Annotated in this window: 73 protein-coding genes, 1 pseudogene and 1 other annotated feature (1 of these 75 cut by a window edge); of the genes and pseudogenes, 71 read left to right on the top strand and 3 right to left on the bottom strand. The window is 44.3% G+C overall.

Translation table 11 applies throughout. The annotated features are described in order from the left end of the window. The 5 genes from clpC to pssA form a co-directional block, all read left to right on the top strand. On the top strand, window positions 1-470 hold the final stretch of the coding sequence (clpC, locus tag BC351_RS30270; RefSeq protein ID WP_079418075.1) for an ATP-dependent protease ATP-binding subunit ClpC. The gene continues 1972 nt to the left of window position 1, outside the view; 470 of the gene's 2442 nt are visible here — the last part of the coding sequence; its start codon lies off the left edge, out of view; its stop codon occupies window positions 468-470. Between the two features lie 155 nt (window positions 471-625). Then, window positions 626-2053 carry a DNA repair protein RadA gene (gene radA / locus BC351_RS30265; protein ID WP_079418073.1) on the top strand — a complete coding sequence of 476 codons (1428 nt, stop codon included), beginning with the start codon at window positions 626-628 and terminating at the stop codon, window positions 2051-2053. A gap of 308 nt (window positions 2054-2361) precedes the next feature. Next, complete coding sequence (locus BC351_RS42485; RefSeq protein WP_158082276.1) at window positions 2362-2508, top strand: hypothetical protein; 147 nt, start codon at window positions 2362-2364, stop codon at window positions 2506-2508. Next, window positions 2501-3580 (top strand): DNA integrity scanning diadenylate cyclase DisA, encoded by a 1080-nt coding sequence (gene disA, locus BC351_RS30260; protein WP_079418071.1) that lies wholly within the window; start codon window positions 2501-2503, stop codon window positions 3578-3580. The genes BC351_RS42485 and disA overlap by 8 nt, the downstream gene beginning before the upstream one ends. A 104-nt stretch (window positions 3581-3684) precedes the next feature. Further along, window positions 3685-4434 (top strand): CDP-diacylglycerol--serine O-phosphatidyltransferase, encoded by a 750-nt coding sequence (pssA, locus tag BC351_RS30255; protein WP_079418069.1) that lies wholly within the window; start codon window positions 3685-3687, stop codon window positions 4432-4434. A 76-nt stretch (window positions 4435-4510) separates the two neighbouring features. On the opposite strand, the gene BC351_RS30250 is transcribed toward pssA, so the two are convergent. Beyond that, a complete protein-coding gene (locus BC351_RS30250; protein WP_079418106.1) occupies window positions 4511-4906 on the bottom strand; it encodes a nucleoside triphosphate pyrophosphohydrolase family protein in 396 nt (131 codons plus the stop codon). Window positions 4907-5062: 156 nt separating this feature from the next. Here BC351_RS30250 and BC351_RS30245 point away from each other — a divergent pair, with 156 nt between their 5' ends. The 63 genes and pseudogenes from BC351_RS30245 (at window position 5063) to BC351_RS29935 (ending at window position 51189) form a co-directional block, all read left to right on the top strand. Continuing rightward, window positions 5063-6130, top strand: a complete 1068-nt coding sequence (locus BC351_RS30245; RefSeq protein ID WP_079418061.1) for a PIN/TRAM domain-containing protein — start codon at window positions 5063-5065, stop codon at window positions 6128-6130. A gap of 114 nt (window positions 6131-6244) precedes the next feature. Continuing rightward, window positions 6245-6949 (top strand): 2-C-methyl-D-erythritol 4-phosphate cytidylyltransferase, encoded by a 705-nt coding sequence (gene ispD / locus BC351_RS30240; RefSeq protein ID WP_079418059.1) that lies wholly within the window; start codon window positions 6245-6247, stop codon window positions 6947-6949. After that, complete coding sequence (gene ispF / locus BC351_RS30235) at window positions 6946-7431, top strand: 2-C-methyl-D-erythritol 2,4-cyclodiphosphate synthase (RefSeq protein ID WP_079418057.1); 486 nt, start codon at window positions 6946-6948, stop codon at window positions 7429-7431. The genes ispD and ispF overlap by 4 nt, the downstream gene beginning before the upstream one ends. A 35-nt stretch (window positions 7432-7466) precedes the next feature. Then, window positions 7467-8921, top strand: coding sequence for a glutamate--tRNA ligase (gene gltX / locus BC351_RS30230; protein ID WP_079418055.1), 1455 nt, complete (start codon window positions 7467-7469; stop codon window positions 8919-8921). Window positions 8922-9257: 336 nt separating this feature from the next. Then, complete coding sequence (gene cysE / locus BC351_RS30225) at window positions 9258-9929, top strand: serine O-acetyltransferase (RefSeq protein WP_079418053.1); 672 nt, start codon at window positions 9258-9260, stop codon at window positions 9927-9929. Continuing rightward, a complete protein-coding gene (gene cysS / locus BC351_RS30220) occupies window positions 9910-11310 on the top strand; it encodes a cysteine--tRNA ligase (protein WP_079418051.1) in 1401 nt (466 codons plus the stop codon). Before cysE ends, cysS begins: the two co-directional genes overlap by 20 nt. Beyond that, complete coding sequence (locus BC351_RS30215) at window positions 11307-11738, top strand: Mini-ribonuclease 3 (RefSeq protein WP_079418049.1); 432 nt, start codon at window positions 11307-11309, stop codon at window positions 11736-11738. The genes cysS and BC351_RS30215 overlap by 4 nt, the downstream gene beginning before the upstream one ends. Window positions 11739-11765: 27 nt before the next feature. Next, the gene (gene rlmB / locus BC351_RS30210) at window positions 11766-12512 is read left to right on the top strand and encodes a 23S rRNA (guanosine(2251)-2'-O)-methyltransferase RlmB (protein ID WP_079418047.1); all 747 of its coding nucleotides are present in this window, start codon (window positions 11766-11768) and stop codon (window positions 12510-12512) included. Between the two features lie 5 nt (window positions 12513-12517). Next, complete coding sequence (locus tag BC351_RS30205) at window positions 12518-13030, top strand: NYN domain-containing protein (protein WP_079418045.1); 513 nt, start codon at window positions 12518-12520, stop codon at window positions 13028-13030. Between the two features lie 120 nt (window positions 13031-13150). Continuing rightward, window positions 13151-13795: an RNA polymerase sporulation sigma factor SigH gene (sigH, locus tag BC351_RS30200; protein WP_079418043.1), complete on the top strand. Its 645-nt coding sequence runs from the start codon at window positions 13151-13153 to the stop codon at window positions 13793-13795. A gap of 224 nt (window positions 13796-14019) precedes the next feature. Beyond that, entirely contained in the window at window positions 14020-14169 is a 150-nt protein-coding gene (rpmG, locus tag BC351_RS30195) for a 50S ribosomal protein L33 (protein WP_079418041.1), read from the top strand. A 19-nt stretch (window positions 14170-14188) separates the two neighbouring features. Further along, window positions 14189-14401 carry a preprotein translocase subunit SecE gene (gene secE / locus BC351_RS30190; RefSeq protein WP_028557510.1) on the top strand — a complete coding sequence of 71 codons (213 nt, stop codon included), beginning with the start codon at window positions 14189-14191 and terminating at the stop codon, window positions 14399-14401. A 24-nt stretch (window positions 14402-14425) separates the two neighbouring features. Beyond that, a complete protein-coding gene (gene nusG / locus BC351_RS30185) occupies window positions 14426-14959 on the top strand; it encodes a transcription termination/antitermination protein NusG (protein WP_079418039.1) in 534 nt (177 codons plus the stop codon). 101 nt (window positions 14960-15060) lie between these two features. After that, window positions 15061-15486 carry a 50S ribosomal protein L11 gene (gene rplK, locus BC351_RS30180; protein WP_029196472.1) on the top strand — a complete coding sequence of 142 codons (426 nt, stop codon included), beginning with the start codon at window positions 15061-15063 and terminating at the stop codon, window positions 15484-15486. 121 nt (window positions 15487-15607) lie between these two features. Beyond that, entirely contained in the window at window positions 15608-16300 is a 693-nt protein-coding gene (gene rplA, locus BC351_RS30175; RefSeq protein ID WP_079418037.1) for a 50S ribosomal protein L1, read from the top strand. A 54-nt stretch (window positions 16301-16354) separates the two neighbouring features. Then, window positions 16355-16509, top strand: a sequence feature (ribosomal protein L10 leader region). Between the two features lie 64 nt (window positions 16510-16573). Beyond that, window positions 16574-17083, top strand: coding sequence for a 50S ribosomal protein L10 (rplJ, locus tag BC351_RS30170; RefSeq protein ID WP_047683208.1), 510 nt, complete (start codon window positions 16574-16576; stop codon window positions 17081-17083). A gap of 55 nt (window positions 17084-17138) precedes the next feature. Further along, window positions 17139-17504 carry a 50S ribosomal protein L7/L12 gene (rplL, locus tag BC351_RS30165; protein ID WP_079418035.1) on the top strand — a complete coding sequence of 122 codons (366 nt, stop codon included), beginning with the start codon at window positions 17139-17141 and terminating at the stop codon, window positions 17502-17504. 139 nt (window positions 17505-17643) lie between these two features. After that, window positions 17644-18240 carry a class I SAM-dependent methyltransferase gene (locus BC351_RS30160; protein WP_079418033.1) on the top strand — a complete coding sequence of 199 codons (597 nt, stop codon included), beginning with the start codon at window positions 17644-17646 and terminating at the stop codon, window positions 18238-18240. A gap of 379 nt (window positions 18241-18619) precedes the next feature. After that, window positions 18620-22159: a DNA-directed RNA polymerase subunit beta gene (rpoB, locus tag BC351_RS30155; protein WP_079418031.1), complete on the top strand. Its 3540-nt coding sequence runs from the start codon at window positions 18620-18622 to the stop codon at window positions 22157-22159. Between the two features lie 69 nt (window positions 22160-22228). After that, window positions 22229-25849 (top strand): DNA-directed RNA polymerase subunit beta', encoded by a 3621-nt coding sequence (rpoC, locus tag BC351_RS30150; protein ID WP_079418029.1) that lies wholly within the window; start codon window positions 22229-22231, stop codon window positions 25847-25849. 187 nt (window positions 25850-26036) lie between these two features. Then, window positions 26037-26288, top strand: a complete 252-nt coding sequence (locus tag BC351_RS30145; protein ID WP_079418027.1) for a ribosomal L7Ae/L30e/S12e/Gadd45 family protein — start codon at window positions 26037-26039, stop codon at window positions 26286-26288. A gap of 161 nt (window positions 26289-26449) precedes the next feature. Then, complete coding sequence (gene rpsL / locus BC351_RS30140; protein WP_028557500.1) at window positions 26450-26869, top strand: 30S ribosomal protein S12; 420 nt, start codon at window positions 26450-26452, stop codon at window positions 26867-26869. 44 nt (window positions 26870-26913) lie between these two features. Further along, window positions 26914-27384 (top strand): 30S ribosomal protein S7, encoded by a 471-nt coding sequence (rpsG, locus tag BC351_RS30135; protein WP_047683198.1) that lies wholly within the window; start codon window positions 26914-26916, stop codon window positions 27382-27384. Between the two features lie 39 nt (window positions 27385-27423). After that, complete coding sequence (fusA, locus tag BC351_RS30130) at window positions 27424-29499, top strand: elongation factor G (RefSeq protein ID WP_079418025.1); 2076 nt, start codon at window positions 27424-27426, stop codon at window positions 29497-29499. A 39-nt stretch (window positions 29500-29538) separates the two neighbouring features. Then, window positions 29539-30729 carry an elongation factor Tu gene (gene tuf / locus BC351_RS30125; RefSeq protein ID WP_079418023.1) on the top strand — a complete coding sequence of 397 codons (1191 nt, stop codon included), beginning with the start codon at window positions 29539-29541 and terminating at the stop codon, window positions 30727-30729. Window positions 30730-30968: 239 nt separating this feature from the next. Continuing rightward, on the top strand, window positions 30969-31277 hold the full coding sequence (gene rpsJ / locus BC351_RS30120) for a 30S ribosomal protein S10 (protein ID WP_028557496.1): 309 nt from the start codon (window positions 30969-30971) through the stop codon (window positions 31275-31277). A 46-nt stretch (window positions 31278-31323) separates the two neighbouring features. Further along, window positions 31324-31947: a 50S ribosomal protein L3 gene (rplC, locus tag BC351_RS30115; protein ID WP_029196463.1), complete on the top strand. Its 624-nt coding sequence runs from the start codon at window positions 31324-31326 to the stop codon at window positions 31945-31947. Window positions 31948-31963: 16 nt separating this feature from the next. Beyond that, window positions 31964-32590, top strand: coding sequence for a 50S ribosomal protein L4 (gene rplD, locus BC351_RS30110; RefSeq protein WP_079418020.1), 627 nt, complete (start codon window positions 31964-31966; stop codon window positions 32588-32590). Beyond that, window positions 32587-32877: a 50S ribosomal protein L23 gene (gene rplW, locus BC351_RS30105; protein WP_028557493.1), complete on the top strand. Its 291-nt coding sequence runs from the start codon at window positions 32587-32589 to the stop codon at window positions 32875-32877. Before rplD ends, rplW begins: the two co-directional genes overlap by 4 nt. Window positions 32878-32909: 32 nt before the next feature. Beyond that, window positions 32910-33740, top strand: a complete 831-nt coding sequence (gene rplB / locus BC351_RS30100) for a 50S ribosomal protein L2 (protein WP_079418016.1) — start codon at window positions 32910-32912, stop codon at window positions 33738-33740. 39 nt (window positions 33741-33779) lie between these two features. Further along, window positions 33780-34058, top strand: coding sequence for a 30S ribosomal protein S19 (gene rpsS / locus BC351_RS30095; RefSeq protein ID WP_029196461.1), 279 nt, complete (start codon window positions 33780-33782; stop codon window positions 34056-34058). Between the two features lie 30 nt (window positions 34059-34088). Continuing rightward, window positions 34089-34421 (top strand): 50S ribosomal protein L22, encoded by a 333-nt coding sequence (rplV, locus tag BC351_RS30090; RefSeq protein ID WP_028557490.1) that lies wholly within the window; start codon window positions 34089-34091, stop codon window positions 34419-34421. A 13-nt stretch (window positions 34422-34434) separates the two neighbouring features. Then, window positions 34435-35097 carry a 30S ribosomal protein S3 gene (gene rpsC / locus BC351_RS30085; protein ID WP_079418013.1) on the top strand — a complete coding sequence of 221 codons (663 nt, stop codon included), beginning with the start codon at window positions 34435-34437 and terminating at the stop codon, window positions 35095-35097. A 3-nt stretch (window positions 35098-35100) separates the two neighbouring features. Beyond that, on the top strand, window positions 35101-35535 hold the full coding sequence (gene rplP, locus BC351_RS30080; protein ID WP_029196459.1) for a 50S ribosomal protein L16: 435 nt from the start codon (window positions 35101-35103) through the stop codon (window positions 35533-35535). Next, on the top strand, window positions 35525-35722 hold the full coding sequence (gene rpmC / locus BC351_RS30075; protein ID WP_028557487.1) for a 50S ribosomal protein L29: 198 nt from the start codon (window positions 35525-35527) through the stop codon (window positions 35720-35722). The genes rplP and rpmC overlap by 11 nt, the downstream gene beginning before the upstream one ends. A gap of 27 nt (window positions 35723-35749) precedes the next feature. Then, a complete protein-coding gene (gene rpsQ, locus BC351_RS30070; RefSeq protein WP_079418009.1) occupies window positions 35750-36013 on the top strand; it encodes a 30S ribosomal protein S17 in 264 nt (87 codons plus the stop codon). A gap of 35 nt (window positions 36014-36048) precedes the next feature. Beyond that, entirely contained in the window at window positions 36049-36417 is a 369-nt protein-coding gene (gene rplN / locus BC351_RS30065; RefSeq protein ID WP_028557485.1) for a 50S ribosomal protein L14, read from the top strand. Window positions 36418-36472: 55 nt separating this feature from the next. Beyond that, window positions 36473-36826: a 50S ribosomal protein L24 gene (gene rplX / locus BC351_RS30060; protein ID WP_079418006.1), complete on the top strand. Its 354-nt coding sequence runs from the start codon at window positions 36473-36475 to the stop codon at window positions 36824-36826. 33 nt (window positions 36827-36859) lie between these two features. Then, window positions 36860-37402 (top strand): 50S ribosomal protein L5, encoded by a 543-nt coding sequence (gene rplE, locus BC351_RS30055; RefSeq protein WP_079418003.1) that lies wholly within the window; start codon window positions 36860-36862, stop codon window positions 37400-37402. Window positions 37403-37438: 36 nt separating this feature from the next. Continuing rightward, window positions 37439-37624 (top strand): type Z 30S ribosomal protein S14, encoded by a 186-nt coding sequence (locus BC351_RS30050; RefSeq protein WP_029196455.1) that lies wholly within the window; start codon window positions 37439-37441, stop codon window positions 37622-37624. 33 nt (window positions 37625-37657) lie between these two features. Beyond that, complete coding sequence (rpsH, locus tag BC351_RS30045; protein WP_056834171.1) at window positions 37658-38056, top strand: 30S ribosomal protein S8; 399 nt, start codon at window positions 37658-37660, stop codon at window positions 38054-38056. A 29-nt stretch (window positions 38057-38085) separates the two neighbouring features. Continuing rightward, window positions 38086-38628, top strand: coding sequence for a 50S ribosomal protein L6 (gene rplF / locus BC351_RS30040; RefSeq protein WP_079418000.1), 543 nt, complete (start codon window positions 38086-38088; stop codon window positions 38626-38628). A gap of 101 nt (window positions 38629-38729) precedes the next feature. Further along, window positions 38730-39098, top strand: coding sequence for a 50S ribosomal protein L18 (rplR, locus tag BC351_RS30035; protein ID WP_079417997.1), 369 nt, complete (start codon window positions 38730-38732; stop codon window positions 39096-39098). Between the two features lie 28 nt (window positions 39099-39126). Further along, window positions 39127-39624, top strand: a complete 498-nt coding sequence (gene rpsE / locus BC351_RS30030; RefSeq protein WP_029196451.1) for a 30S ribosomal protein S5 — start codon at window positions 39127-39129, stop codon at window positions 39622-39624. Between the two features lie 11 nt (window positions 39625-39635). Further along, window positions 39636-39824 (top strand): 50S ribosomal protein L30, encoded by a 189-nt coding sequence (gene rpmD, locus BC351_RS30025; protein ID WP_079417994.1) that lies wholly within the window; start codon window positions 39636-39638, stop codon window positions 39822-39824. A gap of 35 nt (window positions 39825-39859) precedes the next feature. Then, the gene (gene rplO / locus BC351_RS30020) at window positions 39860-40300 is read left to right on the top strand and encodes a 50S ribosomal protein L15 (RefSeq protein WP_079417990.1); all 441 of its coding nucleotides are present in this window, start codon (window positions 39860-39862) and stop codon (window positions 40298-40300) included. Then, the gene (gene secY / locus BC351_RS30015; RefSeq protein WP_079417987.1) at window positions 40300-41604 is read left to right on the top strand and encodes a preprotein translocase subunit SecY; all 1305 of its coding nucleotides are present in this window, start codon (window positions 40300-40302) and stop codon (window positions 41602-41604) included. Before rplO ends, secY begins: the two co-directional genes overlap by 1 nt. An 85-nt stretch (window positions 41605-41689) precedes the next feature. Then, complete coding sequence (locus BC351_RS30010) at window positions 41690-42340, top strand: adenylate kinase (protein ID WP_079417983.1); 651 nt, start codon at window positions 41690-41692, stop codon at window positions 42338-42340. After that, entirely contained in the window at window positions 42340-43092 is a 753-nt protein-coding gene (map, locus tag BC351_RS30005) for a type I methionyl aminopeptidase (protein WP_079417978.1), read from the top strand. Before BC351_RS30010 ends, map begins: the two co-directional genes overlap by 1 nt. A gap of 10 nt (window positions 43093-43102) precedes the next feature. Further along, complete coding sequence (locus BC351_RS30000) at window positions 43103-43408, top strand: KOW domain-containing RNA-binding protein (protein WP_079417973.1); 306 nt, start codon at window positions 43103-43105, stop codon at window positions 43406-43408. 2 nt (window positions 43409-43410) lie between these two features. After that, window positions 43411-43629: a translation initiation factor IF-1 gene (gene infA / locus BC351_RS29995; RefSeq protein WP_009676800.1), complete on the top strand. Its 219-nt coding sequence runs from the start codon at window positions 43411-43413 to the stop codon at window positions 43627-43629. Between the two features lie 109 nt (window positions 43630-43738). Next, complete coding sequence (gene rpmJ / locus BC351_RS29990) at window positions 43739-43852, top strand: 50S ribosomal protein L36 (RefSeq protein WP_029196444.1); 114 nt, start codon at window positions 43739-43741, stop codon at window positions 43850-43852. A 19-nt stretch (window positions 43853-43871) separates the two neighbouring features. Next, complete coding sequence (gene rpsM / locus BC351_RS29985) at window positions 43872-44240, top strand: 30S ribosomal protein S13 (protein WP_028557471.1); 369 nt, start codon at window positions 43872-43874, stop codon at window positions 44238-44240. An 18-nt stretch (window positions 44241-44258) separates the two neighbouring features. Beyond that, window positions 44259-44654 carry a 30S ribosomal protein S11 gene (gene rpsK / locus BC351_RS29980; RefSeq protein WP_079417968.1) on the top strand — a complete coding sequence of 132 codons (396 nt, stop codon included), beginning with the start codon at window positions 44259-44261 and terminating at the stop codon, window positions 44652-44654. A 126-nt stretch (window positions 44655-44780) separates the two neighbouring features. Then, on the top strand, window positions 44781-45725 hold the full coding sequence (locus tag BC351_RS29975) for a DNA-directed RNA polymerase subunit alpha (RefSeq protein WP_029196443.1): 945 nt from the start codon (window positions 44781-44783) through the stop codon (window positions 45723-45725). A 24-nt stretch (window positions 45726-45749) separates the two neighbouring features. After that, window positions 45750-46115, top strand: a complete 366-nt coding sequence (gene rplQ, locus BC351_RS29970) for a 50S ribosomal protein L17 (protein ID WP_079417964.1) — start codon at window positions 45750-45752, stop codon at window positions 46113-46115. Between the two features lie 140 nt (window positions 46116-46255). Then, the gene (truA, locus tag BC351_RS29965; RefSeq protein ID WP_079418104.1) at window positions 46256-47017 is read left to right on the top strand and encodes a tRNA pseudouridine(38-40) synthase TruA; all 762 of its coding nucleotides are present in this window, start codon (window positions 46256-46258) and stop codon (window positions 47015-47017) included. Between the two features lie 175 nt (window positions 47018-47192). Further along, on the top strand, window positions 47193-47630 hold the full coding sequence (rplM, locus tag BC351_RS29960) for a 50S ribosomal protein L13 (protein WP_079417962.1): 438 nt from the start codon (window positions 47193-47195) through the stop codon (window positions 47628-47630). Window positions 47631-47648: 18 nt separating this feature from the next. After that, window positions 47649-48041 (top strand): 30S ribosomal protein S9, encoded by a 393-nt coding sequence (gene rpsI, locus BC351_RS29955; protein ID WP_079417958.1) that lies wholly within the window; start codon window positions 47649-47651, stop codon window positions 48039-48041. Window positions 48042-48269: 228 nt separating this feature from the next. Further along, the gene (locus tag BC351_RS29950) at window positions 48270-48962 is read left to right on the top strand and encodes a phosphoadenylyl-sulfate reductase (RefSeq protein WP_079417955.1); all 693 of its coding nucleotides are present in this window, start codon (window positions 48270-48272) and stop codon (window positions 48960-48962) included. A 26-nt stretch (window positions 48963-48988) separates the two neighbouring features. Continuing rightward, window positions 48989-49166: pseudogene (gene sat / locus BC351_RS29945) on the top strand (sulfate adenylyltransferase); the annotation flags it as partial. A gap of 112 nt (window positions 49167-49278) precedes the next feature. Then, a complete protein-coding gene (gene cwlD / locus BC351_RS29940) occupies window positions 49279-50034 on the top strand; it encodes an N-acetylmuramoyl-L-alanine amidase CwlD (RefSeq protein ID WP_079417951.1) in 756 nt (251 codons plus the stop codon). Between the two features lie 60 nt (window positions 50035-50094). Further along, the gene (locus BC351_RS29935; RefSeq protein ID WP_079417947.1) at window positions 50095-51189 is read left to right on the top strand and encodes an Mrp/NBP35 family ATP-binding protein; all 1095 of its coding nucleotides are present in this window, start codon (window positions 50095-50097) and stop codon (window positions 51187-51189) included. Window positions 51190-51237: 48 nt separating this feature from the next. On the opposite strand, the gene gerD is transcribed toward BC351_RS29935, so the two are convergent. After that, the gene (gene gerD, locus BC351_RS29930; RefSeq protein WP_144028572.1) at window positions 51238-52032 is read right to left on the bottom strand and encodes a spore germination lipoprotein GerD; all 795 of its coding nucleotides are present in this window, start codon (window positions 52030-52032) and stop codon (window positions 51238-51240) included. A 136-nt stretch (window positions 52033-52168) separates the two neighbouring features. Between gerD and BC351_RS29925 the strand changes: the two genes are divergently transcribed. Next, window positions 52169-52765, top strand: a complete 597-nt coding sequence (locus BC351_RS29925) for a KinB-signaling pathway activation protein (protein WP_079417943.1) — start codon at window positions 52169-52171, stop codon at window positions 52763-52765. A gap of 29 nt (window positions 52766-52794) precedes the next feature. On the opposite strand, the gene pdaB is transcribed toward BC351_RS29925, so the two are convergent. Next, the gene (gene pdaB, locus BC351_RS29920) at window positions 52795-53577 is read right to left on the bottom strand and encodes a polysaccharide deacetylase family sporulation protein PdaB (RefSeq protein ID WP_079417939.1); all 783 of its coding nucleotides are present in this window, start codon (window positions 53575-53577) and stop codon (window positions 52795-52797) included. 117 nt (window positions 53578-53694) lie between these two features. Between pdaB and BC351_RS29915 the strand changes: the two genes are divergently transcribed. Together BC351_RS29915 and BC351_RS29910 are read left to right on the top strand one after the other, a co-directional pair. Beyond that, entirely contained in the window at window positions 53695-54306 is a 612-nt protein-coding gene (locus BC351_RS29915) for a stage II sporulation protein M (protein WP_079417937.1), read from the top strand. Between the two features lie 151 nt (window positions 54307-54457). After that, entirely contained in the window at window positions 54458-54688 is a 231-nt protein-coding gene (locus BC351_RS29910; RefSeq protein WP_079417935.1) for a hypothetical protein, read from the top strand. The last annotated feature ends 246 nt before the right edge of the window (window positions 54689-54934 follow it).

Genomic DNA, 54934 nt, shown 5'->3' with positions numbered 1-54934 from the left:
CCAATGTGGGTGCCGATGTGATCAAGAAGAATTCGTCCCTGGGCTTTACCGCCGCGGTAGATGCAGGCAGAGACTATACGAATATGAAAGACAAAGTGATGGGTGAGCTGAAGAAAAGCTTCCGTCCTGAGTTCCTTAACCGGATTGATGAAACCATCGTGTTCCATTCCTTGGATGAAACGCATATTGCCCAAATCGTCAGCTTGATGGCGGATGATCTTCGCAAACGTCTCAAAGAGCAAGAGGTTGATTTCTTGCTGACAGACAAAGCGAAGTTGTTCCTAGCCAAAGAAGGATTTGATCCGACGTATGGAGCAAGACCGCTGCGCAGAGCGATTCAGAAGCATATTGAAGATCGCTTGTCTGAGGAACTGCTCAGAGGCAATATCGCCAAGGGTGATTCCTTGACAATTGATGAGAATGAAGGCGAGCTTGTTGTCCTGAAGGGCGAAGGCGTAGCTGCTAAATAATAAAAGCAAAAAAGCATTTTGCTCCATCCAGCTTGGATGGGCAAAATGCTTTTTTATTTGCAGCCCTTTCATGGGGCTCACAAAAATAGTAAACTTTACTTGGTAGGATCGTTTTAGGAGAAATATTTGATGAATGTAGGGAAGTGAATCTGACTATGAAAAAGAAAAGCATATATAAGTGTACCAGTTGTGGTCAAGAGCATCCCAAATGGCAAGGTTCGTGCAATAGTTGCCGAGAGTGGAACACCCTTGAAGAAGAAGATGTTGTCAACGCTCCTAGTGGCGGTCAAAAGGGCATAACGAAAAAGAAGAATGTTGTCATAAACCGTCTTACAGATACCGTATCCCAGAACAGTGATAGGATTGTTACCAAGTACAATGAATTCAATCGTGTAATGGGTGGAGGAATCGTGAAAGATTCTGTTACGATTATTACGGCTGTTCCAGGTGCGGGCAAATCCACACTCTTACTGCAAATATCGGATGATGTGGCCAAGCAAGGATTGAAAGTGCTGTATGCTTCAGGGGAAGAAAGCGACAGTCAGATCAAGAGAAGAGCAGAACGAGTTCTGCAAAATATCCATCAAAACGTATGGGTGTATTCGGACAACAGCTTGAATAATGTCTTAGGTTGTATTGATCAAGTAGACCCAGACCTTATTATTATAGATAGTATTCAAACTTTTGTTTTGGAAGAATATCCACAAAGACCGGGCTCTCCCACGCAAACGATGGAATGTGCAAATGCTCTTCTGAAAGTTGCCAAAGATGCGCAAAGACCAAGAGCCATTATTATGGTGGGACAGATGACAAAAGATAACGAATTAGCTGGTTTAAGAGCATTAGAACATTTGGTAGATGCCGTTCTTGTTCTTGAGGGTGAAGAGGGAGAGGAGCTAAAACAGCTGTTTTCCACGAAAAACCGTTATGCCAGCACAGGGGAGCTTGGATTTTTTACAATGGGTGAGCAAGGATTGACACCGATTGATAACCCCTCTGAATTCTTTATGACTCAACGAGACGAGAATGATGTGGTTAGCGGAAGTGCATTAACCGTTGTTAAAGAAGGCACTAGACCTATTATTCTGGAAATAGAAAGCTTGGTTTCCACTACGTTCATGCCATACCCAAGCCGTATTGCCGAGTGTTTAAAAAAAGACCATGTTAATACACTTATCAGTATCATGGAACAAAGGGCTAATATGCCACTTCATGATAAGAACGTAGTAGTGAAAACAACTGGCGGTATGAGGCTAAAAGAACAATCATCCAATTTAGCGGCGATCATGAGTATTGTATCTTCCTGTAAGAATCAAGGTATCCCTAATGATACTGTATTTATCGCAGATATTGGTTTAACAGGTGAATTGAAGAAAGTTCCTACGTTAGAAGTAAGAGTTAGAGAACTTGAAAGAATGGGTTTCAAACGTGTCTACGTTGCGCTCAATGGCTTGAAAAGCACAACTACGTTTTCTACAATAAAGGTAATTCCTTGTAAGACCTTGAGCCAAGTCATTCATTCGGTTTTTGGCGCTTCTCCCAAAGGCAAAGAGCAGAAAGCCCCTTGGGACGAGGAAGAATAAGTTATATAAACACAAAAGTAACCATCTCACAAGCAAAAGAGAGTGGTTGCTTTTTTGTTTTGAATTTTCAAGAAAAACAGATCTGTTCTTTCATTGTATACAAATTCTTTTAAAGGAAAGCATTTTCCGTTATACTTAGTTGTAAGGATTTAGCAACTGGACTTTATCAAAGCAGCATGAATTGCGAATGTGAAATGTATGATATATATAGGGATTGTTTAATCGTCAATTATCCTGGACTCGTATTGCCTCCAGTTTATGGATCAAGCCATACAACCCTATGATGTGGTGTTCGGTGAAATCGTATTATGCCAGAGAAAAGTTTGAAGGGGTGGACGCATCCGCCCGGTATGGAGATTATCGGAGTGAACACAGTGGCAGAAGCATTGCGAGCAGCACTGGGTTCATTCGTGGTCATTCAACCTGCAAGCCTTCAGGAGGAAAAAGATGAGTAAAGAAGAGATAAAGCGAGACGTCATGAGCCAGCTGCTGCAAATGGTAGCACCCGGTACACCGTTCCGCGATGGTTTGGAGAATGTCCTACGCGCCAAAACGGGTGGACTTCTTGTTGTTGGCTATAGTGCGGAGGTCAGAGAAATCGTAGATGGCGGTTTCTCCATCGATTGCGACTTCTCCCCCAATTATTTATATGAGCTTGCCAAGATGGATGGCGCGATTATATTAAGTGAAGACATCAAACGAATTCTCTATGCGAACACACAATTAATTCCTGATTCCTCCATCTCTTCATCGGAGACAGGAATTAGACACCGGACAGCTGAACGTGTTGCGAAACAAACGAACAAATTAGTCGTCTCCATTTCGCAGCGGAGGAATGTCATTACCCTATACCAAGGCAATTTGCGCTATGCGTTGAAGGATATTGGTGTCATTCTAACGAAGGCGAATCAAGCGATTCAAACGTTGGAACGCTACAAGGTTGTACTCGATCAGTCGTTGACCAATCTTAGCGCATCAGAGTTTGAGGAGCTTGTAACTCTTCATGATGTGACGAATGTTATTGCTCGGTTCGAGATGGTTTTACGCATTAAAGCGGAGATCAATCGATATATTAATGAATTGGGGAATGAAGGACGCCTCATCAGCATGCAATTGGAAGAACTTGTGGGCAACGCGGAACTTGAAGCGCGTTTGCTCGTAAAAGATTATGTAAGAGAATTATCAGAAGATCGCGTCAAAGATATGCAAGCCGGATTAAAGCGGTTATCTTCGGATGAGCTGCTGGAGCCGCACCAGATTATCCGGTTACTCGGTTATCCGCATACGAATTCCATTGTCGAAGAACCCGTATCGCCTCGCGGCTTCCGGATTCTTGGGAAAATACCGCGGCTGCCCTCGATTATTATTGCTAACTTGGTCGAGAAGTTCGGTTACCTGCCACACATGATGATGGCGACAATTGAAGAATTGGATGAAGTTGACGGAATCGGAGAAGTGAGAGCCCGCGCCATTAAGGAAGGTCTCAAGAGGATTCAGGAACAAGTCTTCATTGACAGACATATTTAAACTGGATACAATCATAAAGTATCAATGTTGAGGTTTTGTGAAGTCAATCAGGTTTTATTAAGTCTAGATTAGGGTATAGTAAATTCAGAGGTGGACAAAAACATATGTTAACGAAATCGATTCCCAGTCTTTTTACAGTAGGGAACTTATTCCTAGGCGTTCTGTCAATTATTCTTGCTTTTAGCGGTGAACATGGTGTTGCAGCAGTGCTCGTCATTGTCGCTATGCTGCTGGATGGTCTGGATGGACGGGTAGCTAGAGCGTTAAACGCCCAGAGTGAGTTTGGTAAAGAATTAGATTCGCTGTCTGACGTGATTTCCTTCGGTGTAGCACCTGCATTTATCATGTATGTTGTTGCATTCAATGATCCGAGCGTTATCAGCCCGGCGTTTGCATGGATTGTTACCGCGATCTTCCCGATTTGTGGAGCACTCCGTTTGGCTCGCTTTAATGTTGTTGCCGGCACACCTGGCTATTTCATCGGTCTTCCGATTCCAGCTGCAGGGGGCGTGCTCTGTACACTGGCTTTGTTCGTGAACGAAATTAACGTGTATGTGCTTCTAGCCAGTACGATTATGTTATCCTACTTGATGGTAAGTACTGTGAAATACCCGAACTTCAAGAAAGCGGGCATTCCCAAAGCAGCCATTTGGATTACACCTATTATCGTTGCTATAGCCATTCTTATTGCAATCAAATGGCCAGAATCCATTTCCAAAATGATTTTCGTACCTTTGTTAGGGTACGCGCTATACGGCTTAAAAAAAAACGTTGATGGATTCTTCATCCGTCTGCGCAGAAAGAACAAAAGACGCGGAATGGACGATTCCAAGTCCGTTAAATCCGATCTCTAGATCTTAATACGAAAATAAAAAGCATTTATTTTCTTCTGATAACTCAGAAAGGAAATAAATGCTTTTTTTACGTTGTTCATGACATGTTAAAAAGTCCTAAGGTTGTGCATTTCTTAGATTCGTTCTCAACGACTTGTTCCAAATTGATGTCAAGAATGTTGCTTAGTGCGGACATATAGAACAAGTTCCTGCCCAGCTCATTACTCACAACTTCGATGCATTGTTCACATAAGTGTCCTGTTACATGAGTGCCGAGCACATCCTTGGCTTCGTTTAAAGTCATCTCAGGATGATACTCTTGCTTGGCCGCATGAACCTGAATACATCCACATTCGGTAATGGATTTCACCACGGAACGATTAGCAGCTGCGCCTGACTGTTGAAATTTGGATAGAACGTCAAGCAGACTTCGGTGACGGAGTAACAATTCGGATACTTGATCTTGAAACTGCTTTAAAGTCAAGGAGCTCATTCCATCCACCTCGGGTGTGTTGGTAACTTCCAATTTCATTATAAAGGAAGCCCTCTAATTTTTCAATTTTCCATATGAAGAAGTGATTAACGTTGGAGAAATTGGAACATAATTGTAATAAAGCATTTATCAACAAGTTGATTAGGGGGTGAATCTATGATGAGGAAATGGGTACAATTCATTTTGGCAATCATGGGTGGCAGTTTAGGTTATGGATGGAGCGATACGATCTTTCGAACGACAGGATTCATAAGTGAAGCGGGTAAAGGAATTTGGATTAATAGTTTGTGTGCGGTTGTGATGTTCTTTTTTTCAGCATGGGTGGCCAGTCAAGGCATGAAGCTCTTGATGAAGGGAGAGAAGAACGTTGCGGATATCCCCGTCTCAGATTTGCTCTCAGGGACCCTTGGATTGGTCATTGGATTGCTTATATCGGTAATGGTGTTCCCTGTGCTTGAGCAGGTGAAGGGGGCAGGTCCGTTTGTACCGTTTATCGTTTCGGCGGTATTGGCTGTGATGGGTTTCCGTATTGGGTACAACAAACGGGAAGAATTGGTGCAAATAATCGTGAAAAGTCGGTCAACTGGACCGGAGAAGCAGACGCATCGTCCGTATGAGGAACACAAGATTTTGGATACAAGTGTCATTATTGACGGAAGAATCGCAGATATTTGCAAAACAGGCTTTATCGAAGGGACGCTGGTCATTCCGGAGTTTGTTCTCGAAGAATTGCAGCATATTGCGGATTCATCGGATCTACTCAAGCGGAATCGCGGCCGCCGCGGCTTGGACATTTTAAACAAAATTCAAAAAGAACTTGAAGTGAAGGTCCTTATTTATGAAGGAGATTTCGAAGAAATATCGGAGGTAGACAGCAAGCTGGTCCGTCTAGCCAAGGTATTGCAAGGCAAAGTAATTACGAACGATTTTAATTTGAATAAAGTGTGTGAATTGCAAGGCGTATCGGTTCTCAACATTAATGATCTGGCTAATGCTGTGAAGCCTGTTGTTCTTCCTGGGGAAGAAATTATCGTTCAAGTCATTAAAGACGGCAAGGAGCATGGACAAGGTGTCGCTTATCTGGATGATGGTACGATGATCGTAGTCGAAGGCGGGCGCGAATTCATTGGCATGACGCTTGAGGTGATGGTCACAAGTGTGCTGCAGACGTCGGCGGGCCGAATGATCTTCGCGAAACCAAAACTATTGGAAAAAGCGCAGTAAAACCAGTATGATAAGGAGATGTAACATAGCTAGAAGGACGACGGAGGTCGTTTAACCTTGGGCATATGCTTACGAAAGAAAGCTTTCGGATGAGAGCGTGTAGTTGGAGGACTTATGGGGAAGCTAGGGGTTATCATCGTGGCGGCGGGCAAGGGCTCGCGCATGGGAACGGCTGAAAGTAAGCAATACTTACAACTGGGTCAGAAGCCAATTCTGGTACATACCTTGCAATTATTTCAAAACATACAGGAAGTGCATGAAATCATTCTGGTGGTCGGGGAACACGACCTAGATCGCTGTAGAGGCTATGTACAGGACTATGGGCTGTCTAAGACCACTCATGTGCTAGCAGGCGGCGCTGAGCGTCAAGATTCCGTTAGGCGGGGGCTGGACTCCTTACAACAGGGGACCGATTGGGTGCTCGTTCATGATGGTGTTCGGCCATTCGTCAAAAAAGAACATGTGTTCGATTGCTTGGAAAAGGCGAAGGAACAAGATGCAGCCGTGCTGGCCGTACCTGTAAAAGATACAATTAAAGTCGTAGATTCCGCAAAACGAATTCAATCTACACCAGATAGACGAAGCTTGTGGGCGATCCAAACGCCGCAAGCTTTTCGGCTTTCCCTCCTGCAGGAGGCGCATGAGCGCGCATCCCAAGAGAGCTTTATAGGGACAGATGATGCTATGCTGGTAGAACGGCTCGGTACAACGGTACATGTAGTTGAAGGGGATTACTACAATATCAAGATTACGACACCGGAAGATCTGCCTTGGGCGGAGTGGATTTTAAATCATGTTAGGGGAGAGGGACAGCTATGATTCGCGTAGGACAAGGATTTGATGTTCATCAATTGGTTGAAGGCCGCAAGTGTATTATTGGAGGCGTGACGATTCCTTATGACAAAGGATTGCTGGGGCATTCGGATGCGGATGTTCTGCTTCATGCGATCAGCGATGCGGTTCTGGGCGCGCTGGGCTTAGGCGATATCGGGAAGCATTTCCCAGATACGGCTGCAGAGTTCAAAGATGCGGACAGCTTAGTTCTGCTGAAACAGGTTTGGCAGCTGGCTAGAGACAAAGGTTATCATTTGGGGAATATCGACTCCACGATTATTGCCCAGAAGCCAAAGATGGCGCCTTATATTCCGCAAATGGTTGAAATTATCGCCGAGGCGCTTGAAGCTAAGCCGGAGCAAGTCAATGTGAAGGCAACGACGACGGAGCAGCTTGGTTTCGCAGGGCGTGGAGAAGGCATTGCTGCGCAATCGGTTGTTTGTTTAATTCGAGATGTGCTAGAATAGCAGGTATTAATTGGGGATAAGAGGAGATAACAGTCATGAATCAACCTTTACGTGTGCGTTATGCACCTAGTCCGACCGGGCATTTACATATTGGCGGTGCCCGTACGGCATTGTTCGATTATTTGCTGGCGCGCCGCCATGGCGGTGCTTTTGTAGTGCGCTTCGAAGACACGGATCAAACCCGTCATAAGGAGTCTGGGATCGAGGATCAACTGAATGGTCTGAGATGGCTGGGTTTGGAATGGGATGAGAGCGTAGATATTGGAGGTCCCTACGGTCCTTATCGTCAAATGGAGCGTTTGGACATTTACCAAACTTATCTAGATCAATTGCTGCAGAGCGGGCATGCGTACCCTTGCTATTGTTCAGAAGCCGATTTGGAGCAGGAGCGGGCTGAGCAAGAAGCGAGCGGTGAGATGGGCGGCTACTCCGGAAAGTGCCGTCATTTAACGCCAGAGCAGATCGCTGCGCACCAAGCAGAAGGACGCAAGCCATCTACCCGTTTCCGTGTGCCGGCAGACCGTATAATTGAAATCGAGGACAAAGTGCGGGAGCATGTTGAATTTGAATCCAATGGCATCGGCGATTTCATTATTGCGCGTCCAGACGGGATTCCTACGTATAATTTTGCTGTCATTGTGGATGACCACTTGATGAAAATCAATCTCGTTATTCGCGGCGAAGAGCATCTGTCCAATACACCAAGGCAAATTCTGATGTATGAAGCGCTCGGGCTTCCTGTTCCTGACTTTGCACATCTGGCGTTGATCTTGAATCCAGACCGCAAGAAAATGAGCAAGCGGGATGAGTCCATCATCCAGTTCATTGAGCAGTATAGAGAGCTTGGCTACCTGCCGGAAGCGGTTGTTAACTTCATTGCTCTGCTGGGCTGGTCTCCGGGCGGCGAAGAAGAGATCTTCACCAAAGAAGAATTGATTGCCCAGTTCGACTTGGATCGCGTATCCAAAAGTCCGGCTGTGTTTGATATGGATAAATTGAATTGGATGAACAATGCGTATTTGAAGAAAACGCCACTCGCGCGCGTAGTGGAATTATGCAAGCCGCATCTGCATAAAGCTGGTTATATTCAATCGGAGTTGGATGAAGCGAAGGAAGCTTGGGTTACGGCGCTCGTAGGCCTTAATCAAGACAGAATGCGCTACGCGGCTGAGATTGTTGAACTCTCGAGCATCTTCTTCAAAGATGAGCTTGTCATTGATGAGGAAGCGGCGGCTGTGCTCAAAGAAGAGCACGTCCCTGTGGTATTGGCGAGTTTCCTGACCCAAGTGGAGCAGGCGGAAGCCTTCACGGTAGAAGCTATTCCCGCTTTGTTGAAACAAGTGCAGAAAGATACAGGATTTAAAGGGAAGCAGCTCTTCATGTCCATCCGTTCCGCACTGACAGGACAAGTGCATGGGCCCGATCTGAATGTGTCTCTTTACCTGCTGGGCAAAGAAAAAGTCGCTTCACGTCTAAGGAACTTATTGTAAAGCAAGTTTCTTTTCGCTATACTGAATCTAATACGCAATGCGATGATCAGGAGAGTACGTTTAATTTGGGATTTATCAGAGAGGATAATCGAGGCCTAGCGGCTTCGGCTGTGAGTTATCCAATCCCGCTAACCGGAAATGCACCTGGGAGCTGCCGCGCCGAATCCTCGCAAGAGTAGGGTAGGCGCAGCCGGAGTACCCACGTTACGGGAACCTAAGTTGGGAGACTTCCGAGTCACCAAGCAGAGTGGAACCGCGATAACTACGCCTCTGCAGCCATATGGCTGCGGGGGCTTTTTTGCATGATTTTCTATTGAGAAGCGAGAAGGTGAGAGCATGTGGACATCCATCAAATCTGATATTTCCGCTGTATTCGATAACGATCCTGCTGCGCGCAGCTGGTTTGAAGTTGTGTTTACGTATTCCGGGCTTCATGCGATTTGGGCGCATCGGGTAGGTCACTGGTTCTACAAACGAGGGCTGTATACGATTGCTCGTGTGATTTCACAATGGAGCCGGTTCATGACAGGAATTGAAATTCATCCAGGCGCGACGATTGGCCGAAGACTGTTTATTGATCATGGCATGGGGGTCGTGATTGGGGAAACTTGCGAAATCGGAGACGATGTTATTCTTTACCAAGGGGTTACCTTGGGAGGAACGGGGAAAGAGAAGGGGAAGAGACACCCGACGATTGGCAACAATGTTGTTGTTGGCTCAGGCGCCAAAATTCTGGGATCATTTCTGGTGGGCGAGAATTCGCGCATTGGGTCTAATGCGGTCGTTATTCAGGAGGTTCCCTCTAACAGTACTGTCGTCACAATGCCGGCTAAGCTGGTGAAGCGGGATGGCGTTCGCGTGAATCGTTTGGACCACGGCAATCTGCCGGATCCGATTATTGATATATTTCAGGAATTGCAGCAGCAAATCAATGAACTCAAAGAGCAGCTTGAACTAGAACGTTCAAAGAATGGAGAAGCGAGAGAACATGACGCTCAAAGTGTATAACACCTTAACACGTAAGAAAGAAGAATTCATCCCTCTAGAGCCAGGCAAAGTGAAGATGTATGTATGTGGCCCTACCGTCTATAACTACATTCATATTGGGAATGGCCGTCCGGTTATCTTTTTTGATGTTGTACGCCGCTATCTAGAGTCTCAGCAGTATGAAGTCAATTACATTACGAACTTTACCGACGTGGATGATAAAATGATTCGCAAAGCCGAGGAGTTGGCGGTTTCGGTTCCTGAGCTGGCAGAGACGTTCATCCAAGCCTTCTTAGAAGATATCTCTAAGCTCGGCGTTCACGATGCCAGCATGAATCCGCGCGTAACGGAGAACATCCAGGAAATCATTGATTTCATTGCTGCTCTTGTGGAGAAAGACTTCGCTTATGAAGCTCGCGGCGACGTTTACTACCGTACGAACAAATTTGCCGACTATGGCAAACTGTCGAATCAGAATCTGGAAGAGCTCCAATACGGCATCCGTATTGAAGTGGACGATCGCAAAGAGAATCCGCAGGATTTCGTTCTCTGGAAAGCGGCGAAGCCAGGAGAGATTTCTTGGGATAGCCCTTGGGGGCATGGTCGCCCAGGCTGGCATATTGAATGCTCGGCCATGGTTCGCAAATATTTGGGTGAAACGATTGATATTCACGGCGGCGGGTTCGATCTGACATTCCCGCATCATGAGTGTGAAATTGCTCAGACTGAAGCCGTGACGGGTAAGCCCATGGCTAACTATTGGATGCATAATGCTTTCCTGAATATCGATAACGAAAAAATGTCCAAATCGCTGGGCAACGGTATTCTGATTCGCGATTTAGTGCAGCAAATTAAGCCGGAAGTGTTCCGCTTCTTTATGTTATCCGCGCATTACCGCAATCCGCTGAACTTCAGTGATGAAAGCCTGAAGCAAGCTTCAAATGCTTTGGAGCGGATTCAGAATGCCTACGATAATTTGAAATATCGTCTAGCTACCGCGTCCGATTCCAGTGAAGTGGATCCGGCGATAACGGATCGTCTAGCTGCGATTGCCAAGCAATTTACGGATAAAATGAATGATGATTTCAACACGCCGGATGCCATTACCGCTGTTTTCGATCTGGTTGCCGAAGCGAATCTCTATCTGCAGCAGGAGCGGGTGCATGCAGGCGTACTGCAACTTTTCATCGATCAATTGCAAGCTTTTGATCAAACACTGGGCATTCTCTCGCAGCAAGCCGACGAGCTGTTGGATGAAGAAATCGAACAATTGATTGTTGATCGAACAGAAGCACGCAAGTCCAAGAACTGGGCGCGTGCCGATGAAATCCGCGATCTGCTCACGGAGAAAGGGATATTCCTAGAGGATACACCACAAGGAATACGCTGGCGCCGCAAATGAGCGAAATCTCTACTGAAAATGCCAACCTGTTTGTTTTCCCGCCTTCGAAGAGCCCGCATTTGCTGAACCCTTTAGTTTTGGCCTATATTGGGGATGCTGTGTATGAGGTTTATATCAGGCAATATGTCATCTCTGGAGCCAATCATCGGCCGAACCATTTGCATAAAGCCTCGACAGGCTATGTCTCGGCGAAAGCTCAGTCTAAGATACTTGAGGCTTTGATGCCGATGCTGACGGAAGAGGAAGTTGACATGGTGAAGCGGGGACGCAATGCCAAATCAGGAACAACAGCCAAAAACGCGGAGGTGCTGGAATACCGGCACAGTACCGCGTTTGAGTGCTTGATCGGATATTTGTACTATAAGCAATCCTTTGATAGATTGAAGGAAATATTGGACTTTGCTCTTGCCTACAAGCGGCAATCTTAAGCGAAACGTCTAGGAGGAAGAAAGAGAATGGAAGAAGATCAGGAGTATATTGGCGGCAAGCACTCCGTGTTAGAAGCGATTCGTGCAGGCCGGACAATTAATAAAATATGGATAGCGGAGAATGCGCAGAAGCAGTTCGCAGGCCCGATTGTGGCAGAAGCCAAAAATTTGGGGATTCTAGTGCAATTCACAGACAAACGGAAGCTTGACCAAATGGCGGAAGGGTTGCAGCACCAAGGTGTTGTAGCGCAAGTAGCGGCCTATGCTTATGTGGAGGTTGAAGACATTCTGGCGAAAGCCAAGGAATTGGGGCAAGAGCCGTTTATTTTGATTTTGGATGAGATTGAGGATCCGCATAATCTGGGTTCTATTTTGCGGACGGCTGACTGTACAGGGGTTCATGGCGTTATTATTCCCAAACGCCGTTCGGTTGGGCTCACGGCCACCGTTTCCAAAACTTCCGCGGGGGCTGTTGAATACGTACCGGTTGCACGCGTAACGAATATCGCACAAACGATTGAGAAATTGAAAGAACAAGGTGTTTGGGTGGCAGGAACGGACGTATCTGCTGCACAGGATGTCTATCGAGCTAATTTCAACATGCCTATTGCGCTCGTTATTGGGAATGAAGGCAAAGGCGTTGGCCGATTAATTAAGGAAAAGTGTGACTTCTTGGTGAAGCTGCCGATGGCGGGACATGTGAATTCTTTGAATGCATCCGTTGCTGCGGGCGTGTTGATGTACGAAGTGGTACGACAGCGTAAACAGAGTTAAATGGGATGGAAGAGTTTCTGATTGTAGATGGCTACAATATCATTGGAGCTTGGCCGGAACTCAGTAAACTGAAGGATACGGATCTGGAAGGCGCGCGGGACAAATTGATCCATATGCTGGCGGAATATCAATCCTACTCTGGGATGAAGGTCTATCTTGTTTTTGATGCTTATATGGTGCCGGGGTTAGGGAAGAAGTATGTGCAAAGCAAATTGAATGTCCTCTACACCAAAGAGAAGGAAACGGCAGATGAACGAATCGAGCGTTTGGTCACGAATTTGATGGGCCGCCGCAAGCAAATCTATGTCGCAACTTCGGATATGATTGAGCAGCATGTGATTTTCGGCAAAGGCGCTCTTCGTTTGCCTGCCGGTGAATTGCTGGTCAAAATCAAGCAGAATCGCAAAGAAGTGCGAGAACGCATTCATCCAGAAACATCAACGAAACGCAATCCGTTCGAAGGAAAGCTGAGCAATGAGCTTAAAGCACAGTTCGAACGCTGGCGAAGAGGCGAGTGAAATCCTCCAAATGCTAGAAATGGGGCGGTTCCCCGTTGACGGTGTGAGATTTCATCATGTATACTTAACCTAAACTTTTATAGAGAATCTGGGTAGTCCTGCAGGCCGGAGGGATTGTTGGTGAGTGTCGACCTCAAAGAACTGAGAATGTATGATTATGACCTCAAGCCAGATGAAGACATCGTCGAAGCAGTCCGTGAAGGCAATAGCGAAGCGTTGGAATACCTTATCAATAAATATAAGAATTTCGTACGTGCCAAAGCACGTTCTTATTTTTTGATAGGTGCAGACCGAGAAGACATTGTGCAGGAAGGCATGATAGGTTTATACAAATCTATTCGCGACTTCCGAGGAGACAAGCTTGCTTCATTCAAAGCCTTTGCTGAACTGTGCATCACGAGACAGATCATCACGGCCATCAAGACAGCAACGCGTCAGAAGCACATTCCTCTTAATTCCTATGTTTCACTGGACAAACCTATCTATGATGAAGATTCTGATCGTACCTTGCTTGACGTTATTAGTGGTTCCCGGGTGACTGATCCTGAGGAGCTCGTGATTAATCAAGAGGAGTTTACGGGCCTTGAAGATAAAATGGGAGAGATATTAAGCGACTTAGAGCGCAGAGTACTGATGCTTTATCTTGACGGTAGATCCTACCAAGAGATTGCTGTTGATCTCGATCGACATGTGAAGTCTATTGATAATGCTCTTCAACGCGTCAAACGCAAGTTGGAAAGATATCTGGAAGTTAGAGATTTATAAATGGTACCCGTGCTGCTACAACTGCGCGGGTATTTTTCTTTGTACGGATGTTTAACAATTCGCTGGAGAGTCTATACTGTTGATACTCTCGCTTTTGTGAGACTTGAGCCTTGACACTCTATCACGGATTGTGATAAAGTATTTCAGGTAGCCCTAAAAGTCGCTTTCTTTTTGACGCGCTTCGAAGGGCTTTAATTAGAACGTGTCTGTAGGAGGTGTACATCATGCGGGTCATCATCACATTAGCGTGCACAAATTGCAAACAAAGAAACTATGCATCCACTAAAAATAAGCGCAACAATCCCGACCGTATTGAGTTGAAGAAATATTGCAAATTTTGCAATGAACATACTGCTCATCGCGAGACTAGGTAGTTCTTTGGAGGTGTAGTTTGTGGCGTTCTTGGCTAGAATGAGACAAAGCTTCGGATCCACTTTTTCCTTCTTCACCGACAGTTGGACAGAACTCAAAAAGGTCAAGTGGCCAAGTCGCAAAGAGATGACTACCTATACGCTTGTCGTTATTGGTACCGTAGCTTTTGTTGCTATTTATTTTTTTGTGCTTGATCTAGGAATTTCTGAGTTGCTGCGCCTTGTTTTTAAATAAACAGGACTATAGGTGAATTTATTCATGGAAAAAAGATGGTACGTCGTACATACCTATTCAGGGTATGAGAACAAAGTGAAAGCCAACCTAGAGAAACGTGTAGAATCTATGGAAATGACGGACAAGATCTTCCGTGTGCTTGTGCCCATGGAAGAAGAATTGGTAAACAAAGACGGCAAGAAAAAAGTCGTCATGCGCAAAGTTTACCCAGGATATGTCCTCGTCGAAATGATTCAAACGGACGACTCTTGGTACGTAGTGCGTAATACGCCAGGAGTGACTGGATTCGTAGGTTCTACAGGATCCGGCTCTAAACCGACTGCATTATTACCTGAGGAAGTTGAATCTATTTTGAAGCATATGGGGATGGAAGAGCCGAAGGAGATTATCGACTTCGAACTCAAAGAAACCGTACGCGTCAAGGTGGGACCTTTCGCAAACTTTGTTGGATCTGTTGAGGAAATTGTGGCTGACAAGGGTAAACTTAAGGTGCATGTCAACATGTTTGGTAGAGAAACCCCGCTTGAGCTCGATTTCGACCAAGTGGAAAAGCTATAAAACAAGACAACCAAGGGTTTCTGCCAGGTCTATTCCTCGGGATAGACCTTCGTTAGTGGGATCGCATCAGATTCCATATTAAATGCAAGGAGGTGTCTATCATGGCAAAAAAGGTTATCAAAATCGTGAAGCTTCAAGTTCAAGCTGCGAAAGCAAATCCAGCACCACCGATCGGTCCAGCATTGGGTCAAGCAGGTGTGAACATTATGGCTTTCTGTAAAGAGTTTAACGCGCGTACTGCTGATCAAGTTGGTCTTATCATTCCGGTTGAAATCACAGTATTCGAGGATCGCTCCTTTACATTCATCACTAAAACGCCTCCGGCTGCAGTTCTTCTTCGCGTCGTTGCTGGTATCGAAAAAGGATCCGGTGAACCAAACAAAAAGAAAGTTGCAACTGTGAAACGTGCAAAAGTTCGCGAAATCGCTGAACAAAAAATGCCTGACTTGAATGCTGCATCCGTTGAGGCTGCAATGCGTATGGTCGAAGGTACTGCTCGCAGCATGGGAATCACTATCGAAGATTAATTCCGCAAGGAATGCGGTTAACCGTTAAGCAATCGCTTGCGAAGTGAGTTTTCTTTGAGGGAACTCTTCAGCCGCTCGGTGGGAGGATTATCCGCTAATACCACTAAGGAGGAATATCATTATGCCTAAACACGGTAAAAAATACCGCGAGGTATCTCAGCTTGTAAATGCTGAAACCTTGTATGATCCATCAGAAGCAATCGAGCTTGTTAAGAAAACAGCTCCTGCTAAATTCGATGAAACTGTAGATGTTGCAGTTCGTCTGGGTGTTGACCCAAGAAAACAAGATCAGGCTGTTCGTGGTGTCGTTGTACTTCCACACGGTACTGGTAAAACAAAACGTGTACTCGTATTTGCCAAAGGCGAGAAAGCGAAAGAAGCTGAAGCAGCTGGTGCAGATTTTGTTGGTGATGCTGACATGATCAACAAAATTCAACAAGGTTGGTTCGAATTTGACGTTTGCGTAGCTACTCCAGACATGATGAGCGAAGTGGGTAAACTGGGTCGTATCCTCGGGGGTAAAGGTTTAATGCCAAACCCTAAAGCAGGAACAGTTACTTTCGACGTTACCAAAGCTGTTCAGGAGATCAAAGCTGGTAAAATCGAATACCGTCTTGATAAAGCAGGACAAATTCATGCTCCACTTGGTAAAGTATCTTTCGATGCAGACAAGTTGAATGAAAATTTCAAAGCATTGGTTGATGCGCTTGTTAGAGCGAAACCAGCAGCGGCTAAAGGTGTTTACCTGAAGAACATTGCTGTATCTTCGACTATGGGCCCTAGTGTTCGTGTGAACCTGTCATCCTTCAGATAAGTAGAAGCTTCCAGTTGACTTCGGTTGCTGGGCATGATACTCTATCAAAGGTCCTAAAAATGAATATGCAAACCGTAGACAGTAGGTGCCACCGGGCTTAATTTCCTACCGAGGTGTTATGATATATATAGCGATTTCTTTGTACATCAGGGAAAAAGTGAACACATCATGCCTTCGTAGCGTCTACGAAGGCATTTCTTATTTTATAAGGAATGCTGATGCTCCTACTGTTTGCGAACTTGAATGATAAATGCATAAGAAGTGAGGTGTACTATGGCAAACGCGAAAATTCTTGCAGAGAAAGAGCAAGCAGTAGCTGAAGTAACTGAGAAGTTTAAAGCTAGTGCTTCTACAATTATCGCAGACTACCGCGGTTTAAACGTAGCTCAAGTAACACAGCTGCGTAAAACCTTGCGCGAAGCTGGTATTGAATTCGTAGTTCTCAAGAACTCGTTGGCTAGACGCGCATCGGCAAATGCTGAGCTAAGCGCATTGGATGAGTACCTTACAGGTCCAACTGCTATTGCTTTCAGCAAAGACGATCTAGTTGCTCCAGCGAAAATCTTGACTGAATTTGCGAAAAAGAATGATCAATTGAGCGTAAAAGGTGGCGTGGTCGAAGGCCGCGTAGTTGGATACGATCAAATCAAAGCACTTGCTGAACTTCCATCCAGAGATGGTCTTCTCTCCATGTTGCTTAGCGTTCTTCAAGCTCCAGTTCGTAACTTTGCACTTGCTGTTAAAGCAGTTGCTGAGAAAAAAGAAGCTGAAGGTCAAGCTTAATTTTGTTTTACAACAACAACCACAAAATATATGAAATGATAATGGAGGTTTAACCATGAGCACAAATGCAACGATCCTAGAAGCAATCAAAGGCATGACAATCTTGGAATTGAACGACCTGGTTAAAGCAATCGAAGAAGAGTTTGGCGTAACAGCAGCAGCTCCAGTAGCAGCTGGCGGTGGCGCAGCAGTAGCAGTTGAAGAAGCTCAAACTGAGTTTGACGTTATCTTGACAAGCGCTGGCGCATCCAAAATCAACGTAATCAAAGTAGTTCGCGAAATCACAGGTCTTGGCCTGAAAGAAGCGAAAGACCTTGTTGACGGAGCTCCAAAAGCAGTTAAAGAAAAAGTTAGCCAAGAAGAAGCAGAAGCTGTTAAAGCTAAGCTTACTGAAGCTGGCGCTTCCGTAGAAGTGAAATAATTTCTTTACCTTAGGAAACCTCTTGAAGCTTGCCTTCAAGGGGTTTTTTTAAACCTAAGTTTTTACCCTTAGGAAAGCCTTAGGAACGCGCTCTGTTATTAGATTTTCCTATAGGTAAAAAGAAGGAGGGAAGCTTAACGTGTCAGAGCACTATTATACGCAGCGGCCTACGGCTAAACGGGATGTTCACACTATGCAAGAAGTGCTGCGCGGCAAGACGTACACATTCTTGACGGATGCGGGCGTCTTTTCGAAAAAAGGTGTCGATTATGGAAGTAAGCATTTGATTGAAACGATGCAGTTGAATGAAGATGCCAAAGTTTTGGATGTTGGGTGCGGCTATGGACCCATTGGGCTTAGTGCTGCTGCGATGTGTCCGAAGGGGCATGTGACAATGGTCGACATCAATGAAAGAGCGATTGAGCTTTCATTAGATAACGCCAAGCGCAACGGCATCGCTAACGTAAGCATTATCCAAAGCGATCTGCTGGAGCAAGTGAAAGATCAGCGTTATGATGCTGTGCTGACGAATCCTCCGATTCGCGCCGGCAAAGAAGTGGTCCATCGCATTTTCACAGATGCTTATGATTGCTTAGTGGAAGGTGGAGCCATCTGGGTTGTGATTCAAAAGAAACAAGGCGCTCCTTCGGCGATGAAGAAGCTGGAGTCACTCTATCGTGACGTTGTTGAAGTCTCCAAGGATAAAGGCTATAAGATTCTCAAGGCAACGAAATAAGCTTCCTAAGCGACAGGCTGAAAGTCTTATCTCATAATCGCGGGAATTTGTTTGACTTGACATTTTAGATGTGGTATTATTAAAAAATGTCAGTATTAAGATGGGACACATGTCTTTAGTTAACAAAAATGTCAAGTCTTTTTTTCGTCCGAGATGAATAAAATTTGAACGTATAACGTATAATGTTTGAATTTTGGGAAACTCTAACAGGATGAGAAGAAATATTTGGAAAAGTTTTAGTGATGACAGAGAAAAACCTTCATCCATACAGTCGCTTATTCGGACGGGCTCCACTAACGGAGGCGTCCTGAGTGTACGTCGGTCGAAGTTTTTCTTCTTTCTTTTTATTTATTGAGTAGAGTTGAGGGGTGAATGAAAGTTGGCGGGACATCTTGTTCAATTTGGACGACGTAAACGCAGGACTTATGCACGAATTAATGAGGTGCTGGGCATTCCAAACCTGATTGAAATCCAGCAAAAATCGTATGAGTGGTTTTTGGAAGAGGGACTTCGTGAGATGTTTCAGGATATCTCTCCGATTCAGGATTTTACAGGGAACCTGGTACTGGAGTTTATTGACTATAGCTTAGGCGATCCTAAGTATTCAGTTGATGAATCCAAAGAACGCGACGTAACCTATGCGGCGCCGTTAAGAGTCAAAGTCCGTTTGATTAATAAGGAAACCGGCGAGGTCAAAGAACAAGAAGTGTTCATGGGGGATTTCCCTATCATGACTGACACGGGAACGTTCATTATTAACGGTGCGGAGCGTGTAATCGTCTCCCAGCTCGTTCGTTCACCCAGTGTTTATTATAGCACGAAAGTGGATAAAAACGGCAAAAAAACTTACACCGCAACCGTTATTCCGAACCGTGGAGCTTGGCTCGAACTTGAGACTGATGCGAAAGATATCATCTATGTTCGTATTGACCGCACGCGTAAAATTCCAGTAACTGTTTTGCTTCGTTCCTTAGGTTTCGGCACAGATGCTGAAATTCTGGATTTGCTCGGTGATAATGAGTACATCCGCAATACGCTCGATAAAGATAACACGGATTCTACGGAAAAAGCGTTAATCGAAATCTATGAGCGTCTTCGTCCGGGCGAGCCTCCTACACTTGATAATGCAAGAAGCTTGATCGTTGCTCGTTTCTTTGATCCGAAGCGTTATGATCTAGCGAATGTAGGGCGTTACAAAATCAACAAGAAATTACACATCAAAAATAGATTGTTTAATCAACGTTTGGCAGAAACATTGGTGGATTCCGAAACGGGTGAAATCATTGCAGAAGCTGGACAATTGCTTGACCGTCGTGTGCTTGATGAAATCCTTCCTTTTATTGAAAAAGGAGCAGGCTATCAAGAATTCACGATCCCAAAAGGTGTAACTGGCGCGGACACAATCCCTGTTCAGTGCATCAATGTTTACTCACCAACAGAAGAAGGCAAGATTGTTAAAGTTATTTCCAATGGTGTGATTGATAAAGCAGTGAAGAATATTACGCCTGCCGATATCATTTCATCCATTAACTACTTCATCAACCTGCTTCATGGCATCGGGAATACGGATGATATCGATCATCTGGGCAACCGTCGTCTTCGTTCTGTAGGTGAATTGCTGCAAAACCAATTCCGTATCGGTCTTTCCCGTATGGAGCGTGTTGTACGTGAGCGTATGTCGATTCAAGATGCGAATGTTATTACGCCGCAAGCTTTGATCAACATTCGACCTGTTATTGCATCTATTAAAGAGTTCTTCGGTAGTTCCCAGCTTTCTCAGTTTATGGACCAAACGAATCCACTTGCTGAATTGACGCACAAAAGACGTCTATCTGCACTCGGACCCGGCGGTTTGACGAGAGAGCGCGCAGGGATGGAAGTGCGTGACGTCCATCACTCTCACTATGGCCGTATGTGTCCTATTGAGACCCCTGAGGGACCGAATATTGGTTTGATCAACTCGTTGTCGACATTTGCCCGTATTAATGAGTATGGCTTCATTGAGGCTCCTTACCGTTGGGTAGATCCGAAGACGGGTCTGGTTACCGATCAAATCGCGTACCTGACTGCTGATGAAGAGGATAACTATGTTATCGCTCAAGCGAACGCAGAATTGACGGAAGAAAACAAATTCGTTGAAGATGCCATTATCGTTCGTTACAAGGATGATAACTTAACGCTGCCGGTTGAACGTGTCGATTACATGGACGTTTCTCCGAAGCAAGTTGTATCCGTCGCAACGGCGCTAATTCCGTTCCTCGAAAATGATGACTCCAACAGAGCGCTCATGGGTTCAAACATGCAACGTCAAGCTGTTCCTTTGCTTATCCCTAAAGCACCTCTCGTAGGTACGGGTATGGAGCATAAGGTAGCTAAAGACTCAGGAGTATGTATTGTATCCAAATTTGATGGAATTATTGAGAAAGCTGCTGCCAACGAAATTTGGCTGCGTCGCCAGGAACTGGTAGATGGCAAATTAGTTAGTGGCAACATCGTCAAATATAAGCTTCACAAATTTATGCGTTCCAACCAAGGTACTTGTATCAATCAACGTCCGATTGTGAAAAAAGGACAATTGATCAAAGCGGGAGATATTCTTGCGGATGGACCATCAACAGAACAAGGTGAATTGGCACTTGGACGTAACGTTGTCGTAGCTTTCATGACTTGGGAAGGTTACAACTACGAGGATGCGATCTTGCTTAGCCAGAAGCTTGTAAAAGAAGATGTGTACACTTCGATTCATATCGAGGAATACGAGTCCGAAGCTCGTGATACGAAGCTTGGACCTGAAGAAATCACACGCGATATTCCGAACGTTGGGGAAGATGCACTGAAGAACCTTGATGAGCGTGGTATCATCCGTGTTGGTGCCGAAATCGGCGCTGGCGATATCCTTGTTGGTAAAGTAACACCGAAAGGTGTAACGGAGCTGACAGCGGAAGAAAGATTGCTGCATGCAATCTTCGGAGAGAAAGCTCGTGAAGTTCGTGATACATCCCTTCGCGTACCGCATGGTACAGATGGTATTGTCGTAGACGTGAAAGTATTTACTCGTGAGAATGGCGATGAGCTGCCTCCAGGCGTTAACCAACTCGTACGCGTTTATATCGCACAAAAACGGAAAATTTCCGAAGGCGATAAAATGGCGGGACGTCACGGTAACAAAGGGGTAGTAGCACGTATTCTTCCTGAAGAAGATATGCCTTTCCTGCCAGATGGTACGCCGGTTGAAGTTGTTTTGAATCCACTAGGGGTTCCTTCACGGATGAACATTGGTCAAGTGCTTGAAGTTCACTTAGGTATGGCTTCCAAGTACCTCGGTATCCATGCTGCAACTCCAGTATTCGATGGAGCGCGTGAGTATGACGTGTTCGATGCGATGGAAGAAGCCGGCATGCAGCGCAGCGGCAAAACGATTCTGTACGATGGTCGTACGGGTGAGTCGTTCGAACGTGAAGTTACTGTTGGCGTCATGTACATGATCAAATTGGCGCACATGGTTGATGATAAAATCCATGCCCGTTCTACAGGACCTTACTCCCTTGTTACTCAGCAGCCACTGGGTGGTAAAGCGCAGTTCGGTGGACAACGTTTCGGGGAGATGGAGGTATGGGCGCTTGAGGCATACGGAGCGGCTTATACACTGCAAGAAATCCTTACCGTGAAGTCAGATGACGTTGTAGGCCGTGTGAAAACATACGAGTCGATCGTCAAAGGTGAAAATGTTCCAGAACCAGGTGTTCCGGAATCATTCAAAGTTTTGATCAAAGAGCTTCAAAGCTTGGGGATGGATGTCAAAATCCTGTCCGGCGATGAAGAAGAGATCGAAATGCGAGAAGCCGACGATGATGACGAAGTCACTAGCGATAAATTAAACCTAAACTTAGAGGGCTCTGAATTAGGAGTCAACGAATAAAGAACACCACAATAGATCGAGAACGATTCACTGCATAGTGGGTTTAAATTCTTAAAGGAGGGTTGCTCCTTGATGGACGTTAACAACTTCGAGTTTATGAAAATCGGCTTGGCATCACCCGATAAAATTCGCTCTTGGTCCCGTGGGGAAGTAAAGAAGCCGGAAACGATTAACTACAGAACCTTAAAGCCTGAGAAAGAAGGTCTTTTCTGCGAAAAGATCTTCGGGCCTACGAAAGATTGGGAATGTCATTGCGGTAAATACAAACGTGTTCGCTATAAAGGCGTCGTTTGTGACCGTTGTGGCGTTGAAGTAACACGCCAGAAAGTACGTCGTGAGCGCATGGGTCATATTGAACTTGCTGCTCCGGTATCTCACATTTGGTACTTCAAAGGTATTCCGAGCCGCATGGGGCTTGCGCTGGATATGTCTCCAAGATCCTTGGAAGAAATTATCTATTTCGCTTCCTATGTTGTTACGGATCCAGGTGATACGCCTTTGGAGAAAAAGCAGCTGCTTTCCGAGAAAGAATACCGCAGTTACCGTGAGAAGTACGGGTATGCTTTCCAAGCTGGTATGGGTGCTGAGGCCGTTAAGAAATTATTGGTCGACATCGATATCGAACGTGAAGTAGATACGCTTAAAGAAGAACTCAAAACAGCGCAAGGTCAACGCCGTAATCGTGCGATTAAGCGTTTGGAAGTTATGGAAGCTTTCCGTAACTCCAAAAACCTGCCTGGTTGGATGATTCTGGATGTACTTCCAGTTATCCCTCCTGAGCTTCGCCCGATGGTACAGCTCGACGGCGGTCGTTTCGCGACTTCCGACTTGAATGACTTGTATCGCCGTGTTATCAACCGTAACAACCGTCTCAAAAGATTGCTCGACCTAGGGGCTCCGGATATCATTGTTCAAAATGAGAAACGGATGCTTCAAGAAGCGGTCGATGCGCTTATTGATAACGGTCGTCGCGGCCGCCCTGTAACAGGACCTGGTAACCGTCCTTTGAAATCCCTCAGCCATATGCTGAAAGGTAAACAAGGCCGTTTCCGTCAAAACTTGCTCGGTAAACGTGTCGATTACTCCGGACGTTCCGTTATCGTTGTAGGTCCTAACCTGAAGATGTACCAATGTGGTCTTCCGAAGGAAATGGCACTTGAATTGTTCAAGCCTTTCGTTATGAAAGAGCTTGTGAATAAAGGTTTGGCTCACAACATCAAGAGTGCGAAACGCAAAGTAGAACGCGTAAGCCCGGATGTATGGGATGTTCTTGAAGAAGTCATCAAGGAGCACCCGGTTCTTCTGAACCGTGCCCCTACGCTGCATAGACTTGGTATTCAAGCTTTCGAACCGATTCTGGTTGAAGGCCGCGCCATTAAGCTCCATCCGCTCGTATGTACAGCTTACAACGCTGACTTCGACGGTGACCAAATGGCCGTTCACGTACCATTGTCCTCTGAAGCTCAAGCTGAAGCTCGTTTGCTGATGCTTGCGTCAGGCAACATTTTGAATCCGAAAGACGGTAAGCCGGTTGTTACGCCTTCACAGGATATGGTTCTGGGAAGCTTCTATTTGACAACGGACAACAAATTCGCTAAAGGTGCAGGTTCTATTATTAGAACTGTTCACGAAGCTGTTTCTTCTTACCAATCGGGCAAAATGGCGCTGCACGCACGTGTTGCCATTCCTGCAAAAGCTTTGAACAAAATTAGCTTCACTGAGAAGCAGCAAAATGCAATTCTGATCACAACCATCGGTAAAATTATTATGAACGAGATTTTCCCTAGCGATTTCCCGTTCATTAATGAGCCAACCAAAACGAATTTGCTGAATGGCATTCCTGACGCTCACTTTGTTTTCGAAAAAGGTGCTGATCTTAGAGCGATTATGCTTGATCGTCCTGAGAACAAAGCGGTAGGTAAAGAATATCTCGGCTCCATTATTGCTGAGTGTTTCCGCAAATACCATACAACGCAAACTTCGATGATCCTTGATAAAATCAAAGAGCTTGGATTCACGTATTCCACCAAAGCGGGTATTACCGTTGCTGTCTCTGACGTTGTTGTTCCAACTGAAAAAGTAGCCATCCTCAAAGATTGCGAAGAGAAAGTACGCGTAGTTACGAATCAATACCGCCGTGGTTTGATTACGGATGAAGAGCGTTATGACCGTGTCATTGCAATCTGGAGTAAAGCGAAGGATGAAATCACAGATATCTTGATGAAATCCCTAGATAAGTACAACTCCATCAGCATGATGGTTGAATCCAAAGCACGGGGTAACAAATCCCAGATTACACAGCTTGGCGGTATGCGTGGTTTGATGGCGAATCCATCCGGTAAAATTATGGAGTTGCCGATTAAATCAAACTTCCGTGAAGGCTTAACGATCTTGGAGTACTTCATCTCTACGCACGGAGCGCGTAAAGGTCTTGCCGATACAGCCCTGCGTACTGCCGATTCCGGTTACTTGACTCGTCGTCTCGTTGACGTAGCACAAGACGTAATCGTACGTGAAGATGATTGTGGAACAGACAAAGGCTTCATGGTTAGCAAAATTCAAGACGGTAAAGAGGTTATTGAAGATCTTTACGACCGTATTGAAGGGCGCTATGCCTATGAAACGCTTCGTCATCCACAAACAGGTGAGGTTATTGTTCAACGCAATGAACTCATCGAATCAGGTATTGCAGACACGATTATCGAAGCTGGCATCGAGAAACTGCAAATTCGTTCCGTTCTTAGCTGCCGCACGAATCATGGTGTTTGCAAAAAATGTTACGGCCGCAACTTGGCTACTGGCCAATTCGTTGAGGTTGGTGAGGCAGTTGGTATTATTGCTGCACAATCCATCGGTGAGCCAGGAACACAGCTGACGATGCGTACATTCCATACCGGTGGTGTTGCCGGAGATGATATCACGCAAGGTTTGCCGCGTATTCAAGAGCTCTTCGAAGCTCGGAATCCGAAAGGTCAAGCGATCATTTCCGAGATTGATGGTACCGTCAAAGAGATCCGTGAAGCGAAGGACCGTCGTGAGATTGAAGTCCAAGGCGAAGCGGAATCCAAAGTATATGCAGTTCCTTACGGTTCACGTGTTCGTGTTTCATTGAATCAACAAGTGGAAGCTGGAGACGAGTTGACGGACGGATCTATCGATCCGAAAGAGATGCTTCGTATCAAAGGTATCCGCGGCGTGCAGAACTACATTCTGCAAGAGGTTCAACGCGTTTATCGTAACCAAGGGGTAGAAATTAACGATAAGCATATCGAAGTTATGGTTCGTCAAATGTTGCGGAAAATCCGTATCGTTGACGCTGGAGATACAACGCTTCTTCCGGGTTCCTTCGTAGACATTCATGAATACGAAGCAGCTAACAAAGTAGCCTTGTTCGCTGGCAACGAGCCGGCTGTAGCAAGACCCATCTTGCTCGGTATTACGAAGGCGTCCCTTGAGACAGATTCCTTCCTATCTGCGGCATCCTTCCAAGAGACCACACGTGTCTTGACAGATGCAGCGATCAAAGGCAAGGTTGACCAATTGCTTGGTCTTAAGGAGAACGTTATTATCGGGAAGCTCATTCCTGCAGGTACAGGTATGCCTCGTTACCGGAATATCCGTATCACGGATCCTAACGAAGTTGTCGTGCAAGATGAGGACCTTGAGAAAGAAACGGTCGCAGTCGAATAAAGACGATATAATGAGAGAGGGATGCTCACTTTGAATGAAGTGAGCAATCCCTTTTCATTTTTCATATGAAACTATGAGATTGTTGTTGGGGAAGAGAAGTTATTCCTTGACACTAGAAGTTCAAAGTGCTAATATATCGTAGTGTGCCTAAGTTGATATTCTTTCCTTTCTTTGAAGGGGGTGCCTTATGTCTTATGATAAAGTCAAACAGGCGAAGAATATACGTGTAGGTACTAAGAAAGTCACGAAGATAGTGGAGCAAGATCAAGCTGTCGAAGTATTTGTTTCCAAAGATGCAGATCCGCGATTGACGATAAAACTGGTAGCCCTCTGTACGCAGAAGGGAATACCTGTAACCTACGTAGATTCTATGAAGATGCTAGGTAAAGCATGTGGAATTGAAGTTGGAGCTGCGGTAGCAGCTGTTGTAAATGAATAAACGCTAATGACGTTTTTGTTAGTGGGCTTAGCATACATAAGTTTTCATGACTTTTGCAGCTGTCCATGGCAAGGACTTTCTATTTGCTCATTTATGACTCGCCTGGATCTGTGGGCTTGCAAGAGAACATCATGTTATGAATGTAGGGAGGAGGTGGCGATATGCCAACAATTAACCAACTAGTACGTAAAGGTCGTCAAGCGAAGGTGGATAAATCTAAATCACCAGCTTTGCAAAAAGGTTTTAACGCTTTGAAAAGAGAAGCAACGGATTTGAGTGCACCTCAAAAACGTGGTGTCTGCACGCGTGTAGGTACTATGACTCCTAAGAAGCCTAACTCCGCACTTCGTAAATATGCACGTGTTCGTTTAACGAACCGCGTAGAGGTGACAGCTTACATTCCAGGTATCGGTCACAACCTGCAAGAACACAGTGTTGTATTGATCCGTGGAGGTAGAATTAAAGATCTTCCAGGGGTACGTTATCACATCGTGCGTGGCGCGCTGGATACTTCCGGTGTTAACAACCGTAAGCAATCCCGTTCCAAATACGGTACTAAACGTCCGAAAGTTAAAAAATAAGAGATAATAATCAGGGATGATTCTTATAAGAAAGGGGGATAACTATGCCTCGTAAAGGTCCAGTTACTCGCAGAGACGTATTGCCAGATCCAATTTATAATAGCAAACTTGTCACTCGTCTTATCAATCGCATCATGATTGATGGAAAAAGAGGGGTAGCACAGTCCATTTTATACAATGCTTTTAACCTCGTGAAAGATCGTACAGGTAAAGAGCCAATGGAAGTGTTCGAAGCAGCTATCAAAAACATTATGCCAGTACTTGAAGTAAAAGCTCGCCGTGTTGGTGGAGCAAACTATCAAGTGCCTATCGAAGTAAGACCTGATCGTCGTTCGACATTAGGCTTGCGTTGGTTGGTCAACTACTCCCGCCTACGCGGTGAGAAGACGATGGAAGAAAGATTAGCTTACGAAATTATCGATGCTAGCAACAGCACAGGTTCTTCCGTTAAGAAACGTGAAGATACGCACAAAATGGCTGAAGCTAACAAAGCATTCGCTCATTATCGTTGGTAGAATAAGAAAACTAATTTCAGAAAGGAGACATAACGACCTATGGCTAGAGAGTTCTCCTTAAAAAACACACGTAATATCGGGATCATGGCTCATATCGATGCTGGTAAAACGACAACAACAGAGCGTATTCTTTACTACACTGGTAAAGTTCACAAAATCGGAGAAGTGCACGAAGGTGCAGCTACGATGGACTGGATGGAACAGGAACAAGAGCGCGGAATCACGATTACTTCCGCCGCTACGACTGCGCAATGGGAAGGTCACCGCATCAATATTATTGATACCCCGGGACACGTTGACTTTACTGTTGAGGTAGAGCGTTCCCTTCGTGTGTTGGATGGAGCAGTTGGTGTATTTAGTGCGAAAGAGGGCGTTGAGCCTCAATCGGAAACAGTTTGGAGACAAGCTGATAAATACAACGTTCCACGTATCGCTTACGTAAACAAAATGGATATCATCGGTGCAGACTTCCTGCAAGTTGTTGAATCCATGCGTCAAAAACTTGGTGCAAATGCAGTTGCAATTCAACTTCCGATCGGTGCTGAGAATGAATTCAAAGGTATCATCGATTTAGTTGAAGAAGTGGCGTATATGTACAAAGACGATCTTGGCAAGGATATCGAGAAAGTTGAAATTCCTGCTGAGTTCAAAGATCAAGTTGCAGAATTAAGATTGGAACTGATCGAGAAAGTTGCTGAGCTTGATGAAGAGCTTACAATGAAATATCTCGAAGGTGAAGAGCTTACTGTTGATGAGATCAAAGGAGCACTACGTAAAGGTGTCTGTGAAGTGAAAATCTTCCCAGTTATCGTAGGGTCTTCTTACAGAAACAAAGGTGTTCAATTGATGTTGGATGCAGTTATTAACTACCTGCCATCCCCTCTTGATGTACCTGACATTAAAGGTGTACTTGACGATGGTACTGAAGTGATTCGTAAGTCTGCTGATGATCAACCGTTCTCAGCACTTGCATTCAAAATCATGACAGATCCTTTCGTTGGTCGTCTTACCTTCTTCCGTGTATACTCTGGTACATTGAACTCCGGTTCCTATGTCGTTAACGCGACTAAAGGCAAACGTGAGCGTGTTGGTCGTATTCTGCAAATGCATGCGAACTCACGTCAAGAAATCAGCATCGTATACGCAGGTGATATTGCCGCGGCTGTTGGATTGAAAGATACAACAACTGGTGATACACTTTGTGATGAGAAGAACCCTGTTATCCTTGAGAAAATGGTCTTCCCTGAACCGGTTATTCAGCTTGCTGTTGAGCCGAAGACGAAAGCCGACCAAGATAAAATGGGTATCGCATTGCAAAAACTTGCAGAAGAAGATCCTACGTTCCGTGCTTCTACAGATGAAGAAACAGGACAAACGATCATCGCGGGTATGGGTGAGCTTCACCTTGAAATCCTCGTTGACCGTATGCTTCGTGAATTCAAAGTAGAAACGAATGTAGGTAAACCTCAAGTAGCATACCGTGAAACATTCCGTGCTGCTGCTAAAGTTGAGGGTAAATTCGTTCGTCAATCCGGTGGTCGTGGTCAATACGGACATTGTTGGGTTGAGTTTGAACCTCAAGAAGCTGGCACTGGTTTCATCTTCGAGAACAAGGTAGTAGGGGGATCTATTCCTAGAGAATATATCGCACCTATTCAAGCTGGTATCGAAGAGTCCATGAAAAACGGTGTAATCGCAGGATTCCCGCTCGTGGATATCAAAGCTACTGTTGTCGATGGATCATACCATGATGTTGACTCCAATGAAATGGCGTTCAAAATTGCGGGATCCATGGCACTTAAAGCAGCAAAAGAAAAATGTAAACCGGTTCTTCTTGAGCCAATCATGAAGGTTGAAGTTACTGTACCAGAAGAGTACATGGGCGATGTTATGGGTGACCTTAACTCCCGTCGTGGACGTATCGAAGGTATGGACAGCCGTCATGGAGCACAAGTCATCCGTGCTAAGGTACCTCTTTCCGAAATGTTTGGTTATTCCACAACACTTCGTTCGAGAACACAAGGCCGTGGTGTTTACTCCATGGAACTTTCACATTATGAAGAAGTACCTAAGTCCATTGCAGAAGAAATTATTGCAAAAGGCAAAGGCGCTTAATATAAAACTAATAGTCACTCTAAGGAGGAATCGTTTAAAATGGCAAAGGCTAAATTTGAACGTAACAAACCGCATGTTAATATCGGTACTATCGGTCACGTTGACCATGGTAAAACAACTTTGACAGCTGCTATCACAACTGTATTGTCCAAAAGATACGGTGGAGCTGCAGTAGCTTTCGACCAAATCGATAAAGCACCAGAAGAGCGCGAGCGCGGTATCACAATCTCCACAGCTCACGTTGAGTACGAAACACCTAACCGTCACTACGCACACGTTGACTGTCCTGGACATGCTGACTATGTTAAGAACATGATCACTGGTGCTGCTCAAATGGACGGAGCGATCCTGGTTGTATCCGCAGCTGACGGCCCTATGCCGCAAACTCGTGAGCACATCCTTCTTTCCCGTCAAGTAGGCGTACCTTACATCGTTGTATTCCTTAACAAATGTGATATGGTTGAAGACGAAGAGTTGCTTGAATTGGTTGAGATGGAAGTTCGCGACCTTCTTAACGAATATGAGTTCCCAGGCGATGATACTCCAATCATCCGTGGAGCAGCTCGTGAAGCTCTTCAAAACCCAGATGGTGCATGGGCTGACAAAATCATCGAGTTGTTTGAACAAGTTGATACTTATATCCCAACTCCTGAGCGTCAAACTGACAAACCGTTCCTTATGCCGGTTGAGGATGTATTCTCAATCACTGGTCGTGGAACAGTTGCAACTGGTCGTGTTGAGCGTGGTACTGTTAAAGTACAAGAAGAAGTTGAAATCGTTGGTATCGCTGAAGAAACTCGTAAATGCATCGTAACTGGTGTAGAGATGTTCCGTAAATTGCTTGATTCCGCTCAAGCTGGGGACAACATCGGAGCATTGCTTCGTGGTGTTGACCGTAAAGACATCGAGCGTGGACAAGTACTTGCGAAACCAGGTTCAGTTAAACCACACACGAACTTCACAGCACAAATCTACGTTCTAACTAAAGAAGAGGGTGGCCGTCATAAGCCTTTCTTCACTGGTTACCGTCCACAGTTCTACTTCCGTACAACTGACGTAACGGGTATCATCTCCCTTCCAGAAGGTACTGAGATGGTTATGCCAGGTGATAACATCACAGTTACAGTTGAACTGATCAACCCTATCGCAATCGAAGAAGGAACACGCTTCGCGATTCGTGAAGGCGGACGTACAGTTGGTGCGGGCGCGGTTGCTACAATTCAAAAATAATACCTTTTTATAGAAGAAACACTCATCGTTTAGGCGATGAGTGTTTTTTTATGCGAATGCCTAAAAATAAGCTTGCAATTCACTTTCAAATTTTATATAATATAAAACGTTGGTCTGTGACGTTGCGATGATGTGAAAGGTTGCCGACACACCTGGCCCCTTTGCCATGGGGATGGTTGTTGGAGAATTTTCACGGAGTATGTCCGATACTAAATTGGGCGATAGAAGGAGGGACTTATATGGCAAAGCAAAAAATTCGTATCCGTTTGAAAGCTTATGATCACAGAATCATTGATCAATCAGCTGAGAAAATCGTGGAAACTGCCAAGCGTTCCGGTGCAGGTGTATCCGGTCCGATTCCGCTTCCGACAGAGAAGCAAATCATCACGATTCTTCGTGCGGTACACAAGTACAAGGATTCGCGTGAGCAATTCGAAATGCGTACGCATAAGCGTCTAATCGATATTGTGAATCCTACACCACAAACAGTTGATGCTCTGATGCGTTTAGACTTACCGTCTGGCGTTGACATTGAGATCAAACTGTAAAACTACTATAGAATTGAACGTTTAGGAAGGAAATGAGGTGTCAACGATGAAAGGTATCTTAGGAAAAAAACTTGGGATGACACAGTTGTTTACTCCGGAGGGTAATGTAGTTCCGGTAACTGTCATTCAAGCGGGACCATGTGTGGTACTGCAAAAGAAAGATGTGGATAACGACGGATATGAGTCGATCCAAATCGGTTTTGATGATGTTAAAGCTAGCAGAATCATTAAACCAGAGCTTGGCCATGCGAAAAAAGCAGGGGCAACGCCTAAGCGCTACGTTAAAGAAATTCGTGGCATTCAGTTGGGTGACTATGAAGTTGGTCAAGAGCTGAAAGCAGATCTGTTTACAGAGGGCGAATTCGTTGATGTAACGGGTACTTCCAAAGGTAAAGGTTTCCAAGGTAACATCAAAAGACATAACCAATCCACAGGCCCTATGGCACACGGATCACGTTATCACCGCGGACCAGGTTCGATGGGTTCCATTCAAGCAAACCGCGTTCCTAAAGGTAAGAAATTGCCAGGGCACATGGGTAACGAAACAGTAACTTTGCAAAATTTGCAAATCATTAAAGTAGATGCTGAACGTAATGTATTGCTAGTTAAAGGTTCCATTCCGGGCCCTAAAAACAGCTACGTTAGCGTGAAGTCTGCTGTTAAAAAGTAAGAAAGGAGGAAGACAGATGCCAAAAGTAGCTTTATATAATGTAACAGGTGCTCAGGTAGGAGAAGTTGAACTGTCTGACGTTGTTTTCGGAATTGAACCTCACGTTCACGCGATTCATGAAGCTGTTCTCTTGCAACAAGCAGCTGTGCGTCAAGGGACACACAAAACAAAAGGTCGTTCAGAAGTACGCGGCGGCGGTCGTAAACCTTGGAAACAAAAAGGAACAGGCCGTGCTCGTCAAGGTAGTATTCGTGCTCCACAGTGGAAAGGCGGCGGTACCGTATTCGGACCAACTCCTCGCAGCTATGGTTTCAAATTACCTAGAAAAGTTCGTCGCTTAGCGATCAAATCCGCTTTGTCCTCGAAACTTATCGATAACAACTTGATCGTATTGGATCAACTTGAATTGAATGCTCCTAAGACGAAAGAATTCGTAGCAATCTTGAACAACCTGAAAGTAGATCGTAAAGTATTGGTTGTAGGCGTTGCTAACGACTCCAACGTTGCTTTATCTGCTCGCAATATCCCAGGTGTGAAATTCGTTGCTGCTAATGGTGTGAATGTTCTTGATGTCATGTTGTATGACAAATTGATCATTACACAAGAAGCTGTACAGAAAGTTGAGGAGGTGCTTGCACAATGAAAAATCCACGCGACATTATCAAGCGCCCGATCATCACTGAGCGTACAAGCGACCTAATGGCTAACAAAAAGTATGTTTTCGAAGTGGATCTTCGCGCTAACAAAACAGAAATTAAACAAGCCATTGAAGCTATCTTCAAAGTAAAAGTTACAAATGTAAACACATTGAGAATGCCAGCTAAGCCTAAACGCTATGGCAAACACTCCGGCTACACTTCCATCTGGAAGAAAGCTATCGTGTCCTTGAGCGCAGAAAGCAAAGAATTGGAATTCTTTGAATCGGTATAAACCCCATTTCTTAAAGTTAGGAGGAAATCAGAGTGCCAATTAAAAAATATAAACCAACCTCACCAGCACGACGTGCGATGTCGGTTTCTACTTTTGAAGAAATCACAACATCAACACCGGAGAAATCCTTGCTTGCTCCTCTGTTCAAGCATGCTGGTCGTAATAACCAAGGTAAAATTACGGTTCGTCACCATGGTGGTGGACACAAACGTAAATACCGTATTATCGATTTCAAACGTACTAAAGATGGAATACCAGGACGCGTTGCTACAGTTGAGTACGATCCTAACCGTTCCGCAAACATCGCATTGATTCATTATGCAGATGGTGAGAAAAGATACATCATCGCTCCTAAAGGTCTTAAAGTGGACGATCGCATCGTATCCGGACCACAATCCGATATCAAAATCGGTAACGCTCTTCCATTGGAAAACATTCCAGTTGGTACAGTTATCCACAACATTGAGTTGAAACCTGGTAAAGGTGCACAATTAGTGCGCGCTGCTGGTACAGAAGCTCAATTGCTTGGTAAAGAAGATACTTACGTAACGATTCGCCTTTCATCCGGTGAAGTTCGTAAAGTACTTAAAGTTTGCCGCGCAACAATCGGTTCTGTTGGTAACGAAGATCACGAACTCGTGAAAATCGGTAAAGCAGGACGTAATCGTTGGAAAGGCAATCGTCCACAAGTTCGTGGGGTCGTAATGAACCCGAATGATCACCCACACGGTGGTGGTGAAGGACGTGCACCAATCGGACGTAAATCACCTATGTCTCCATGGGGTAAACCGACGCTTGGTTTCAAAACTCGTAAAAAAGGTAAAGCATCCGATAAATACATTGTACGTCGCCGTACGAAGTAATATGAATTCTCTTAAGGTTCAAGGAAGGGAGGAACACCCATGGGTCGCAGCTTAAAGAAAGGTCCATTTATTGATGGATACTTACTGAAAAAAGTAGAAGACTTGAACACATCCAGTAAAAAACTGGTTATCAAAACGTGGTCCCGTCGTTCTACGATTTACCCGCAATTCGTTGGTCACACTTTCGGAGTGTACGATGGAAGAAAACACGTGCCTGTTTATGTAACAGAAGATATGGTTGGACATAAGCTTGGTGAATTTGCTCCAACACGTACTTACAAAGGTCACGACGACGATAAAAAAACCGGAAAACGTTAATTTCATTTTTAACCGAGAGGAGGTACTACCATGCAAGCTAAAGCAATATTGAACCACGCTCGGATTGCTCCTCGTAAAGCAAAGCTAGTTGTTGACTTGATTCGGGGAAAAGCGGTAGGTGAAGCGATCGCGATTCTGCGTCATACGCCTAAAGCAGCTTCTCCAATTCTGGAGAAACTATTGAATTCCGCAATTGCCAATGCAGAGCATAACTATTCATTAGATCCTAATAAACTAGTGGTTTCTGAGACGTTTGTTAACCAAGGACCAACAATGAAAAGGTTCCAACAACGTGCAATGGGCCGTGCTAGCGCGATCAAAAAACGTACCAGCCACATCACAATCGTGGTATCTGAAAAATAAGGAGGGATAACGTGTGGGTCAGAAAGTAAACCCGGTAGGCTTTAGAATTGGTATTATTCGTGATTGGGAGTCCAAATGGTTCGCAGAGAAAGATTTCGGAACTCTGTTGCTTGAAGATGTCAAAATCCGCGAATACTTGAAGAATAAACTTAAAGATTCCGCAGTTTCCCGATTCGATATCGAGCGCGCGGCTAACCGTGTGAACGTTACGATTCATACTGCAAAACCAGGAATGGTTATTGGTAAAGGCGGAGCTGAAGTTGAAGTTATTCGCAACTACATCGCTGCTATGTCCAATAAAAAAGTTCACATCAACATTTCTGAAATCAAAAGCCCTGACCTTGATGCTATTCTAGTAGCTGAAGCTGTTGCACTTCAATTGGAACGTCGTGTTTCTTTCCGTCGTGCGATGAAACAAGCTATGCAAAGAACAATGAGATCCGGCGCTAAAGGTATTAAAGTAGCAACTAGCGGACGTCTTGGCGGTGCTGAGATTGCTCGTACGGAAGGATATAGCGAAGGAACTGTTCCACTTCATACGCTTCGTGCGGATATCGACTATGGTACTGCTGAAGCAGCCACTACTTATGGACGTATCGGTGTAAAAGTATGGATTTATCGTGGAGAAGTACTTCCGCCAGCTAAGAAAAAGGCTCAGCCGGAAGGAGGAATTTAAATCATGTTAGTACCTAAACGTGTAAAACACCGTAAAGAACACCGCGGTAACATGAAGGGTCGCGCTAAAGGCGGTACGGAAGTAGCTTTTGGCGAATATGGTCTGCAAGCGGTAGAACCGGCTTGGGTTTCCAACCGTCAAATCGAAGCAGCACGTATTGCCATGACACGTTACATCAAACGTGGCGGTAAAGTTTGGATTAAAATCTTCCCAGCTAAACCAGTTACACAAAAACCGCTCGAAGTTCGTATGGGTAGTGGTAAAGGTAACGTGGAAAAATGGGTTGCTGTAGTAAAACCGGGTAAAATTTTGTTTGAACTTGCTGGTGTAAGTGAAGAGGTCGCTCGTGAAGCGATGCGTCTTGCTGCTCACAAGCTTCCAATCAAAACGAAATTCGTGAAAAGAGAAGAAGTAGGCGGTGAAGCAAATGAAGGGTAGTGAATTCCGGAACTTAACCACTGCTGAAATTGAGCAAAAAGTTAATGGTTTTAAAGAAGAACTCTTTAACCTCCGTTTTCAACTAGCTACTGGTCAATTGGACAACCCGACTCAAATTCGTGATTTGCGTAAAGAGATCGCTCGTGCCAAGACTATTTTGCGTGAAAGAGAATTGGGGATTGGGTAACCAAATCTAGAAGGGAGGGTTCCTTAGATGGCTGAACGTAACGATCGTAAAGTCCTGATCGGTAAAGTTGTCAGCGATAAAATGGATAAAACCATTGTTGTTGCTGTCGAAACTTACAAAAAACATGATCTCTATCACAAGAGAATCAAACATACGAAAAAGTTTAAAGCACATGATGAAAACAACCAAGCTAAAATTGGTGACACTGTGAAAATCAGTGAAACTAGACCATTGTCCAAAGATAAAAGCTGGAGACTGGTTGAAGTAATTGAAGTTGCAGTTGTTATCTAATATTATAGACATGAACCTCGAAAGGAGGGAATACGATGATTCAACCATTTACTCGTTTGGCTGTCGCTGACAACTCAGGTGCGAAACAATTAATGTGTATCCGCGTTTTGGGTGGTACTGGTCGTCGCGTTGGTCACATTGGTGATTTGATCGTCTGTTCAGTAAAAGAAGCAACACCAGGTGGCGTTGTCAAAAAAGGTGACGTTGTTAAAGCAGTTATCGTTCGTACGAAGAGCGGAGCTCGTCGTAAAGACGGTTCATATATCTCATTCGATGAGAATGCGGCTGTTATCGTGAAAGAAGATAAAAGCCCACGTGGTACACGTATCTTTGGACCAGTTGCGCGCGAACTTCGTGACAGAGACTTCATGAAGATCGTATCCTTGGCTCCAGAAGTTATCTAAGAACAGTTACGATGTTTGTTTTCCTTACGGGAAACCTCAGGAGGTGTAGAAGCTAATGCCAAGATTAAAAAAGAGATTAGAATCTCATAACAATAAACTGCACGTGAAAAAGGACGATACGGTTTTTGTGATCACAGGTAAAGACAAAGGTAAAAAGGGTCGCGTTATCGCTGCTTATCCTCGTCAAAACCGTGTACTTGTTGAAGGTGTGAACATGGTTAAGAAACATGCGAAACCATCCCAACAAAACCCACAAGGCGGTATCTTAAATCAAGAAGCGGCAATCCACGTTTCCAACGTGATGCTGATTGATCCTAAGAGCGGCAAGCCTACTCGCGTAGGTTACAAAGTATTGGATAACGGAACGAAAGTTCGCATCGCGAAAAAATCCGGCGAAGTTATCGATTAATACAAACAAGCATGGAAAGGAGGCAAATGAGTCATGGCAGTAAGAATGAAAGATCGTTATTTGAACGAAATTACTCCAGCGTTAATCCAAAAGTTTAACTACTCAACAGTAATGCAAGTTCCTAAAGTCGAGAAAATCGTTATCAACATGGGTGTTGGTGAGGCTGTTTCGAACTCCAAAGTACTTGATACTGCAGTAGAAGATCTTCAAAAAATCGCTGGTCAAAAACCAGTTGTAACCAAATCCAAAAAAGCTATCGCGGGTTTCAAACTTCGTGAGAATATGCCAATCGGCGTGAAAGTAACTCTTCGCGGCGAGCGCATGTATCATTTCTTGGATAAACTTTTCAACGTATCACTTCCACGTGTACGTGACTTCCGTGGTATTTCCAACAAGGCTTTTGACGGCCGTGGAAACTACACACTTGGTCTGAAAGAACAACTCATTTTCCCTGAAATTGAGTATGATAAAATTGATAAAGTTCGTGGTATGGATATTGTTATCGTAACGACGGCTAAGTCTGACGAGGAAGCTCGCGAGCTTTTAACACAACTCGGAGCACCATTCGTAAAATAGGTCACCAGTCGTACCTATCAGGAGGTGTTATATTAAGTGGCAAAAACTTCGATGAAAGTCAAACAGCAACGTACCCCGAAGTTTAAAGTGCAAGCATACACACGTTGTGAGCGCTGCGGACGTCCGCATTCAGTGCTTCGCAAGTTCAAAATTTGTCGGATTTGTTTCCGCGAATTAGCACATAAAGGTCAGATTCCTGGCGTTAAAAAAGCAAGCTGGTAATCACCCTATTTTCGGGAAGGAGGTTTACACAAAATGGTCATGTCAGATCCAATTGCAGATATGCTAACTCGCATTCGTAATGCGAATATCGTACGTCATGAAACAGTTGAAATTCCTGCGTCAAAAGTGAAGAGGGAAATCGCTGAAATCCTTAAAAAAGAAGGATTTATCCGTGATGCTGAGTACGTTGAAGATAGCAAACAAGGTATCATTCGTTTGTTCCTGAAATACGGTTCAAACAATGAGCGTGTTATCTCTGGTTTGAAAAGAATTAGTAAACCAGGTCTACGCGTTTATACAAAATCACAAGAAGTCCCTCGTGTATTGGGCGGATTAGGGATTGCCATCATCTCCACATCTAAAGGAGTTATGACGGATAAAGATGCTCGTCAATCCAAAGCTGGCGGAGAGGTTATCTGCTACGTTTGGTAATACAATTGTAATTGAATGGAGGTGCAAACATGTCTCGTATTGGTCGTAAGCCAATCACCATTCCAAGTGGTGTAAATGTAACACTAGACAATACTCAAATTACGGTTAAAGGCCCTAAAGGTTCTTTATCCCGTGAACTTCATAAAGATATGAAAGTAAATGTTCTAGAAAACGAGATTTCCGTTGAGCGTCCTTCCGATAACAAACTCCACCGTTCCCTGCATGGTACAACACGTAGTGTTGTTGCCAACATGGTAAGTGGCGTAACGGAAGGCTTCACGAAATCTTTGGATCTAGTAGGCGTAGGTTACCGTGCAAACAAAAGCGGTGACAAACTGGTTCTCAACGTTGGTTACTCCCATCCAGTTGAAATCACTCCTGAGAACGGTATTGAATTCGATGTTCCATCGAATACGAAAATTATCGTTAAAGGTATTGATAAAGAATTAGTAGGCGCTATGGCAGCAAAAGTTCGTTCCGTACGTGAACCTGAGCCGTATAAAGGTAAAGGGATCAAGTATGAAGGCGAGCGCATCCTTCGTAAAGAAGGTAAAGCTGGTAAGAAGAAATAAGATCGTAAGATCGCGAGTAATAGCTAAAAGTTCTCTCGAGAGAGCTTGCTACGTAAGCATAAGCCTCGCATCATAAGATGATGAAAGGAGTGTAAGTATAGATGATTACTAAAAGCGATAAAAATAAAGCACGTTTGAAAAGACACCTTCGTGTTCGTAAGAAAATTGAAGGTACAACTGTTCGTCCGCGCTTAAACATTTTCCGTTCTTCCAAACACATGTATGCTCAATTGATCGATGATACAACAGGCGTAACAATCGCTTCGGCATCGACTCAAGATAAAGATCTGAAAAGTGATATTGGTAACGGTGGCAACGTAGAAGCTGCTCGTAAAGTTGGCGCATTAATCGCTGAGCGCGCGAAAGCTAAAGGTTTTGACAAAGTGGTTTTTGACCGCGGTGGATACCTTTATCATGGACGTGTTCAAGCATTAGCTGATGCAGCTCGTGAAGCTGGACTAGAATTCTAGGAAAAACATATATAAGGAGGTAAAAGACTTGCGTGTAGATCCTAATACTTTAGAGCTAACAGAAAAAGTCGTTAATATTAATCGCGTAGCTAAAGTAGTAAAAGGCGGACGTCGTTTCAGCTTCAGCGCACTTGTTGTCGTTGGCGATGGCAATGGCTGGGTTGGCGCAGGAATCGGTAAAGCTTCCGAAGTTCCTGATGCAATCCGCAAAGGCATTGAAGATGCGAAAAAGAACTTGATTCATGTTCCTATCGTAGGCACTTCGATTCCTCACCTTGTAACAGGTAAGTTTGGTGCAGGACGTGTTCTGTTGAAACCAGCTTCCCAAGGTACAGGAGTTATCGCAGGCGGACCAGTTCGTGCAGTACTTGAACTTGCTGGTATCGGCGATATCTTGACAAAATCCCTGGGTTCATCGAACTCCATGAACATGGTTAACGCAACGCTTGAAGGCTTAAGCCGTTTGAAAAAAGCGGAAGAAGTTGCAAAGCTTCGTGGAAAAACAGTTCAAGAGCTATTAGGTTAGGAGGGGTAAACATGGCGAAACAATTACAAATTACCCTAAAACGCAGCCTGATTGGCCGCCCTGAAACGCAACGCGTTACTGTGAAAACACTTGGTCTGCGCAAGCTGCACCAAACTGTTCTTCATCAAGATAATGCTGCAATCAGAGGCATGGTTAATCAAGTAAGCCATTTGGTAGAAGTTAAAGAAATCGAAGCATAGTAACACATATTAAGATCTAGAGGAGGTGTGCAACGATGAAGTTACATGAGCTAAGTTCTGCTATTGGTTCCCGTAAAACTCGTAAACGTGTTGGACGTGGTACTAGTAGCGGCATGGGTAAAACATCAACTCGCGGACACAAGGGTCAAAACGCACGTTCCGGTGGAGGCGTTCGTCCTGGATTCGAGGGTGGACAAAACCCATTATACCGTCGTTTACCTAAACGTGGTTTCACGAATCGTTTCCGTACGGAATACGCAATCGTGAATCTTGAAGATTTGAACAATTTCGCAGCTGGTACTGAAGTTACTCCAGAAGTTCTAATGGAGGCTGGTATTGTTAAAGCTCCTAAAGACGGCATCAAGATTTTAGGAAACGGTGAAATCACAGTAAAATTAACCGTTAAAGCGAATAAGTTCTCTCAATCAGCGATTGAGAAAATCCAAGCTGTCGGCGGTCAAACCGAGGTGATTTAATGTTCAGTACCATAGCCAACATCTTCAAGGTAGAAGATTTACGGAGAAGAATTTTATTCACGCTCATTTTGCTTATCGTCTACCGCTTAGGCGCGTTCATTCCGGTGCCGAACATTAACACTGATGTTCTGAAACTTCAAGACCAAGCGAATCAGAGCGATGTCTTTGGTTTGCTTAACACGTTTTCCGGCGGTGCGCTCTTCCAATTCTCCATCTTCGCGATGGGAATTATGCCTTACATTACCGCTTCCATCATTGTTCAGCTTTTGTCCATGGATGTTATCCCGCGCTTTGCGCAGTGGGCAAAAGAAGGAGATGTCGGAAGAAAGAAGATGACACAAGTTACTCGGTACGGTACGATTGTGCTAGGTGTGATTCAAGCTTTTGGTCTTTCCATCGGGTTTAACCGTCTTTACAGCGGACTCGTGATTGATCCGGGCTTCACTACTTTTGCTATGATTGCTATCATACTGACAGCTGGTACAGCCTTCTTGATGTGGCTTGGCGAGCAAATCACGGAGTATGGGATTGGCAACGGTATTTCCATTATCATCTTTGCAGGTATCGTCGCGGCGATTCCTACAAGCATACAGCAAATTTACAAATCACTGTTTGCGACCGAAGGAGCTTTGTTCCTGAACATCGTGAAACTGATCATTATTGCTTTGGTTGTCATACTGATTATTGCCGGAGTCATATTTGTTCAACAAGGTGTTCGCAAGATACCTGTTCAATATGCCAAACGCGTAGTTGGTCGTAAAATGTATGGTGGTCAAACGACGCACATTCCACTTAAAGTGAATGCTGCTGGCGTAATCCCAGTTATCTTTGCACTATCGTTGTTGATGTTTCCTCCTACTATCGCAAGTTATTGGAGAGGGAATGTTGTTGCAGAATGGATCATTAATAACTTGAGTATTAACCAAACTGCACCTCTAGCGATTGTTCTGTATGTACTGTTGATTATTGGCTTCACCTACTTTTATACCTTCGTTCAAATTAATCCAGTTCAAATGGCTGATCAAATGAAGAAAAATGGCGGGTATATTCCAGGTATTAGACCCGGGAAGACAACTTCCGTTTATCTGACTCGTGTAATGACTAGAATTACTCTTTCTGGTGCGCTGTTTCTTTCAGCAATCTCGATTCTTCCAATGTTATTCGGAGGACTTGCAGGTTTGCCTAGCTCGGTTCGGATTGGTGGTACATCTTTACTTATCGTAGTAGGCGTTGGTCTTGAGACAATGAAACAAATCGAGAGCCAATTGATTAAGCGGCATTACAAAGGGTTTATCAATAAATAGCTAATAGGTTCTGATGGGGCAAGTTATGCAACATCGGCACCTATTGTGCTGTTCGTAATGCCGAGTGCGATGGGAGGTTATAAAGTTGAACGTAATTTTTATGGGGCCTCCTGGTGCAGGCAAAGGTACGCAGGCTGAGAAAATCGTAAGTGAATTTCAAATTCCTCATATTTCAACTGGAGATGCATTTCGCTTGGCGATGAGCCAAGGAACACCGCTTGGTGTTGAAGCCAAAGGTTATGTGGATAAGGGACTTCTTGTTCCTGATGAAATCACGAATGGTATTGTGAGAGAGCGACTTGCTCAACCAGATTGCGACAAAGGTTTCTTGCTTGACGGGTTCCCTAGAACTGTTGCTCAAGCAGATGCATTATCTGAAATCGTTGAATCATTGGGTAAGAAGATTGAGATCGTTATTAATCTTTCCGTTGATCGCAGTTTCTTGCTTGCTCGACTAACCGGCCGAAGAATTTGTAAATCCTGTGGTGCTACGTATCATGTAATCTTCAACCCACCAAAGCAAGAAGGCGTATGCGATAAATGTTCAGGTGAGTTGTACCAACGATCTGATGATACGGAAGAGAAAGTTGGAACACGTTTGGATGAGTATATCAACAAAACGGCTCCGCTGCTGGATTACTACCAAAAGAGGGAATTATTGCGTGAGGTTAACGGGGAACAAGACATTCATGCGGTAACCGAACAAATTAGCTCACTGCTACGAGGTCTAGCGTAATGATCATTTGTAAGTCCGAGGTTGAACTAGACCTAATGCGAGAAGCTGGTCGTATCGTAGCCGAAACGCACCGCTTATTGGCAAGGGCGATTCGTCCGAACATTACAACGAAAGAACTTGATCAGATCGCAGAGGAATTCATTCGCAGTCAGGGAGCGATTCCATCTTTCAAAGGCTATAACGGTTTTCCTGGAAGCATATGTGCTTCAGTCAACGAAGAATTAGTTCATGGTATTCCTGGTCCAAGAAAGCTGGCTGAGGGCGATATTATTAGTATCGATATTGGTGCTCAGTATAAAGGTTATCATGGAGATTCTGCTTGGACATATCCTGTCGGTGAGATTTCCGATACAGCCAAACGTTTGTTAGCTGTGACAGAAGAATCACTCTATCGAGGCATAGCAGAAGCTAAACCGGATACTAGACTCTACACGTTGTCGCATGCAATCCAAACTTGTATTGAAGACGCAGGCTTCTCCGTGGTTATAGAGTATGTCGGTCACGGTATCGGAACGGATCTTCATGAAGAACCGCAAATTCCGAATTACGGTGTTCCTGACAAAGGTCCTCGTCTCAAACCAGGCATGGTCCTAGCCATTGAACCGATGGTGGTCGTTGGCGAAAGATATGTCCAAACACTCGAAGACGATTGGACTGTAGTCACTTCGGATCGTACGCTGTGTGCTCATTTTGAACATACGATTGCAATTACGGCAGCCGGTTATGAAATATTAACTTTGCCTAGATCGTAGGTGATGATGTGTGGATAGTGTAATTCCAAAAGTGGGTCAAATCGTAAAGGTGCTTCGCGGTAGAGATCCCGGAGAATATGCGGTCGTGATTGGCATTGTCGATCATCGCTTCGTCTGGCTTGCAGACGGCGTTCATCGCAAGTTCGATCAACCGAAGAAGAAGAACCTGAATCATCTTCAATTACAAGAAACGATTAGCAGTGAAGTCGAGTCCAGCATTAGGGAAACAGGTCGTGTAACTAATGGAAAGTTGCGTTTCGCAATTGCCAAATTCGTTGAACTTATGCAAGATGAAGCACAATTGAAAGGAGAATGACTGTGGCCAAAGAAGATGTAATTGAAGTAGAAGGTACAGTGATTGAACCTCTTCCGAATGCAATGTTTAAAGTTGAATTGGAAAATGGTCATAAAATCCTAGCCCATGTATCCGGTAAAATCAGAATGCACTTTATCCGCATTTTGCCTGGAGATAAGGTTACCGTAGAATTATCGCCTTACGATTTAACGAGAGGCCGTATAACCTACCGTTTTAAATAAATGTTCGGCTATATGTAAGTTACTCTTTCAAGGCGTATGCTTACGAAGCAAGTTTTCTAACGAAAACGCAACATGGTGCTTACGATGAAATCTTAAAGGAGGGCTTAATATGAAGGTAAGACCGTCAGTCAAACCGATTTGCGAGAAATGTAAAGTTATTCGCCGTAAAGGTAACATTATGGTAATCTGTGAAAATCCTAAGCACAAACAAAAACAAGGTTAAAAGGAGGTGCAATCTGTAGATGGCACGTTTAGCTGGAGTTGACTTACCTCGTGACAAACGAGTTGTAATCGCGTTGACTTACATTTTCGGTATCGGCACTACAACTGCTCAGAAAATTATCGCTTCCACAGGTATCGACGCTAGTACTCGCGTTCGCGACCTTACGGAAGATGAAGTGAGCAAAATCCGTGATGTAATTGACAAAACCCTTAAAGTAGAAGGCGACCTTCGCCGCGAAATTTCCTTAAACATCAAACGTCTAATCGAAATCGGATCCTACCGTGGTCTTCGTCACCGTCGTGGTCTTCCTGTTCGTGGACAACGTACTAAAACTAATGCTCGTACACGTAAAGGTCCTCGTCGTACGGTAGCTAATAAGAAGAAATAATAAAGGGGGTTAGAGCTAATGGCAAAACCTAAAAAAGTCGTCCGTACGAAACGTCGTGACCGGAAAAATATTGAAACTGGTGTAGCACACATCCGTTCAACGTTTAACAACACGATCGTAACGATCACGGATCCTCATGGTAACGCAATTTCTTGGGCAAGTTCAGGAAACCTTGGATTCAAAGGTTCCCGTAAAAGTACTCCTTTCGCAGCGCAAATGGCAGCTGAAAAAGCAGCTAAAGCAGCAATGGAGCATGGTTTGAAAACTGTTGAAGTTATGGTAAAAGGACCAGGCGCTGGCCGCGAAGCTGCAATTCGTTCTTTGCAAGCAGCAGGTCTGGAAGTAAACCTAATTAAAGACGTGACTCCGGTTCCTCATAATGGCTGCCGTCCTCCAAAACGTCGTCGCGTATAATTCGGGATCACTTTGTAGTATAATTTTCCTAAAATCGTGAATAATGGGTTGAAGGATAGGCATACTATTAAATTTTGAAGCGAAGTATCCAGAGGGAAACGACGTATTGAATGGAGGGTACATTTCATGATCGAAATCGAAAAGCCAAAAATAGAAACTGTAGCATTAAGTGAAGATGGCGCTTATGGTAGATTTATCATTGAGCCGTTGGAGCGTGGCTACGGTACAACCTTAGGTAACTCACTACGTCGTATCTTACTGTCCTCTTTACCCGGGGCAGCAGTAACCTCTGTCCAAATCGATGGCGTTTTGCATGAGTTTTCAACGATTCCTGGCGTGCTTGAGGATGTAACGGAAATTATCCTCAATCTGAAAGGTCTCTCGTTGAAAATTCACTCCGACGAGGAGAAAGTGCTTGAAATTGATGCTGAAGGAGAAGGCAACATCACGGCGGCTGATATCCGCGGTGACAGCGATGTAGAGATTCTTAATCCGGATCTTCATATCGCTACCTTGTCTCCAGATGCGCGTCTTCATATGAGGATTCATGCGGGCAGAGGTCGCGGTTATGTCCAATCGGACAAAAATAAGCATGAAGAACAACCAATTGGCGTAATTCCAATTGATTCGATCTACACGCCTATTACCCGAGTAAACTACAGTATTGAGAATACTCGCGTCGGCCAAGTGACTAACTATGATAAGTTGACCCTCGAAGTGTGGACCGATGGAAGTATTCGACCAGAAGAAGCAGTGAGCTTGGGTGCCAAAATCTTAACGGAGCATTTGAATTTATTCGTCGGTTTGACGGATGAAGCCAAAGACGCTGAGATTATGGTGGAGAAAGAAGAAGATAAGAAAGAGAAAGTTCTGGAGATGACTATCGAGGAACTTGACCTATCTGTTCGTTCTTATAACTGCCTCAAGCGCGCAGGGATTAACACCGTACAAGAGCTTATTACCAAAACAGAAGAAGACATGATGAAAGTTCGGAACTTAGGCCGCAAATCGCTTGAAGAAGTTCAAGAAAAGCTCGAAGAGCTTGGTTTGGGTCTGCGTACCGAGGAATAATCGTGTCAGAAGGAGGTTAATTCAATGAACTACAGGAAGTTGAACCGCGATTCCAGTAATCGTAAAGCATTATTCCGTGATCTGGTAACAGATCTGTTCATACATGAACGCATTCAAACTACAGAAGCAAAAGCAAAAGAACTTCGTTCAATCGCTGAGAAGTTAATCACTCTTGCGAAACGCGGAGATCTGCACGCACGCCGTCAGGTAGCTGCTTTTGTACGTAGAGAAGCTGCAAACGAGAATCAAGATGCGATTCAAAAACTGTTCTCCGATTTGGCACCTCGTTACTCCGAGCGTCCAGGTGGATACACACGTATCCTTAAACTGGGACCACGCCGCGGTGACGCAGCACCAATGGTTTACCTAGAGCTAGTAGATCGCGCATAAAAACGGATGGGAAAGGGTGGACGGAATCTACTTAGATTCTGGTGAAGCCCTTTTTTTGCAGTCTAGGCGCGTTCCTCTAGTGTGAGTTTAGCATTGGCTAACCACGGAGATAGGAAGGATGACTCATGGAGGAACAAGCCTTGAGAAATCTACGTTTCACCATTAGCTATGATGGTACGGCCTATTCGGGGTATCAGATACAACCCAAAGCAGATACGGTTCAGTATCGTTTGGAGCAGGCTGTAAGGATGTTGACGGGTGAGTCGGTGAAAGTCATCTCATCCGGCCGTACAGATGCCGGTGTACATGCGAAAGCACAAGTTATTAATTTCACCACGAGCTCCAAGATCCCAGTGGAACGTTGGTGTTTAGCTCTAAATGCTCGATTGCCTAGGGATATCGTCGCACATACCGCGGAAGAGGTCCCTCCTTCCTTTCATTCTCGCAAAGCCGCGAAACGCAAGACATATTGTTATACGATTCGCTCGGCGCGCTTCCCTGATGTCTTTCACCGCAACTTTGAATACCATCACCCTACGCATTTAAATGTGGAAGCCATGAGAGAGGCGCTCCCTTGCTTGCTAGGAGAGCATGATTTCACTTCTTTTTGTACGGTGAGAACAGATAAGGAAGACAAGGTGAGAACTCTCTACGAGGTTCGTATGGAGACTGAAACCGATGAGATGATGTCGACGGCCAAGGTCGCAAGGATCCGTCTGATTGTGACGGGGAACGGCTTCCTGTATAACATGGTTAGGATCATCGTAGGAACGCTGATACAGATTGGTGAAGGCAAGAGAACAAGCAGCGACATGCTGCGTATTCTTGAAGCCAGAGATCGAGCTGAAGCAGGGCCTACGGCCGAAGCTATGGGTTTAACGCTATGGCGAGTTGAGTATTAAAAAGCCTAAAACACTACTTGATTCTTATCGAATCTTCGTGTAAAATATAACTTGGCGTTTCGTGATCGGCTACCCCACAGCCCCTGATCCTTAATTGCCATGAATACCATCCATCGCTAATGTAATGTAACCATAATAATAATGTTATTGAGATATATTTTTAGGAGGACTAAGCATGCGCACCACATATATGGCTAAGCCAAATGAAGTTGAGCGTAAATGGTACATTGTTGACGCTGCAGGCCAAACACTTGGCCGTCTTGCAAGTGAAGTAGCTAGCATTATCCGCGGTAAGCACAAACCGGAGTTTACTCCACACGTAGATACTGGCGATTTCGTAGTTGTTATCAATGCTTCCCAAATTAAGCTAACTGGTAAGAAAATGCAAAACAAAATGTACTACCGTCACTCTTTGTACCAAGGTGGTTTAAAAGTGACTTCCGCTCAAGATTTGCTTAACAGCAAACCTGATCGCATGATCGAATTTGCCGTGCACGGTATGCTTCCAAAGAACCGTCTTGGTGATAGCTTGAAAACTAAGCTTAAAGTTTACGGTGGAGAAGAGCATCCACACCAAGCACAACTACCAGAAGTCTGGAATCTTCGCGGTTAATATAAGGAGGAACGTTTCGTGGCACAAGTTCAATATTATGGAACGGGTCGTCGTAAGCATTCGGTAGCGCGTGTACGCCTATTACCGGGTGAAGGACGTATCATCATCAATAAACGTGATCTAGACGAGTACTTCGGTCTAGAAACTTTGAAACTGATCGTTAAACAACCATTGGCACTTACAGAAACTGTTGGTAAATACGACATTCTTGTAATTGCAAATGGCGGTGGCATCAGCGGACAAGCTGGCGCAATTCGTCATGGGATTTCCCGTGCATTGTTGAAAGTTGATCCGGAATACCGTGGATCCCTGAAAAAAGCAGGATTCTTAACACGTGATTCCCGTATGAAAGAGCGAAAAAAATATGGATTGAAAGCCGCTCGTCGTGCTCCTCAATTCTCCAAACGTTAAGAAATGGCGCCTTATGGCGCTCAAGAGAAACCTTTTCGGCATTATGCTGGAAAGGTTTCTTTTTTTGTTCATACACAGACAAGAAGGAGCCTATTTTTATAAAGAAAACAAAAAGTTTATACCAAAATGATGAGAAGTCATTGACAGAAGAAAGATCTCAGCTATAATTAACAGTAAATCATACAATAACAGTCGGGATTAAAAATAAATAATAATGGAGGAACTCACATGAATCTTTTTGAAAAAGAAGCTTTTGTAACAAAGGCTGCTGAGGAATTCGAAAATCAATCGCCGGAAGCTGTATTGAAATTAGCAGTCGAAACTTTCTCAAGCTTAACGCTTGCTTGCAGCTTCGGTGCTGAAGACGTTGTGCTTGTAGATATGCTGCAAAAGATTAATCCAAATGTAGATATTTTTTATTTGGATACGAATGTTCATTTCGCAGAAACTTACGAGACTAGAGATCGTTTGGAACAGCATTACGGAACAAAGTTTGTCCAAGTGCTGCCTAAACTTACTTTAGATGAGCAAGCTGAGAAATTCGGCGATGAGCTTTGGAAAAGCGATGCAAACCAATGCTGCAACATACGTAAAGTAGATCCTTTAACTGATATCCTCAAAAACTATGATGCATGGATCACGGGTATCCGCCGCGATCAAGCGCCAACACGCGCTAATGCAAAAAAAGTTGAATATGATGTGAAATTTGGTTTAATTAAATTCAATCCACTTGCTGGTTGGACGTCCGAAGATGTCTGGAACTACATTCGTGAGAATGACGTTATTTACAACCCATTGCATGATCGTAATTTCCCAAGTATCGGATGCACACATTGCACGCGTCCTGTGGCCGATGGTGAAGATCCGCGCGCGGGTCGTTGGGCAAGTATTGAGAAGACAGAATGTGGACTTCATAAGTAATAATTGAACTTGAAATGAATTCGTGTAAATGCATGACATTCCTAGGGGGTTATCTGGCTGCTATGCGTCACGCAGGCCCTCGTGAGGCGATTATACATGCGATTGTACGAAAGAACTATGGATGTATCCACTTCATCGTTGGACGCGATCACGCAAGTGTAGGCGATTACTATAACGTGTATGAAGCGCAAGAGATTTTCAGCAGCTTTACTTCTGCTTCGACGGATATCAAGTGCAAGCAAGAAGCAAGGTATATTTGTCCACCCTGTCCCATATAGATGATACAGAGTCTATGGGGAACAGAGGTGGATTTTTTATGCGCAAAAGGAAGAAAAGGTTGGTCGTTTGGCTGACTTTTAACAGTAGTCTTAAGCTTGTCCTTTCGACCTTGTTGGTCGCTCTGGTCGTATTCATCTATGCCTATGAGCTGCCGGCTACGAAAACCTGGTCCGATTGGAACCTGCCCTTGTCAGGTAAAACAATTGCTTTAGATGCAGGGCATGGAGGACCAGATGGCGGTGCTTCAAGCAAGGAAGGGGTGATTGAGAAAGATATTAATCTTGCCATCACCTTGCAGCTGCGGGATTACTTGCAGCAAGCCGGAGCTCTTGTCATTATGACCAGGGAAACAGATACGGATCTGGCTGAGCCAGGTACCAAAGGCTATAGTAAGAGAAAAACAGAGGATCTTCACAACCGTGCGGATCTTATCAACGATAAGAATGCGGATCTGTTTCTTAGCGTGCATTTAAACAGCATTCCCTCTCCAAAATGGAAAGGCGCACAAACGTTCTACTATGCGAATAATCCCAATAATCCGAATTTGGCTTCCCTCATTCAGCTTGAGCTTAAGAGAAATCTGGAAAATACCGATCGTGTCGCCAAATTAGCGGACAAGACCGTTTATTTATTAAAGGCCTTGAAAATTCCTAGCGCGTTAATCGAAGTAGGCTTTCTTTCAAATCCGGAGGAAGCACGGTTATTGGCGGACGAGAAATATCAGAGAAAGATAGCGGCGTCGATTTATCAAGGGGTGCTGCGATATTTTGCTGGGGAAAAAGTGGGTTCTTAATCAGAATGTGTTATAATAAAAGCCACAAATACGATGTCTAAATAAAGGTGCGGTGTGGCTATGATAACGAAAGATCAGCTGTTTGAAGCATTAAAACCTCTTATAGAACCTCAGTATAACAAAAGTGTTGTTGAGCTTAATTTAATTAGAGACGTCTTGTTTAACGGTGAGAACGTGTCATTAAGCCTGATTATTACCTCAGAAGATGAGGCTTTCAAAGAGAAAGCCAAATCCTACATAAGCCAAACTCTAGAGAAATTGGGTGCAGCCCAAGTGCACGTGCGTTTTAGACTTATGACCGATTATGAGCGCAATCAGATTGGGAATAACGATGGAGCGCCGGCAGAGCAGTCGAAGTCTACACAACCTGTTCAACCGCCGATTGACCAACCTATTTTAGGAGAGACGTCTACGGTTGAGTTCATCGCCATTGCCAGCGGCAAGGGTGGAGTGGGCAAATCCACGGTAACGGTTAATTTGGCTGTAGCTTTGGCCCGGCAGGGTAAGAAAGTGGGCATTATTGATGCCGATATATATGGTTTTAGCATTCCGGATATGATGGGCATAGAAGAACAGCCAAAGCTGGTTGACAATGTCATTATGCCGGTTGAGAAGTTTGGCGTTAAAGTCATCTCTATGGGTTTCTTTGTCCAAGACAATGCACCCGTTGTTTGGCGTGGACCTATGCTGGGCAAAATGCTGCGCAATTTCTTCAATGAAGTTAATTGGGGAGATGTTGAATACATATTGTTAGATCTTCCTCCAGGCACCGGTGACGTTGCTTTGGACGTGCATCAATTGATTCCTCAGAGCAAAGAGGTCATCGTGACTACCCCGCATGCGACAGCGGCATTTGTGGCAGCCAGAGCGGGGGCTATGGCGATTCAAACCAACCATGAGATTCTAGGTATTGTTGAGAATATGTCCTATTACGAAAGCAAGGACGGCTCCAAAGATTATGTATTCGGCAAAGGTGGCGGAGCTAAGCTGGCGGAAGATCTGCATAGTGAACTATTGGCGCAGATTCCACTAGGAGCTCCAGATAATCATATTTCCGAAATTGATTATTCTCCATCCGTTTACAAGCAGGACTCCAATACAGGCCAGTTGTACCTCGAAATGGCCGCGGCAATCATTAACAAATTAGAGAAGTAAACAACGAAAAGGGCATGCGGATGAAAGTCCGCGCGCCCTTTTTTTGTCCTATGATTCGGAAGAACTGGAGTCCTTCTTTTTCTTCTTGTCATCTTGTTGGTCGGAATCCCCGGAACTGGAATCGCTTTTTTCGTCCTTCTGCTTATCATCTCCGCTTTTACTTTCCCCACCGCCACCACCGCCGCCGCCAGATTTCTTATCTGCGCTTTTGGCTGTAGGCATTTGATCCGATTTACTTTGCTGCGCAATGGCTGACTTAAGGAGATCTACCATATGTGAGCGGAATAGGGGACTCTGGATAGATTCCTCCATGACCGTCATCATTTGCTGACGATAAGAGGCTGTTTTCATTACATCCAGCATCATTTTCTCATAATCCGGATTTTTCATTACATCAACGAGAGATTTTTGGTATTCAGGATCTTTGAGCAGTTCTTTAAACATCTGCTTGGTTTCCTTTTGAATCGCTTTGGCGAAATCACCTGCGAACTTGGGATCCTTCATCATATCGGTAAGAAACATATTATTTTCTTTGGCAGTGAGAACATCCTTAACGGCCATCTGCAGCTGTAAAGATTCATTCGCGGAAAGAAGTTTGATTTGAGATTGACCAGCAATGCTGTTGCTCCCAACATCGCCATTCATGATGCTGCGGTTTGCGGCGCTTATTGCTTTTTTGCCATCGTCCGACTTGAGGATGTCGAGGACCATGGTCTTTTGTTCTTTATACGTATTGGCTTGAGATTGACCTTGTGATGAATTATCAGACCCACACGATGAGAGAAGCAAAGCGATTGAAATGAACGGTAAGACTTGCAATTTTCCTAGCCTTCTTATGAACATAAAAGCATGCTCCCTTCCCTAGCTTAATAATGTTAGTATGTGTGGTTAGGGAGATATTATAAGGGGGATTCATTGGCTTTTTATCTCAAACGTTGGTACAATTAACAATTAGAGTTGAAGTGTGGAGGTAATGATCTTGACGTTGCGTAAATGGTTTCATTTATTTTGGACAACACTATTATTAGGAATGGTTGTATCTATAGTTATTGGACTCCTATTACAATATTCCGACAAAGAATTTTCTGTCATGGGGTTATCGGCGGTTGGGTTTAATGTACTGAACATGCTTCTTGGTGGCGCAACCATCAGTGTACTCAGTCAAATGGGCTTTTTTGCTTATCTAATTGTTAGGTTTATTGCTGTGGGTATTATTCGATCCAAAACGGTATGGGATCTCTTGCAGCTGGCCGTTGTCATTGTTGTATTGTTTGATCTCGTCTATCTCAGAATGACTAATTTTGAAGGCACCGGTTCGGTATTCAGTTACATAGTGTTGCCCATCCTTATATTAATTATTTCGTTAGGCGTTGCTTACTGGAAAGTAAAAATGACGAATCGAAATGCGTTTATTCCGACTTTGTTTTTCATGTGTGCGGTAACCGTTTTGGAAGCTGTGCCTGCGCTAAAACTGGATAATGCAGCATCGAGCTTCTTCATGTTAGCCCCATTGCTTGTATGTAATGCATGGCAAATCCTCATCCTACATAAAATATTAGATAACAAAAAGAGCTAATCACTTAGCTCTTTTTTTCATACAGACCCTTATTGAATTTGCTTCATCGCGCGATCTTCTACTGGCGTTGTTTCCACTTTGGTTTGTTTGATTAACTCGCTTACGGTAACGAACTCATACCCTTTGGATTTTAACTGATCAATGATGACAGGGAGTGCTTCATGTGTTTGCTGGGAAGAATCGCTGGCATGCAGGAGGACGATGTCTCCGGGATGAGCTTTGGAGACAACGCGATTAATAATGGTATCCACCCCTTTGTTTAACCAATCTTGCGAGTCAGTGTCCCATTGAATAACAGAATAGCCTAAGTCTTCTGCAATCCGCAGAACACGTTTGTCGAAGTCGCCATTGGGCAGCCTTATCAAATTCGGCTCTTTTCCGATCAATTCAGTCAAAATACCGTGTGCTGTGGAGATTTGCTTGCGTATTTCCTCGTCACTAAGCGTGCTGTAATTGGCGTGTTTGTTCCCGTGACTGCCGATTTCAAAGCCATCTTTTTTGATCTGTTCGACAATTTCCGGGTGGCTTTTACCCCAAGGGGAGGATAGGAAGAAAGTAGCATCATTCACACCTTTATCTTTAAGTATTTTTAAAATAGGCTCTGCACGCTTCTCTCCCCAGGAAATATCGAAGGTCAGGGCAATGACCTTTCTCTCCGTCTGGACACTATAAATAGCCGAAGGTTCCGTGTTTGAGAAAACAGATACATTGCTTTGCTCGGAATAGACGATTGCTCCCGCGAACACAATGGCAAGCGCAATAAACACATATTGTTTGAATTTCCTAGCGTTGACAACGAAAAAGTAGTTCATCCGTAGCTTGTACCTCCTTGTAAACCTCGTCCTGGGCAGGCAAGGCTTGTATACTCTTTATTAAATACTGTATGCTCGTACACAGGACTTATGCTTCCGAAATTGGAGGAATGGAAGATGACATTCAAACCGCTGCTTCACCATTTTAAAGAAATGAAACATTATTTCATCGTAGTTGTGTTGGTATTTGCATTCAGCTTTTACTTAGGCTGGTCCAATTCTAGTCAGTTCTCGCACTTTCTAGAAGGACAAATTCAGGGGCTTAAGTCGATTAGCCAGTCACTTAGCAACAAAGATAACCCACAAATTTGGTATTTTGTAATCATTTTTTTGAATAATGCCATTAAGTCTGTCCTTATCATTTTTCTTGGATTGCTCTTCGGTATTTTACCGCTCTTTATGCTGGTCGCTAATGGTATGATACTTGGCTATGTACTCACCCTACAGACACATGAGAGCGCATTGTCGGCAGTTCTCAAAGGGATACTTCCCCACGGCATTATAGAAATTCCGGTTATTCTGATTGCGTGCGCGTATGGGCTTAAGCTAGGATTATTGGTTTGGAAATCTGGCTTGCAGCTGTTTGTTCCCGTTAAACTCAGAACGGCTAGTATCGAATTGAAGAAAGTAATGTCTCTCACTAAGCCGCTTATAGTAGCTATTGTTGCCTTGCTGCTGTTGGCAGCTATTATTGAAAGCACCCTTACGTACTGGTTGGTGCACCTGTAAAATATTTTCAGATCCTTGTCATAAAAATGGCAAAATCTGAGCATAACAGTAAAGCGGTAAGGAGGTGGGCTGTTTCATCAGGCTTATCTTCGGTTAACCCATACTAGCAGTGCCATAAATCTCTACAGCTGAGAGGGGTTTGGATGGATGTATGCTCGGATTTTTGTTCAATGAACGGGAATGCAGAGAGTTAGATTATGTTTTGCGCAAAGAATTAGATGAAATGCTATTCGATCTTAATGACAAACGAATGGATCAAGAAATTAAAGGGGCCATAGAATCCAGATATAAAGTCATCTTCAGGATGTATGCTCGTTTAGCGTCACCAAAGGAAATATCCAAGTATGCCAGAAACCGCAATAATCAGGCTCAAAAAAAATAGAGGGTAGTTCTTGACTTACCCTCTCTTTCTATGGTATTTTATATCTCGCCCCTTCGAAATGGTGGACAAGCAAGAGTGTTGTTGAAAAGAATTTCAAAGTTCTTGAAAATAAAACTTGCATTGTGCTAAGGCGATGTGGTATATTGAAAAAGTCGCCGCTAAACGGATGGCGATGAAATAAAGAGAGAAATTGATCTTTGAAAACTGAACAACGAGTGAGTAAGCACGAACGAGCAATCGTTCAAA

Source organism: Paenibacillus ferrarius (genome assembly GCF_002027705.1).
Taxonomy (GTDB): domain Bacteria; phylum Bacillota; class Bacilli; order Paenibacillales; family NBRC-103111; genus Paenibacillus_E; species Paenibacillus_E ferrarius.
Note: the sequence above shows the minus strand (reverse complement) of the source record. Positions and strands in the feature narration are given on the sequence as shown.

What these genes read in the sequence shown, in the direction of transcription:
- radA (WP_079418073.1), top strand. Translation starts at nt 626, where the DNA reads ATGAAAAAGAAAAGCATATATAAGTGTACCAGTTGTGGTCAAGAGCAT.
- BC351_RS42485 (WP_158082276.1), top strand. Translation starts at nt 2,362, where the DNA reads ATGCCAGAGAAAAGTTTGAAGGGGTGGACGCATCCGCCCGGTATGGAG.
- disA (WP_079418071.1), top strand. Translation starts at nt 2,501, where the DNA reads ATGAGTAAAGAAGAGATAAAGCGAGACGTCATGAGCCAGCTGCTGCAA.
- pssA (WP_079418069.1), top strand. Translation starts at nt 3,685, where the DNA reads ATGTTAACGAAATCGATTCCCAGTCTTTTTACAGTAGGGAACTTATTC.
- BC351_RS30250 (WP_079418106.1), bottom strand. Translation starts at nt 4,906, where the DNA reads ATGAGCTCCTTGACTTTAAAGCAGTTTCAAGATCAAGTATCCGAATTG.
- BC351_RS30245 (WP_079418061.1), top strand. Translation starts at nt 5,063, where the DNA reads ATGATGAGGAAATGGGTACAATTCATTTTGGCAATCATGGGTGGCAGT.
- ispD (WP_079418059.1), top strand. Translation starts at nt 6,245, where the DNA reads ATGGGGAAGCTAGGGGTTATCATCGTGGCGGCGGGCAAGGGCTCGCGC.
- ispF (WP_079418057.1), top strand. Translation starts at nt 6,946, where the DNA reads ATGATTCGCGTAGGACAAGGATTTGATGTTCATCAATTGGTTGAAGGC.
- gltX (WP_079418055.1), top strand. Translation starts at nt 7,467, where the DNA reads ATGAATCAACCTTTACGTGTGCGTTATGCACCTAGTCCGACCGGGCAT.
- cysE (WP_079418053.1), top strand. Translation starts at nt 9,258, where the DNA reads ATGTGGACATCCATCAAATCTGATATTTCCGCTGTATTCGATAACGAT.
- cysS (WP_079418051.1), top strand. Translation starts at nt 9,910, where the DNA reads ATGACGCTCAAAGTGTATAACACCTTAACACGTAAGAAAGAAGAATTC.
- BC351_RS30215 (WP_079418049.1), top strand. Translation starts at nt 11,307, where the DNA reads ATGAGCGAAATCTCTACTGAAAATGCCAACCTGTTTGTTTTCCCGCCT.
- rlmB (WP_079418047.1), top strand. Translation starts at nt 11,766, where the DNA reads ATGGAAGAAGATCAGGAGTATATTGGCGGCAAGCACTCCGTGTTAGAA.
- BC351_RS30205 (WP_079418045.1), top strand. Translation starts at nt 12,518, where the DNA reads ATGGAAGAGTTTCTGATTGTAGATGGCTACAATATCATTGGAGCTTGG.
- rpmG (WP_079418041.1), top strand. Translation starts at nt 14,020, where the DNA reads ATGCGGGTCATCATCACATTAGCGTGCACAAATTGCAAACAAAGAAAC.
- nusG (WP_079418039.1), top strand. Translation starts at nt 14,426, where the DNA reads ATGGAAAAAAGATGGTACGTCGTACATACCTATTCAGGGTATGAGAAC.
- rplK (WP_029196472.1), top strand. Translation starts at nt 15,061, where the DNA reads ATGGCAAAAAAGGTTATCAAAATCGTGAAGCTTCAAGTTCAAGCTGCG.
- rplA (WP_079418037.1), top strand. Translation starts at nt 15,608, where the DNA reads ATGCCTAAACACGGTAAAAAATACCGCGAGGTATCTCAGCTTGTAAAT.
- rplJ (WP_047683208.1), top strand. Translation starts at nt 16,574, where the DNA reads ATGGCAAACGCGAAAATTCTTGCAGAGAAAGAGCAAGCAGTAGCTGAA.
- rplL (WP_079418035.1), top strand. Translation starts at nt 17,139, where the DNA reads ATGAGCACAAATGCAACGATCCTAGAAGCAATCAAAGGCATGACAATC.
- BC351_RS30145 (WP_079418027.1), top strand. Translation starts at nt 26,037, where the DNA reads ATGTCTTATGATAAAGTCAAACAGGCGAAGAATATACGTGTAGGTACT.
- rpsL (WP_028557500.1), top strand. Translation starts at nt 26,450, where the DNA reads ATGCCAACAATTAACCAACTAGTACGTAAAGGTCGTCAAGCGAAGGTG.
- rpsG (WP_047683198.1), top strand. Translation starts at nt 26,914, where the DNA reads ATGCCTCGTAAAGGTCCAGTTACTCGCAGAGACGTATTGCCAGATCCA.
- fusA (WP_079418025.1), top strand. Translation starts at nt 27,424, where the DNA reads ATGGCTAGAGAGTTCTCCTTAAAAAACACACGTAATATCGGGATCATG.
- tuf (WP_079418023.1), top strand. Translation starts at nt 29,539, where the DNA reads ATGGCAAAGGCTAAATTTGAACGTAACAAACCGCATGTTAATATCGGT.
- rpsJ (WP_028557496.1), top strand. Translation starts at nt 30,969, where the DNA reads ATGGCAAAGCAAAAAATTCGTATCCGTTTGAAAGCTTATGATCACAGA.
- rplC (WP_029196463.1), top strand. Translation starts at nt 31,324, where the DNA reads ATGAAAGGTATCTTAGGAAAAAAACTTGGGATGACACAGTTGTTTACT.
- rplD (WP_079418020.1), top strand. Translation starts at nt 31,964, where the DNA reads ATGCCAAAAGTAGCTTTATATAATGTAACAGGTGCTCAGGTAGGAGAA.
- rplW (WP_028557493.1), top strand. Translation starts at nt 32,587, where the DNA reads ATGAAAAATCCACGCGACATTATCAAGCGCCCGATCATCACTGAGCGT.
- rpsS (WP_029196461.1), top strand. Translation starts at nt 33,780, where the DNA reads ATGGGTCGCAGCTTAAAGAAAGGTCCATTTATTGATGGATACTTACTG.
- rplV (WP_028557490.1), top strand. Translation starts at nt 34,089, where the DNA reads ATGCAAGCTAAAGCAATATTGAACCACGCTCGGATTGCTCCTCGTAAA.
- rplP (WP_029196459.1), top strand. Translation starts at nt 35,101, where the DNA reads ATGTTAGTACCTAAACGTGTAAAACACCGTAAAGAACACCGCGGTAAC.
- rpmC (WP_028557487.1), top strand. Translation starts at nt 35,525, where the DNA reads ATGAAGGGTAGTGAATTCCGGAACTTAACCACTGCTGAAATTGAGCAA.
- rpsQ (WP_079418009.1), top strand. Translation starts at nt 35,750, where the DNA reads ATGGCTGAACGTAACGATCGTAAAGTCCTGATCGGTAAAGTTGTCAGC.
- rplN (WP_028557485.1), top strand. Translation starts at nt 36,049, where the DNA reads ATGATTCAACCATTTACTCGTTTGGCTGTCGCTGACAACTCAGGTGCG.
- rplX (WP_079418006.1), top strand. Translation starts at nt 36,473, where the DNA reads ATGCCAAGATTAAAAAAGAGATTAGAATCTCATAACAATAAACTGCAC.
- rplE (WP_079418003.1), top strand. Translation starts at nt 36,860, where the DNA reads ATGGCAGTAAGAATGAAAGATCGTTATTTGAACGAAATTACTCCAGCG.
- rpsH (WP_056834171.1), top strand. Translation starts at nt 37,658, where the DNA reads ATGGTCATGTCAGATCCAATTGCAGATATGCTAACTCGCATTCGTAAT.
- rplF (WP_079418000.1), top strand. Translation starts at nt 38,086, where the DNA reads ATGTCTCGTATTGGTCGTAAGCCAATCACCATTCCAAGTGGTGTAAAT.
- rplR (WP_079417997.1), top strand. Translation starts at nt 38,730, where the DNA reads ATGATTACTAAAAGCGATAAAAATAAAGCACGTTTGAAAAGACACCTT.
- rpmD (WP_079417994.1), top strand. Translation starts at nt 39,636, where the DNA reads ATGGCGAAACAATTACAAATTACCCTAAAACGCAGCCTGATTGGCCGC.
- rplO (WP_079417990.1), top strand. Translation starts at nt 39,860, where the DNA reads ATGAAGTTACATGAGCTAAGTTCTGCTATTGGTTCCCGTAAAACTCGT.
- secY (WP_079417987.1), top strand. Translation starts at nt 40,300, where the DNA reads ATGTTCAGTACCATAGCCAACATCTTCAAGGTAGAAGATTTACGGAGA.
- map (WP_079417978.1), top strand. Translation starts at nt 42,340, where the DNA reads ATGATCATTTGTAAGTCCGAGGTTGAACTAGACCTAATGCGAGAAGCT.
- rpmJ (WP_029196444.1), top strand. Translation starts at nt 43,739, where the DNA reads ATGAAGGTAAGACCGTCAGTCAAACCGATTTGCGAGAAATGTAAAGTT.
- rpsM (WP_028557471.1), top strand. Translation starts at nt 43,872, where the DNA reads ATGGCACGTTTAGCTGGAGTTGACTTACCTCGTGACAAACGAGTTGTA.
- rpsK (WP_079417968.1), top strand. Translation starts at nt 44,259, where the DNA reads ATGGCAAAACCTAAAAAAGTCGTCCGTACGAAACGTCGTGACCGGAAA.
- BC351_RS29975 (WP_029196443.1), top strand. Translation starts at nt 44,781, where the DNA reads ATGATCGAAATCGAAAAGCCAAAAATAGAAACTGTAGCATTAAGTGAA.
- rplQ (WP_079417964.1), top strand. Translation starts at nt 45,750, where the DNA reads ATGAACTACAGGAAGTTGAACCGCGATTCCAGTAATCGTAAAGCATTA.
- rplM (WP_079417962.1), top strand. Translation starts at nt 47,193, where the DNA reads ATGCGCACCACATATATGGCTAAGCCAAATGAAGTTGAGCGTAAATGG.
- BC351_RS29950 (WP_079417955.1), top strand. Translation starts at nt 48,270, where the DNA reads ATGAATCTTTTTGAAAAAGAAGCTTTTGTAACAAAGGCTGCTGAGGAA.
- cwlD (WP_079417951.1), top strand. Translation starts at nt 49,279, where the DNA reads ATGCGCAAAAGGAAGAAAAGGTTGGTCGTTTGGCTGACTTTTAACAGT.
- BC351_RS29935 (WP_079417947.1), top strand. Translation starts at nt 50,095, where the DNA reads ATGATAACGAAAGATCAGCTGTTTGAAGCATTAAAACCTCTTATAGAA.
- gerD (WP_144028572.1), bottom strand. Translation starts at nt 52,032, where the DNA reads ATGTTCATAAGAAGGCTAGGAAAATTGCAAGTCTTACCGTTCATTTCA.
- pdaB (WP_079417939.1), bottom strand. Translation starts at nt 53,577, where the DNA reads ATGAACTACTTTTTCGTTGTCAACGCTAGGAAATTCAAACAATATGTG.
- BC351_RS29915 (WP_079417937.1), top strand. Translation starts at nt 53,695, where the DNA reads ATGACATTCAAACCGCTGCTTCACCATTTTAAAGAAATGAAACATTAT.
- BC351_RS29910 (WP_079417935.1), top strand. Translation starts at nt 54,458, where the DNA reads ATGCTCGGATTTTTGTTCAATGAACGGGAATGCAGAGAGTTAGATTAT.